Genomic DNA, 55,947 nt, shown 5'->3' on the forward strand with positions numbered 1-55,947 from the left:
GAGCTGACCGACGCGGAGGCCGACGCCTGGTTCCAGCGGTACATCACGCACTACGAGACCGCCTGGGTCCTCTTCCCGGACGTCCTGCCCGTTCTGGACGCCCTCGCCGCCAGTCACCGGCACGCGGTGCTGTCCAACTCCAGCATCCACGTCCAGGACCGCAAACTGCGCGCCCTCGGCGTCCACGACCGCTTCGAGGTCATCCTGTGCGCCGCCGAGCTGGGTGTCTCCAAGCCCGAGGCCGGCGCCTTCCTCGCGGCCTGCGACGCCTTGGAGCTGGCCCCGCACCAGGTGGCGTACGTCGGTGACCACCCGGAGATCGACGGCCGGGGCGCCGCCGAGGCCGGACTGCTGTCCGTCTGGATCGACCGCGAGGGCGGTGTGCACGCCCAGGTCCCCACGCCCGCCGGACCGCGCCGCATCGCCTCGCTCGCCGAACTCCCCGCGATCCTCGGCTCGGATACCCGTTTTGGAGCCCCGTCCACCTTCGGGTAATGTTCTTCCTGCGCCGCCGGGGAGCGGGCCGAAAGGCCGGAGAACCGGGGACGCAACTAGAACAAGATCTCCACCGGAGGTTGCGTTCCAGTGGCCTATGGTGTAATTGGCAGCACGACGGTTTCTGGTTCCGTTAGTCTAGGTTCGAGTCCTGGTAGGCCAGCTCGCAGAGCTCATCTGCATCGCGGAGATCCAGCTCCGCAAAGCCCCCGTTGTGTAGCGGCCTAGCACGCTGCCCTCTCAAGGCAGTAGCGCCGGTTCGAATCCGGTCGGGGGTACAGATCCTTCCCGGAGGGTCAGTCAGGGTCGCACCCGCTGACGCTCATGCAGGATCGCTAGGGCCCCCGTTGTGTAGCGGCCTAGCACGCCGCCCTCTCAAGGCGGTAGCGCCGGTTCGAATCCGGTCGGGGGTACGCAGTAGTTTAAATTGCAATGGTCTATGGTGTAATTGGCAACACTACGGTTTCTGGTACCGTCATTCTTGGTTCGAGTCCAGGTAGACCAGCTCGGACCTGCGGCGTTGTAAATTAAACGCGTGCAGGATCGCTAGGGCCCCCGTTGTGTAGCGGCCTAGCACGCCGCCCTCTCAAGGCGGTAGCGCCGGTTCGAATCCGGTCGGGGGTACAAGACGAAGGCTCTTCGCTCAGGCGGAGGGCCTTCGCTGCGTCCCGGGTTCATTCGAGACCGTATCTCCGCGTCGACTCCTCCTCCTGGGCCAGCCGATGCAGTGCCCGGAGCATCGGCTCGACGAGCACCACGCCCAGCACCGCGACCTCGGCCTTCTCGGCCTCCGACACCTGTGACTCCATGAACGCCATGTCCAGCTCGGCCACCTGACGCATCAACCGCGCGTAGGGCACGAGCATTTCGGGACTCCAGTCGTAGCCGAGACGACGGAGCGCGGCCGCCGCCACCACCAGGGAGCGGAACGAGGGGGAGACGCTCGTCATGGCCTGGGCGTGGGACCACCCCAGCGCCCTGAGCAACTCCTCCATCGCGACCCGGGCACCCCGCACGAACTCATCGTCCGCGTCCGGCTCCGGGACCTGCGGCAGCGCCCAGACCGCCGCGCCCAGGCGCATCGTGCGGGGCAGGGAGTCGTCGTCGACGTGCCCCAGCACCTCCCTGACCGTGGCCACCGGCACCTTGCCGACCTGGATCATCGCCCGCACCAGCCGCAGTCGGCGCAGATGGTCCTCGCCGTACTCGGCCGTCGTGGCGTTGATCTGGCGGCCCGGCGGCAACAGCCCTTCGCGCAGGTAGTACTTGATCGTCGCGGTGGACACCCCGCTGTGCTCGCTGAGTTCGGCCAGTCGCACCTCTTGTGCCCCCTCTCGGATACCGGCACTATCCAAGCATTCGCAGTCGGATAGTGCAGCTCGCCAACGAGGGGGTCCCATGCTCGGGAAGAAGGTCACCGCAGGCCGCACCACCGCGTCCACGGAGGGAGACGTGGTCGTCCTGCTGATCGGCATGCGCATCAACCACTTCTGGGCCGTGCACCACTGGGGCCCGGTCCTCCTGGCCATGCCGCGGATGCTGCGGGAGTTGCAGCGGGCGCCGGAGCGGGGACTGCTCTCGCACGTCCTGCTGACGGCCTCACCGCGGACGTACTACGTCGTCCAGTACTGGGAGTCCAAGGAGAAGCTGTACGCGTACGCGCACTCGCCGGAGATGTTCCACCCCCGGGCGTGGGCGATGATCAACCGCAAGGAGAAGCCGGGGAAGGCGCGTCAGCACGTGGGCCTGTGGCACGAGGCGTACGTGGTGCCGGAGGGGTCGTACGAGTCGATCTACGCGGACATGCCGGCGTTCGGACTGGCGGCCGCGCATGGACAGGTGCCGGTGGAGCGGCGGGGGCGGTCCGCGAAGGAGCGGTTCGCCCACAAGTCCGGGAGTGTGACGCCCTGAGGGGCGCGGGGAACTGCGCGGCGAGCCACGACGGCGGGCGGACGGCTGACGGCCGGTGGGGCTTGGGCGCGCAGTTCCCCGCGCCTCTGGGTGGGTCGTCTGCCCGTCGGTCCAGAACCTGCCGCGGCGTTGAGGCCGGTCCTGCTCCGACGGGGATACGACGATCCCGGCGTCCTCAGCCCGTGCGGCGCAGTGCCTCGGAGAGGCGGGCGGCGGCGTCGATGACCGCCTGGGCGTGCATGCGGCCCGGGTGGCGGGTCAGGCGCTCGATGGGGCCCGAGACCGAGACGGCGGCCACTACGCGGTTGGAGGGGCCGCGTACCGGTGCGGAGACGGAGGCGACACCCGGCTCGCGCTCGCCGATGGACTGGGCCCAGCCGCGGCGTCGTACGCCCGAGAGGGCGGTGGCCGTGAAGCGGGCGCCCTGGAGGCCGCGGTGCAGGCGCTCCGGCTCCTCCCAGGCCATCAGGATCTGCGCCGAGGAGCCCGCCTTCATGGTGAGCGTCGAGCCGACCGGGACCGTGTCCCTGAGGCCCGACAGGCGCTCCGCCGCGGCGACGCAGATGCGCATGTCGCCCTGGCGGCGGTAGAGCTGCGCGCTCTCGCCGGTGATGTCCCGCAGATGCGTGAGCACCGGGCCGGCCGTCGCGAGGAGGCGGTCCTCGCCGGCGGCCGCGGCCAGCTCGGCGAGGCGCGGGCCCAGAATGAAACGGCCCTGCATGTCGCGTGCCACCATGCGGTGGTGTTCCAGAGCCACGGCCAGCCGGTGGGCCGTGGGTCGTGCCAGTCCGGTGGCCGCGACCAGTCCTGCGAGGGTGGCGGGTCCGGACTCCAGAGCGCTCAGAACAAGGGCTGCCTTGTCCAGAACGCCGACGCCGCTACTGTTGTCCATGAAACGATACTCACGTCTCACTCTGTGAAACGCAAGTTCCTTTTTTCGTGAGACGCGCAACCCTTGTAGGCACAGCGGCCCGCAGACCAACGGGCCTGGCGGCGGGTGCCCGGGAACAGGGGCCATGGGCGTCGCCTCCACAAGAGCTTCTAGTTGGGTCGGCGCAGCTCTGGCCGACCGGAGGGAAAGCGATGGGTAGGACACTCGCGGAGAAGGTCTGGGACGACCACGTCGTCCGGCGCGCCGAGGGCGAGCCCGACCTCCTCTTCATCGATCTGCACCTGCTGCACGAGGTGACCAGCCCGCAGGCCTTCGACGGACTGCGCAAGAGCGGTCGCCAGGTGCGGCGTCTCGACCTGACCATCGCCACCGAGGACCACAACACCCCGACCCTCGACATCGACAAGCCCATCGCGGACCCGGTCTCCCGGGTCCAGCTGGAGACGCTGCGCAAGAACTGCGCCGACTTCGGGGTGCGGCTGCACCCGCTCGGCGACGTCGAGCAGGGTGTCGTGCACGTCGTCGGCCCGCAGCTGGGTCTGACCCAGCCGGGCATGACGGTGGTCTGCGGTGACTCCCACACCTCCACGCACGGCGCCTTCGGCGGTCTGGCGTTCGGCATCGGCACCTCCCAGGTGGAGCACGTGCTGGCCACCCAGACGCTGCCGCTGGTCCGCCCGAAGACCATGGCCATCACGGTCGACGGCGAACTGCCCGAGGGCGTCACCGCCAAGGACCTGATCCTGGCGATCATCGCCAGGATCGGCACCGGCGGCGGCCAGGGCTACGTCCTGGAGTACCGCGGCTCCGCCATCGAGAAGCTCTCGATGGAAGCCCGGATGACCATCTGCAACATGTCGATCGAGGCCGGTGCCCGAGCGGGCATGATCGCCCCCGACCAGACCACCTTCGACTACCTCGAGGGCCGCCCGCACGCGCCCAAGGGCGAGGACTGGGACGCGGCCGTCGCGTACTGGAAGACCCTGAAGACGGACGAGGACGCCGAGTTCGACGCCGAGGTCGTCATCAAGGCCGACGAGCTGGCGCCGTTCGTCACCTGGGGCACCAACCCCGGCCAGGGAGCGCCGCTTTCGGCGAACGTCCCCGACCCTGCTTCGTACGAAGACGCTTCGGAGCGCCACGCCGCCGAAAAGGCCCTGGAGTACATGGGGTTGGAGGCCGGTCAGCCGCTCACCTCCATCAAGGTGGACACCGTCTTCGTAGGTTCGTGCACCAACGGCCGCATCGAGGACCTGCGCGCCGCCGCCGAGCTCGTCAAGGGCCGCAAAGTCGCCGACGGCGTACGCATGCTGGTCGTCCCCGGCTCCGCGCGGGTCGGTCTGCAGGCCGTCTCCGAGGGCCTGGACGTCGTCTTCAAGGAGGCCGGCGCCGAATGGCGGCACGCGGGCTGCTCGATGTGTCTGGGCATGAACCCGGATCAGCTGGCCCCCGGTGAGCGCTCCGCGTCCACCTCCAACCGCAACTTCGAGGGCCGGCAGGGCAAGGGCGGTCGTACGCACCTGGTGTCGCCGCAGGTCGCGGCCGCGACCGCCGTGCTGGGCCATCTGGCCTCGCCCGCCGACCTGTCCGACGCCCCTGTCGCCGCTGGAGTCCGATAGTCATGGAAGCATTCACCACGCACACCGGCCGGGCCGTCCCGCTGCGCCGTTCCAACGTCGACACCGACCAGATCATCCCTGCTCACTGGCTCAAGAAGGTGACCCGGGACGGTTTCGAGGACGGACTGTTCGAGGCCTGGCGCAAGGACGAGAAATTCATCCTCAACCAGCCCGAGCGCAAGGGCGCCACGGTCCTGGTCGCCGGCCCCGACTTCGGCACCGGCTCCTCCCGTGAGCACGCGGTGTGGGCGCTGCAGAACTACGGCTTCAAGGCCGTGATCTCCTCCCGCTTCGCCGACATCTTCCGCGGCAACTCGCTCAAGAACGGCCTGCTCACGGTGGTTCTGGAGCAGAAGATCGTGGACGCGCTCCAGGAGCTCACGGAGAAGGACCCCACGGCCGAGATCACCGTCGACCTCGAGGCCCGCGAGGTGCGCGCCGAGGGCATCACCGCCGCCTTCGAGCTCGACGAGAACGCCCGTTGGCGGCTGCTGAACGGCCTGGACGACATCTCGATCACCCTCCAGAACGAGGCCGACATCGCCGCGTACGAGACCAAGCGGCCCTCGTACAAGCCGCGGACGCTGCAGGCGTGACGGCGACCCTCCTTCGGAGCAACTGAACAGGTCGAGTTTCGGCCACCTCAACACCCCTGCCGTACCCCCGATCAGCCCGATCGGGGGTACGGCCGTGTCTGCCTCCGGACGGCCTCGCGTCGCGCGACACGCCCGCTCAACTTCCCACGTTACGGCGGGTGTTGTCGGGGTACGCGTCCCTTGTAGCCGTGACTTCCGGATGTGCCGGGAAGGCCGTTTGAGGCGGCAGTTGCACCCCTAGCAGGCGACAACTCGCCCCAGATGGCACAATCTGTGCATGGAACACGACGGCCAACTCGAGCTCTATGCGGCAGTCGCGGACCAACTGAAGGAAGCGCACGCAAGAGTGCGCGCACTGCAAGTCCCGGAGGGCGTACGGATGGCGCTGACCCGGAAGCTGCTGGTCATTACGGCCGCGGCCAAGCACGACGTCGTCGAAGCGACAAGGCGTCTGGAGGGGTTCATGGCCGACCTCGACGCGGGTCGAATCCCGGAAGAGGAACGCTGAACAAGTCCAGAGCAGTCGAGTTCGTTGCGGCACAAGGGTGATAAGCCCGTTTCGTGTTTGATTTGCGGTATATATCTGCCTAACGTGCGAAAAAGCCTGAGCAGTTTCGTTCGGGCGATGTCTCCGAAGGGGAAGACGTGAACAAGGCGCAGCTCGTAGAAGCGATTGCCGACAAGGTGGGCGGCCGCCAGCAGGCCGCCGACGCGGTCGACGCGGTCCTGGACGCCATCGTCCGCGCGACGGTCGCGGGCGACCGGGTCTCGGTCACCGGCTTCGGTTCGTTCGAGAAGGTCGACCGGCCGGCCCGTTACGCCCGCAACCCCCAGACCGGTGAGCGGGTTCGGGTCAAGAAGACCTCCGTTCCGCGCTTCCGCGCGGGCCAGGGCTTCAAGGACCTGGTCAGCGGCACGAAGAAGCTCCCCAAGAACGACGTCGCGGTCAAGAAGGCGCCCAAGGGCAGCCTGACCGGCGGGGCTTCGGCCACGGTCAAGAAGGCGGCCGCGAAGAAGGCCACCTCCGCCAGGAGCGCCGCGGCCAAGAAGACCACGGCCACCGCCAAGAAGACGACGGCCAAGAAGACCACGGCCACCGCCAAGAAGACGACGGCGAAGAAGGCCCCCGCCAAGAAGGCGACCGGGACCGCCGCGAAGACCACCGCCGCGAACAAGAGCACCGCCAAGAAGACGACGGCCAAGAGCGCCCCGGCGAAGAAGGCCACCGCCAAGAAGGCGCCCGCCAAGAAGTCCGCGGCTCGCACCACCACCGCCAAGAAGGCCACGGCCCGCAAGAGGTAAGGGCACAGGGGCACTCACGCGCCGGGCCGGACTCCGCATCGGAGTCCGGCCCGCGGCGTGTGCAAGGGGGTTCAGAACGTCTGCAGGGTCACCAGGGTGACCTTGTCTTCGGTCATCTCGATGCGCACGCGCTGTCCGGGGCGCAGCAGCCTCAGACCGCCCGCGTCGAACGCCGGCGCGTCGAAGGGCACGGGGGTGCCGTCGTCGAGAAGCACCTGCCCACTGCGGCTTTCGGGGTCGTACGTGTACGCGGTCGCCTGCATGGCCGCAGCCTACTGCCCGGGAATCAGCAACCGCGCCGCGGCGGCGGCCGTCCGGGGGCCCACCCCGAGCGCGAGCGCGGCCCGCAGGTCCTCGCCGGTGTCCACGTCCTGTCGTACGGAATCGACCTCGGTGAGGGGGAGTTCCGCCGCTCCCGAGGCGCGATGCCGTGCCCGTGAATCGGGGCCGAAGGCGGGACGCAATTCCGCGTCCCCCCGCGCCGCCAGCAGAGTGGTGCCGATTGCCGCGGCGTCCGCGAGAAAAGCGCGCGGGAATTGTGCGGCGGCGTCCAGGACCCGGGCCAATTCCAGGGGCCGCAGCGCCGGAAGGTCGGCGTTCAGGGCTGCGAGGGGGCTGTCGGGACGCCTCGACCGGACGGCGGCCGCCCCGTGCGCGAGGGCCGCGTTCAGGCCCCCTCGGGGCTCGTCGGGGACGATGCGGGCACCCAGGGCCGCGAGCTCCCGGCCGGCGAGGGCGTCGTCCGTGACGACCGCCACATCCCCGACCGCCGGGCAGGCCAGCGCGGCCGCCACGGTGTCCTGGGCGAAGGCGAGGGCCAGACCCGGGCGCACCCCGTCGCCGGCGGTGTCCGAGAGCCTGCTCTTGGCCCGCGCCAGGGGTTTGAGGGGGATGACCAACGTCCACTGCACCGGCGTTCCGTCCTTCTCTTCTCGCCGCCATTGTCACTCAGTCGTCACGCGCCCCATCTGGCGGTGTCGGTGGCGGGGCGTACGGTGTTCTCGACAGACAGACGGCCCGGGGTGACACTTGTGCGGCCCCCCAGGCCCTAGAGGAAGGTGTCCGCGTGCCCCGCCGCAGAATCGGCTTCTGGTACCGCCTGGCAGCGGTGATCGCCAAACCGCCGCTCATGGTTCTGCTCAAGCGGGACTGGCGTGGAATGGAGCACATTCCGGCTGACGGCGGATTTATCACCGCGGTCAACCACAATTCGCACATCGATCCTTTCGCGTACGCGCACTTCCAGTACAACACCGGCCGCGTTCCGCGATTCCTCGCGAAGAGCGGTCTTTTCAACAAGGGATTCGTCGGCGTCATGATGCGCGGCACGGGGCAGATTCCCGTCTACCGCGAGACCACGGACGCGCTCAGCGCCTTCCGGGCCGCCATCGAGGCCGTGGAGCGCGGCGAATGCGTCGCGTTCTACCCCGAGGGCACCATCACCCGGGACCCGGCCCAGTGGCCCATGGTCGGCAAGACCGGCGCCGCGCGCGTGGCCCTGCAGACCAAGTGCCCGGTGGTCCCGGTCGCCCAGTGGGGCGCCAACGAACTGCTGCCGCCGTACGCCAAGAAGCTCCACGTCCTGCCGCGCAAGACCTCGCACGTCCTCGCGGGGCCGCCGGTGGACCTGTCGCCGTTCTACGACAAGGAGATGACCCCGGACCTCCTCAAGGAGGCCACCGAGGTCATCATGGCCGCCGTCACCGCCCAGCTGGAGTTGATCCGCGGCGAGAAGGCGCCCAAGGCGGCGTACGACCCGCGCCGCGAGCGGATCGAGCAGCGGCGCCGGACCCGCGCCCAGAACGGCCACGAGGGGGAGAAGACCAAGTGAGCAAGCCCGTCAAGGCGGCGGTTCTCAGCGCCGGTTCATGGGGTACGGCCTTCGGTGTCGTGCTCGCCGACGCGGGCTGCGAGGTCACCCTCTGGGCACGCCGTCCCGAGGTCGCCGAGGCCATCAACTCCGGCCGGACGAACCCCGACTACCTTCCCGGGGTGGAGCTCCCGCAAGGTGTCAGGGCGACCACGGACCCGGCCGAGGCCGCCGCCGGCGCCGACTTCACGATCCTGTCGATCCCCTCGCAGACCCTGCGCGCCAACCTCGCCGAGTGGACCCCGCTGCTCGCGCCCGACACCGTCCTCGTCTCCCTCATGAAGGGCGTCGAGCTCGGCTCCGCCATGCGGATGAGCGAGGTGATCGAGGACGTCGCGAAGGTCGGCGCCGACCGGATCGCCGTGGTCACCGGACCCAACCTCGCGCGGGAGATCGCCGCCCGGATGCCGGCCGCCGCCGTGGTCGCCTGCACCGACGAGGCGGTGGCCCGGCGCCTGCAGGCCGTCTGCCACACGCCGTACTTCCGCCCCTACACCAACACGGACGTGGTGGGCTGTGAACTGGGCGGTGCCGTGAAGAACGTCATCGGTCTCGCCGTGGGCATCGCGGACGGCATGGGACTCGGCGACAACGCCAAGGGCTCGCTCATCACGCGCGGTCTCGCGGAGACGACCCGGCTCGGACTCGCCATGGGTGCCGACCCGCTGACGTTCTCCGGACTCGCCGGCCTCGGCGACCTGGTGGCGACCTGCTCCTCGCCGCTGTCGCGCAACCACACCTTCGGCACCAACCTCGGCAAGGGCATGACCCTGCAGGAGACCATTGCGGTCACCCGGCAGACCGCGGAGGGCGTCAAGTCCTGCGAGTCCGTGCTGGATCTCGCCCGCAGGCACGGCGTCGACATGCCGATCACCGAGACGGTCGTCGGCATCGTGCACGAGGGCAAGTCCCCGGTGGTCGCCGTCAAGGAGCTGATGTCGCGCAGCGCGAAGCCCGAGCGACACTGAGCCACGGGGTCGTTTTTTGCCTCGTTCGCCGCAGGGGTGGGCGCTGTCTCAGGGCACTACCACCGGGTACTCTCAACGCGATATGAGCACCGAGAACCTCCCCCAGAGCCCTGAGCAGCCGCCTCGCAAGCCGCGCGTGGCCGTCGTGTTCGGCGGGCGCAGCTCCGAACACGGGATCTCCGTGGTCACCGCCGGCGCCGTCCTGCGGGCCATCGACCGGACCAGGTACGACGTCCTGCCGATCGGCATCACCCGGGACGGCCGCTGGGCGCTCACCGCGGACGAACCGGAACGCATGGCGATCACCGAGCGCCGTACGCCGAACGTCGAGGAGCTCGCCGAGTCGAGCGAGGGCGGTGTGGTGCTCCCGGTGGATCCCGCGAACCGCGAAGTCGTCTACAGCGAGCCCGGATCCGTGCCCAAGGCGCTCGGTGAGGTCGACGTCGTCTTCCCCGTCCTGCACGGCCCCTACGGCGAGGACGGCACCCTGCAGGGCCTCCTGGAGCTCTCCGGTGTCCCGTACGTCGGCTCGGGTGTGCTCGCCTCGGCCGTCGGCCAGGACAAGGAGTACATGAAGCGGGTGTTCACCTCCTTCGGGCTCAAGGTCGGCCCGTACGTGGTGATCCGGCCCCGCGAGTGGGAGCGGGACGAGTCCGCGGCCCGCAAGAAGATCGTCGACTTCGCGGGCGAGCACGGCTGGCCGCTGTTCGTGAAGCCCGCCCGCGCGGGATCGTCGATCGGCATCACCAAGGTCGACGACCTGTCCGGCCTCGACGAGGCGATCGCCGAGGCGCAGAGCCACGACCCGAAGATCCTGGTCGAGGCGGCGCTGCGGGGCCGCGAGATCGAGTGCGGCGTCCTGGAGTTCGAGGACGGCCCGCGCGCGTCGGTCCCCGCCGAGATCCCCCCGCCGCAGGAGCACGCGTACTACGACTTCGAGGCGAAGTACATCGACTCGACCCCGGGGATCGTGCCGGCGCCGCTCACGCCCGAGGAGAAGGCCGAGGTGCAGAAGCTCGCGGTCGACGCCTTCGACGCGGCCTCCTGCGAGGGCCTGGTCCGCGCGGACTTCTTCCTCACCGAGGACGGCGAGTTCGTGATCAACGAGATCAACACGCTCCCCGGCTTCACGCCGATCTCGATGTACCCGCAGATGTGGGAGAAGAGCGGGATCGGCTACCCCGAGCTGGTGGACCGGCTGATCCAGGCGGCACTTCGCAGGCGGACGGGGCTCCGGTAGCGGGCGCGGGCGGCTAGTCGGCGATCCCTTCGGGGATCGCCTTCTTTATGCCGGGCGCCAGGTCCACCAGCGGCGCCATGCCGTCCGCGGTGCGGTCCTCGGGGATCGTCACCTCGACGTACGCCTTGCGCAGGGTCGTGGTGAACCGGAACGACCCGTCGTCCTGCTTCTCCAGCAGCCAGCCCACGTTGTCGACCTCGACCCCGTCGGCCTCCGGATCGTCCATCTTCGAGGGCCGCCGGACACCGCACCGCAGTATGATCGCCGGGTCACCCCAGCCCGCGGTCAGCGTGGACGCGGGCTCGGGATCTTGACGGTCCTGGTCGTCGACCTTGGACGGCAGTACCCGGTCCAGTTCTCGGCACAGCTTCGCAACGCCCGCCCCCGGCGAGGGAACCGCCGCCGACGCGCTGTCGTCTGCGGAGGAGCAGCCCGCGACGGTGATCAGCAGGGCGAGCGCGGACAGGCCGAGTGGCCGGTGACGGAAAAAGTTCACCGGCCAAGGGTAGACGGGGGCTACAGATGGACGACCGGGCAGGTCAGGGTACGCGTGATGCCGTCCACCTGCTGGACCTTGGCGACCACCATCCGGCCCAGGTCGTCCACGGTGTCGGCCTGTGCGCGGACGATCACGTCATACGGTCCTGTCACGTCCTCGGCCTGGATGACTCCAGGAATCTTGCTGATCGTCTCGGCGACGGTCGACGCCTTGCCGACCTCTGTCTGGATCAGGATGTACGCCTGTACCACGGAACCTCCAGGGCGGCCACGAGGATCATGTGGGGAAAAGGAACGCCACGGTATCGCGTCGCCGCTCGTCGCGGGGAGACCCGCGGGGACGCGGACACCCGTGCCGGGGTGCGGACAGGACAGAAGTTCACGGTCCCCTCGACCGTATCGAGGACACTGATGACGCGCGACCGGGCACGGCACGGCACAGAAGGGGCGTAAGGGCAATGAAGGGCACTGTTGGTGAGCTCGGCGAGTTCGGGCTCATCAGGGAGCTCACCTCCCGTCTCACCACCACCCCGGCGGTCCGGGTGGGTCCCGGCGACGACGCCGCGGTGGTCGCCGCGCCCGACCGCAGGGTCGTGGCGAGCACCGACATCCTTCTGGAGGGCCGGCACTTCCGCCGCGACTGGTCCACGGCCTACGACGTGGGGCGCAAGGCGGCCGCGCAGAACCTCGCGGACATCGCCGCCATGGGCGCCGTGCCGACCGCCCTGCTGCTGGGCCTGGTCGTGCCCGCCGAACTCCCCGTCACCTGGCCCTCGGAGCTCATGGACGGCCTGCGCGACGAGTGCCAGGTCGCGGGCGCGTCGGTGGTCGGCGGGGACGTCGTACGAGGGGACACGATCATGGTCTCCATCACCGCCCTCGGTGATCTGCGGGGTCAGGAGCCGGTGACCCGGGGCGGCGCCCAGCCCGGCGACCTCGTGGCGGTCACCGGCTGGCTGGGCTGGTCGGCCGCCGGGTACGCGGTGCTCGCCCGCGGCTTCCGCTCACCGCGGGCCTTCGTCGAGGCGCACCGGCGCCCCGAGCCGCCGTACCACGCGGGGCCGGCCGCCGCCGCGCTCGGCGCTACCGCGATGTGCGACGTGAGCGACGGGCTGATCGCCGACCTCGGGCACATCGCGGAGGCCAGCAAGGTCCGTATCGACGTCCGCTCCGGTGCGATCGACATCCCGACCCAGATGCACGACATCGGGCAGGCCGTCGGTGTCGACCCCCTTCAGTGGGTGCTGACCGGGGGAGAGGACCACGCGATCGTGGCGACCTTCCCGCAGGACGTGAAACTGCCCGCCCGCTGGAAGGTCATCGGCGAGGTCCTCAACCCCTCGGCGCTGCCCCAGGTGACGGTCGACGGGGCGCCCTGGACCAGCAAGGGCGGCTGGGACCACTTCGGCGGGGACATCGAGTCGTGAAGCCCCTGGTGCTCACGGTGGCGGGCTCCGACTCCGGCGGGGGCGCCGGGATCCAGGCCGACCTGAAGACCATGCTCGCGCTCGGCGTGCACGGCATGAGTGTCGTCACGGCCGTCACCGCGCAGAACTCCCTCGGCGTACAGGGCGCCTGGGAGCTGCCCGTCGAGGCGGTGCGGGCCCAGTACCGCAGTGTCGTGGACGACATCGGCGTCCAGGCCGTCAAGACCGGGATGCTCGCCTCGGCCGAACTCGTCGAGGCGGTGGCCGAGTTGATCGGCGCCACCGACGCCCCGGCGGTGATCGACCCGGTCGGTGTCTCCAAGCACGGCGACTCGCTGCTGGCCTCGTCCGCCCTGGAATCCGTCCGGCGACGGCTGCTCCCGGTGGCCACGGTCGCCACCCCGAACCTCGACGAGGTGACCCAGCTCACCGGCGTACGGGTCGAGTCGGAGTCCCACCTGCGGGACGCCGCCGACGCCGTCCTGTCGTACGGGCCGAAGTGGGTGCTCATCAAGGGCGGCCATCTGACCGGCGACGCCGTCGACCTGCTCACCGACGGCTCCGCGGAGCACTGGCTGCGCGCGCCCCGCCACGACAACCGGCACACCCACGGCACCGGCTGCACCCTCGCCTCCGCGATCGCCTCGCAGCTCGCGAAGGGACAGTCCGTGCCGGAGGCGGTGACGGCCGCCAAGGAGTACGTCACCGGCGCGATCGCCGCCGGGTTCGCGCTCGGCGGCGGGATCGGTCCCGTGGATCATGGATGGCGGTTCCGTCAGCAGGCGGGCGCGTAGTACACGGACACCTGGTACACGGGCACGGCAAAAAGCCGGTCCACCTCTCGGTGGACCGGCTCAGTGCAGCGAACCAGCAGTGGCCGCGCGCTTAGCTGTGCGTCAGCGCGAGACCTTGCCGGCCTTGATGCACGAGGTGCAAGCGTTCACGCGCTTCGGCGTCCCGCCGACCACGGTACGGACGCGCTGGATGTTCGGGTTCCAGCGACGGGACGTACGGCGGTGCGAGTGCGAGATGTTGTTGCCGAAGCCCGGCCCCTTGCCGCAGACGTCGCAGTTGGCAGCCACGGGTCACTCCAAAGACTTCAGATGCACTTACGGTCGGATCCCGGCAAGCCGGGATCGAAGATCGTAGGATCAGGGATCTGAGTGGCACTGCCAGGGGGAATGGCCCGATCAGATCGGGCAACCGGAGCAGCATACAACGACTGCGCCAGTAGAACGAAACTACCATGGCTGACCAGGCACTCACTCCCGGCCCTCTTCCGGTGGACACCCATCCGGGGTCTACGCTGCGTCCAGTCCAGCAGCCCGAGGAGGCGCAGGTGGCATACGTGCCGCAGACATTCTTCGATGCTCTCGCGGTGCGCACCTGGTGCGGTCTGGCGCTGCGGGCGCTGGGCCGGGCGCGCGAGGAGATCGACGCGATCAACGTCTACCCGGTCGCCGACGGGGACACCGGCACCAACCTGTATCTGACGGCCGAGTCGGCGGTCGCGGCCGTGGAGGCCGTCTTCGAGGCCCACGACGCCCATGGCCAGGGAAAACCGGCACTCGCCGATGCCGCGCGCGCGATGGCGCACGGAGCCCTCATAGGCGCCCGCGGCAACTCGGGCACGATCCTCGCCCAGCTGCTGCGCGGCATGGCCCAGGTGCTCGCCGGCGACGGTGGGACGACTCACACGGACGGCGCGGGACTCGGGCTCGCCCTGCGGTACGCCGCCGACTCCGCCCGCCAGGCCGTGGCCCATCCGGTCGAGGGCACGGTCCTCACCGTCGCCTCGGCCGCCGCCGAAGCGGCCGGGGCGGCGGAGGGCGACTGCGGGACGGTCGCCCGGGCCGCCTACGAAGGGGCGCGCGCCGCGCTCGCTGCGACACCCGGCCAGCTGGCCGTCCTGGAGCGGGCCGGAGTGGTGGACGCCGGCGGGCGCGGGCTGGTGGCGGTGCTCGGGGCGCTGGTGGAGACGTTCACGGGGGAGGCGCCCAGGGCGGTGCCGGCGGCGAGCGGGGCGCCCCGGGAAGTCCCTGCGGGTTCCCCGGCCTCCCCCGCTTCCCCCGAGGAGTGCGCCGACGCCCCGGCCGCCGCAGGCCCCGCCTTCGAGGTGATCTACCTCCTGGAGGCCGACGACACCGCCGTCGCGCGGCTGCGGTCGCGGCTCGACGCGCTCGGGGACTCCCTCGTGGTGGTCGGCGGCGACGGACTGTGGAACGTCCATGTGCACGTCGACGACGCCGGCGCCGCCGTGGAGGCGGGTGTCGAGGCCGGGCGGCCGTACCGGATCCGCATCACGCACTTCGGCCTCGGTGACGTGCACACCACCGGCGCCGAACGGCAGCCCCGCGAGCGCGCCCAGCGTGCCGTCGTCGCCGTGGTGCCCGGTGCGGGCCTGGCCGGGCTCTACGCCGAGGCCGGCGCGACCACCGTGCTCGCCCGCCCCGGGGAGCCGCCCGCGAGCGGAGAGCTCGTGGAGGCCGTACGGCGGGCCCACGCGCGCGAGGTGGTGCTGCTGCCCAACGACGCCGACCTGCGCCACACCGCGGCCGCCGCGGCCGAGCAGGCCCGCACGGAGGGCATCCGGGTCGCGCTGATCCCGACCCGGTCCGCGGTCCAGGGCATCGCGGCGCTCGCCGTGCACGAACCGGAGCGCCGGTTCGACGAGGACGTCGTCCAGATGACCTCGGCGGCCGGCGCGACCCGCTACGCCGAGGTCACCGTCGCCGAACGCCAGTCCTGGACCATGGCCGGCATCTGCCAGGCCGGTGACGTCCTCGGGCTCATCGACGGAGACGTGGCGGTGATCGGCTCGGACGTCAGCGTCACCGCCGAGGCCGTCCTGGACCGCATGCTCTCGGCCGGCGGCGAGCTGGTCACCCTCGTCCTCGGCGACGAGGCCCCCGAGAGCGTCGCCGACCACTTGGAGACGCGCGTACGGGAGTCGTACCTCGCCGTGGACACCGTGGTGTACCGGGGCGGACGGCAGGGGGCCCTGCTGCTCATCGGGGTCGAGTAGAACCCCAGGGCGATCAGCTGTCCTGCCTCTCCTGTCCCTCCTGCCTTTCCTGTCCCTCCATGAGCTCCAGCATCTGTTCCGCCTCGGCCCGCCGCGCCTGTGCCGTCCCGTCGGCCCCGTCCGCGTCGCCATAGGAGTCGCCGTCGGAGTCGCCGTAGGAGTCGAGCACCGCACGCGCGCGTGCCGCCGCCTCCGCGGGTCGGCTCAGGTCGATCGCCAGCCAGCCGGCCGCGAGTTCGGCACCGGTCCGGGCGTCCAGGGCGTCGTCCCCGAGCGAGGCGAACACGACCACCGCCTCCACCACCTGCTCCAGCGCCTCCTCCAGCACCGCCCGGATCGAGTCGTCCCCGGCGTCCTCCGGCACGGAACGGGCGATGAGGTCCCCGAACTGTCGGCGTGTGTGCCCGAGTTCGCCGACCAGCCGCTGCCGCGCCTCCTCGTCGGCCCCCGTGTCACCCAGCGCGGCCTCGCACTCCCGGACCGCGTCCGCCATCAACTCCCGGGCCGCCTCCGCCCCGTCCTCCGCGCGCAGCGCGAGCCAGGCGCGGGCCCACAGGGAGCGGACGAGGCCGTGCACGTTGCCCAGCTCACGCCACAGAGCGCCCGCGCGCGCGTACGCCCGGTCGGCCTCGGCGGGCAGCCCCGCGGCCCCGAGCGACTCGGCGGCGAGGTGGGCGAGGGTGGCATGGTCGTGCTGCTCGGGCCATTGCCGGGCGATCTCGGCGGCCTGCAGGCGCCGTTCGGCCGCCTCCCGGTGTTCGCCCAGCTCGCTCAGACAGTCGCCGAGCCACCACTGCGTCTGGACGACAGCTCCCTCGCCGTGCTGGTCCGCGCTCAGGTCGGGCAGCGCCGACTCCAGCACCTCGGCTGCCTCGGCCCACCGGCCGAGACGCAGCAGGAAGCCACCCAGCTGGTGCCGGGCCAGCGCACCCAGCGTCGGTCCTTCCCCGGCCTCGTCGGCCCAGTGAGCGGCCTCCAAGGCATGCTCGGCGGCCTCCTCGGCCAGGCCCCGGCCGCCGACGACCTCGGCGAGCTGGAGATGCAGCTGGGCCCGTCCGACCGCCTCCAGGTGCGGCCCGCCGTGCTCCAGGGCCGCCCGCAGCGCCTGTTCCGTCCCGGCCGGATCGCCCAGGTGGTGCAGGAGCCCGGCCAGCCTGGCCTCGTACTCCACCGCGAACCACGGCAGTCCCGCCTCCACGAACGCGGCCGCGGCCCACGCGAACAGCTCCGCCGCCCCCTGCACGTCCCCGGTCCGCGCGGCCAGCTCCGCCAGCATCGCCTGCGCCTCGGCGACCCGTGCGGCGAGCCGCACATCGTCCCCGGTCCGCCCCTCGACGAGGGCGAGCACCTCCCGTACGGCCGACTCGGCGTCGCTCAGGAACGCCTCGTCGTCGCCCTCGTGCACCCGTCGCATCAGGATCCGCGCCCGGGACATCAGCACCGACGCCGTCTGCCGTACACCGGTGCCGTCCACGGAGTAGAGCGCGAGGACCTCGTCGTACGGCCCGGCGATCGCGGCGAGCGCCTCGTCCACGTCGCCCGCCAGCGCGCGCACGTACGCGGCACGCGCGTGTGCGGCCAGCGACTCGCCCGGGTCGCCCGCCTCCGCGTACAACTCGGCGGCCCGCTCGAACAGTTGGAGACCCTCCGGGCCCAAATCCATCGCCTCGTGGTCGGCGATCTCCGCCCGGTCCCGCGGGTCCAGCTCGATGCCCTCGGCGGCCCGCGCGACCGCCGCCCACGCCTCCACGGCGTTCGGCTGGAGGGTGTCCGACAGTCGCCGGGCCTCGGCGACCAGCGCGGCCGGATCGGGCTCTCGGGCGGTCGCGGGGGCGGGCGGCGCCACCGCGGGAGCGGCGACCGTCCGGACCGCCCGCACGCCCAGCGGCAGCCGTTCCACCAGCGGCCGCTGCGCCATACGCGCGCGTGCCCGCTCGCTGACGCGGGCCGTGCCGTTGCGCTCGTCGAAGCGGGCGGCCAGCACGAGGGCCTCCGCGCGCGCGTGGGCGGCGAGCTCGGCCGCGGTCCAGGACCGGCCCGCGGGCCCCGGCACCGGCCGGTCGGCCGGACCGAGCTCGACGAGACGGTCCATGAGCAGCGCCACCACGGCCATGAAGTCCAGCCTGCTGCGGGGATGGCCGTCGTCCGTGAAGTACGCGGGACGCTCCGCGAGCAGTTCCAGGGCCCGTGCCTCGTTGCCGCTGAGTGCGCAGAACTCGACGTGGTCGGCGTAGGCGCTGCGCATGCTCTCCATGGACCGCACGAGCCGGAAGCCCCGCAGGTGGTTGGCGCGCGCCTCGTCGAGGCGGCCCAGGCGCAGCAACGGCGTGAGGGAGGACGCGAGGGCCGCGTGCGGCTCGTGCGCGCATGTGAACTCGCCCTCCAGGACCGGCGCCCACAGGTCGAGCGCCTCCTCGTCCCGCCCGCGCTGTACCTGCCACCAGCCCTGCTCGTGCAGCTCGCAGGCGTGGCAGTCGGCCATGCTGTCCCGGTCGGCGGCCAGCCACGCGGCGTACGCGCGCCCGGCCCGCTCCAGATCCCCGACGTGCGCGGCCACGCTGTACTCGGCGCTGCGCACGGCCCGTTCGGAGTGCCCGGCCAGCCGGTAGCGGTGCTCCATCTCGCCGAGCCACTTCTCGACGGCGGCGAGCGGGATGTGCGGCTGGTCGAGCATGCCGGCCGTCATCCACTTGAAGACCCAGTGCAGCGAGTGCGTCTCGTACTCGTCGAAGTTCTCGGGGTGCTCGTCCCACATGCGCAGCAGCCGCGCGAAGGGGACGAACATCTTGGCCTTCTCGGAGCTGTAGTTGTAGACCTTCAGCTGGTGCCCGAGCGCCTCGACGACCGCGAGCGGGATGTTCAGCTTCTCCGCCTCGGCGAGCAGCTGTTCCGCGCGCGCGTTGCGGGCGGGCCCCTCCGGTTCCTCGGCGTTCTCCGCCATCGCCTGGCGCAGTGCGTCGAAGGCTGTGACCCCGTCGATCCCGTCGACCCCGCTCATCAGCGGCCCTCCTCGCCGTTCGTGACCCACTCCAGCAGGCCCATGAAGGCCCGGTTCAGCAGTGCCGAGTCCGCGGGCCGCAGCGGCCGCTGGGCCATCAGCAGCGCCTGCCCGTACAGGGACTCGGTGGCGGTGCCGATCAGCTCCGGATCGCCCAGCGAACCGATCCGCCGTACCAGCGGGTTGAGATGGTTCAGCACGAGACGCGCGCGTGGGGCGCTGCCGCGCAGCGAGCCGAGGATGCCCGCCCACAGGTCGTCGGCCCCCTCCTCGGCCTCCGCCCGTGCCTGTTCGTGCCGGGCGTCCCGGTCGTCCAGGTGCAGCGCGGGCACGGACAGCGGCCGGAAGGCACGCAGGACCACGTCACAGCCCAGCGGGTCCAGCCTGGCCCGCGCGGCCGCCAGGAAGCCGGACAGCGCCAGCTCCTCGGCCGGATCGACGAGGTCCATGTGGGCGGTGACGGTGTCCGCGTCCAGCTCCGCGACGACCGTGCCCGGCCGCACCGAGGGCAGCGCCTCGACCAGGTCGCTGTCGTACGTGTAACCGCCGTTGACCACGCCGACGCCCTGGGCGGAGGCGATCGGCGCGACCTGCCGGTACTCCTCGACGGTCCGCGTGAAGTGCACCACCGCGTGCCGCTGCGCGAACTCCTCCAGCGACAGCCGCCCGTCGGTCGTCTCGAACGGCAGCCACGGCAGCATCGTGCGCAGCATGTCCGGGTCGTGCCGCGCGAGCGACTTCACACCCAGGTGGTGCACGGACAGGAAGGCCGCGAGCCGCTCCGGATCCCCGGCGGCGAGGCCGGTCAGCCAGGACCGGATCCGCTCCCCGAGCGCCTCCCGTACGGCGGCCAGCGTCTCGTCCTCGTACAGCGACTCGCGCGAGGCCGTGGGCCGCAGGCTGTCGGTGTCCAGGACGCAGCGCACGAAGAACGCCCAGTCCGGCAGCAGCTGTTCGGCCCGTTCGGTCAGCAGCATGCCCTTGAGATGGACACGGTGAGTCGCCCGCTGGGCGGGACTGACGGCCGAGGGAAGGACGTAGGCCACGCCCCGGATCCCGGCCAGCGGCACGTTCAGCTCGATCGAGTCCAGTGGGGTGAAGCCGAACAGCTCGTGACAGTGCCGGGCCAGGGCCACCCTGCGGGTGGCGGGGGAGGGGTAGGGCCGGTCCCAGGGCGCGGGCAGATCGGTGACCGCCTCGTCGCCGACCCGGACGTCGTACGGCAGCAGCGAGCCGAAGTCCCGGGCGAGCCGCAGGACCCGCTCGGGCGTGAGCCACTCGCCGGCACCCGCCCGCGCGACCAGGTGCACGGTGGTGCCCGGCTCGGGACGGGCGTCGTGGGGCAGCGTCCGCACCCGGTACGAACCGTCGTCGCTCGCCGTCCACTCCACGGGCGGCGCGTCCGGCGTACGGGCGCTGCGGCTGACCACCCGGATCCGCTCGGCCACCACGAAACAGGCGAGCAGACCGATGCCGAACTGCCCGAGGAACTCGGAGCGCACCTCCTGGAGGCCCTCGGCCCGCTTGGAGCTGCGTCCGATGGTGGCCAGCAGGTCGTGCACGTCCGCCTCGGTGAGCCCGATCCCGGAGTCCTCGACCCGCAGGGTGCCGTTCTCGGCGTACAACCGCACCCGGGCCGGGGCGTCCGGCTGTTCGGACCGCCGGGCCGTGATCGCGTCCACCGCGTTCTGGAGCAGCTCGCGCAGATAGACCTTGGGGCTGGAGTAGAGGTGATGGGACAGGAGGTCCACCAGACCGCGCAGGTCGACCTGGAACGTATGAGGTTGCTGAGGTACCTGGGGTGTCTGTGATGACTGTGAGGTCTGGGAATCCATCGTCGCAGCGCCGGCGGGGGGAACGTGCACGCGGCGCGGGGTCGGGCGGTCCCGGGTGGGGCGGGGGTCCGCGGATGGCCGGAGCGCGCCATCCTAAGTCCCCAACCAGCCGTCTGACCAGGGGTTTCCCAGTATGTATACGGCAATGTCAGTGGTGTGGTGTGCAATGGATCTCGTGCCCGCGCTGGAAGAACCACTGAAGAAGGTGCTCGGCCCCGCCACCGCGAAGGTGATGGCCGAGCATCTCGGCCTGCACTCCGTCGGCGACCTCCTGCACCACTACCCGCGCCGCTACGAGGAGCGCGGGCAGCTGACCCACCTCGCCGACCTGCCCATGGACGAGCACGTCACCGTGGTCGCCCAGGTCGCCGACGCCCGGCTGCACACCTTCGCCTCGGCCAAGGCGCCGCGCGGCAAGGGGCAGCGACTGGAGGTCACCATCACGGACGGCAGCGGCCGCCTCCAACTGGTCTTCTTCGGCAACGGCGTCCACAAGCCCCACAAGGAACTTCTGCCGGGCACCCGCGCACTGTTCGCCGGCAAGGTCTCCCTGTTCAACCGCCGCCTCCAACTGGCCCATCCGGCCTACGAGTTGCTGCGCGGAGCCGATGACGAGGCGGCGGAGACGGTGGAGAGCTGGGCGGGCGCCCTGATCCCCCTCTACCCCGCCACCGCCAAACTGGAGTCCTGGAAGATCGGCAAGGCGGTCCAGACGGTCCTGCCGAGCGCCCAGGAGGCGGTGGACCCCCTCCCGGAGTCCCTCCGCGAGGGCCGCGGCCTGATCCCCCTGCCCGAGGCCCTCCTCAAGATCCACCGTCCGCACACCAAGGCCGACATCGCCGACGCGCACGCCCGTCTCAAGTGGGACGAGGCCTTCGTCCTCCAGGTCGCCCTCGCCCGCCGCCGGCACGCGGACGCCCAACTCCCCGCGGTGCCGAGGAAACCGGCTCCGGAGGGCCTCCTCACGGCCTTCGACGACCGCCTCCCCTTCACCCTCACGGAAGGCCAGCAGAAGGTCTCGAAGGAGATCTTCGACGACCTGGCCACGGACCATCCGATGCACCGGCTGCTGCAGGGCGAGGTCGGATCGGGAAAGACTCTGGTGGCCCTGCGCGCCATGCTCGCCGTCGTCGACGCGGGCGGACAGGCCGCCATGCTGGCCCCCACCGAGGTGCTCGCCCAGCAGCACCACCGCTCGGTCGTGGAGATGATGGGCGAGCTCGCCGAGGGCGGCATGCTGGGCGGCTCCGAGCAGGGCACCAAGATCGTGCTGCTCACCGGTTCGATGGGCACGGCCGCGCGCCGACAGGCGATGCTGGATTTGGTCACCGGTGAGGCCGGGATCGTGATCGGCACCCACGCGCTGATCGAGGACAAGGTGCAGTTCCACGACCTGGGCCTGGTCGTGGTGGACGAACAGCACCGGTTCGGTGTCGAACAGCGCGACGCCCTGCGGGGCAAGGGAAAGCAGCCGCCCCACCTCCTCGTCATGACGGCCACCCCCATCCCGCGCACGGTCGCCATGACGGTCTTCGGCGACCTGGAGACCTCCGTCCTGGACCAGCTCCCGGCCGGCCGCTCCCCGATCGCCAGCCATGTGGTGCCGGCCGCGGACAAGCCCCACTTCCTCACCCGCGCCTGGGAACGCGTCCGCGAGGAGGTGGAGAACGGCCACCAGGCCTACGTCGTCTGCCCCCGCATCGGCGACGAGGAGGACGACCCCAAGAAGTCCGCCAAGCAGAAGTCCCCCGAGGACGAGGCAGACAAGCGCCCGCCGCTCGCCGTCCTGGACATCGCCGACCAGCTCGCCAAGGGCCCCCTGAGCGGCCTGCGCGTCGAGGTGCTGCACGGCCGGATGCACCCCGACGACAAGGACGCGGTCATGCGCCGCTTCGCCGCCGGCGAGACCCACGTCCTGGTCGCCACCACGGTCATCGAGGTCGGCGTCAACGTCCCCAACGCCACGGCGATGGTCATCATGGACGCCGACCGCTTCGGCGTCTCCCAGCTCCACCAGCTGCGCGGCCGGGTGGGCCGGGGTTCGGCGCCCGGGCTGTGCCTGCTGGTCTCGGAGATGCCCGAGGCGAGCCCGGCCCGTCAGCGGCTGAACGCGGTCGCATCGACGCTGGACGGCTTCGAGCTGTCCCGCATCGACCTGGAACAGCGCCGCGAGGGCGATGTCCTGGGCCAGGCCCAGTCCGGCGCCCGGACCTCGCTGCGGGTCCTCGCCGTGATCGAGGACGAGGAGATCATCGCGGAGGCGAGGCAGGAGGCGACGGCGGTGGTGGAGGCGGACCCGGACCTGGCGAGCCTTCCCGGCCTGCGCACGGCCCTGGAGGCGCTTGTGGACGAGGAGAGGGAGCAGTACCTGGAAAAGGGCTGAGAAACTGGATCCGTAACCACCCACGAACAAGGACCGAAGATGACGCGCGTGATCGCGGGCAGAGCCGGCGGACGCCGCCTGGCCGTCCCGCCGGGCAACGGAACCCGGCCCACCTCCGACCGGGCGCGCGAAGGTCTCTTCTCCACCTGGCAGTCCCTCCTCGGCGGCCCCCTGGCAGGTGAACGGGTCCTGGACCTCTACGCCGGATCGGGCGCGGTCGGTTTGGAAGCCCTCTCCCGCGGTGCGAGCCACACCCTCCTGGTCGAGGCCGACGCGAGAGCCGCCCGCACCATCCGCGAGAACGTCAAAAACCTCGGCCTGCCCGGCGCCGAGGTCCGCGCGGGCAAGGCCGAACAAATCATCCAGCAAGGGGCGCCGGCACAGCCGTACGACCTCGTCTTCCTGGACCCGCCGTACCGAGTCACGGATCACGATCTTCGCGAGATTCTGCTCACACTCCGCACGGAACACTGGCTCGCACCGGAGGCCCTCGTCACCGTGGAGCGCAGCACCAGAGGCGGAGAGTTCCACTGGCCGCCCGGATTCGACGCGGTCAAGGCCCGTCGCTACGGCGAGGGAACGTTTTGGTACGGTCGCGCCGCCTCTACGTGCGAAGACGCACGATGACCGGACCGGAGAGCGAGGGATCTCAAGTGCGCCGCGCCGTTTGTCCCGGGTCGTTCGACCCGATCACCAACGGACACCTCGACATCATCTCCCGCGCCTCCAGACTGTACGACGAGGTCTACGTCGCGGTGATGATCAACAAGTCCAAGAAGGGCCTGTTCGAGATCGACGAACGGATCGACCTGATCCGCGAGGTCACCGCCGAGTACGGCAACGTGATCGTCGAGGCCTTCCACGGCCTGCTCGTCGACTACTGCAAGGAGCGCGACATCCCGGCCATCGTCAAGGGCCTGCGCGCGGTCAGCGACTTCGACTACGAGCTCCAGATGGCCCAGATGAACAACGGCCTGAGCGGTGTCGAGACCCTTTTCGTGCCGACCAACCCCACCTACAGCTTCCTGTCCTCCTCGCTCGTCAAGGAGGTCGCGACCTGGGGCGGAGACGTCTCCCACCTGGTCCCCCCGAGGGTCCTGGAAGCCCTGAACGAACGCCTCCGCAAGGGCTGATGGGACTACAGTCGTCCCGTCCGTCTCCAATACGGCTGTAGAGAGTGGCGAGCACAGGTGGACGTGCAGAAGAAGCTCGACGAGATCGTGTCCACGGTCTCCGGCGCCCGGTCGATGCCCATGTCGGCCTCGGTGATCGTCAACCGCGCCGAACTGCTCGCGATGCTCGAAGAGCTGCGCCAGGCCCTGCCGGGCTCCCTCGCGCAGGCCCAGGAGCTGATCGGCGACCGTGACCAGATGGTCGAGCAGGCCCGCCAGGAGGCCGAGCGCATCATCTCCACGGCCCACGCCGAGCGCGGCTCCCTGATCTCCGACACCGAGATCGCCCGCCGCTCCCAGGCGGAGGCCGACCGGATCCTCGACGAGGCCCGGCAGGAGGCCGAGGAGGTCCGCGCGGAGGCCGACGACTACGTCGACTCCAAGCTCGCCAACTTCGAGGTCGTCCTCACCAAGACCCTCGGCTCGGTCGGCCGCGGCCGCGAGAAGCTCCTCGGTACCGGCCCGGGTCTCGACGAGCACGGCTACGAGGACGAGGACGCCCCCGAGCGCAGCCACGACCCCGAGACGCTGCGCAAGGACGCCGACTCCTACGTCGACGCCAAGCTCGGCGCCTTCGAGGCGGTCCTCGCCAAGACCCTGGAGGCCGTCGGCCGCGGCCGCCAGAAGCTGCACGGCCGTATCGCCACCGACGACCTCGGCGCCCTCGCCGACAACACCGCCACCGTCCAGCACTCCAGCGACGCCGACTACCTGGCCGACCTCACCGCCCTCGCCGAGCAGGACAACCGGGCCGCGGCCCAGGCGGCCCAGGCCGAGCAGCCGGAGTACGCCCAGCAGCCGGCGTACGGCTACCAGCAGCAGAGCGACGCCTACGCCGGCTACCAGCAGCAGCCCGATCCCTACGCCCAGCAGGACCAGTACGGCTACCAGCAGGCCGACCCCTACGCCTACCAGGGGTACGACCAGCAGCAGTACGACCAGAACCAGGCCCAGCAGGCCCAGCAGGCCCACCAGCCGCAGCAGGCCCAGCAGAACTACGCCCTCGACGAGATCAGCCTCTTCGACACCGGCATGATCACGCCGGAGCAGTTGAGGGCGTACGAACAGGGTCGCGGTCAGTAGGAGACCACCGGATTGGGCCGTGAGCGAAAGGTCCAGTATCCTGGCTCTTCGGTCGCGTGTACGTCCGCGATCACCGCTGCCCGGGAACACCGAAGGGCGGCATCCCCCCAAGTTCCAAGATCGAAAGCAGGAATGGCCCTGAACGCCCGCCTCGACCACCGCAACCCTCTCGTGTTCGACACACACGAGCTGGGCCGGCGTCCTGGCGCGCTGCAGCGCCTGACCCGTGAGATCGACGCTCCCAAGGACCTCGGTATCCAGGGAGTGATCGGAGTGCCGGAAGGCGCCCCGGTCGAGCTCGAACTCCGCCTGGAGTCGGTCATGGAAGGGGTGCTTGTCACAGGCACCGCCCGTGCACAGGCCAAGGGGGAGTGCGTAAGGTGTCTGGAGCCGCTCGAGCTGGCGCTCGAAGCGGACTTCCAGGAGATGTTCTCGTACCCTGACGCCGACGACCGGGGCCGCGTGAAAGCGGCGGAACCGGCCGACGACGCCGAGAAAGACGAGGACAGGCTCTTCATCGAGGACGGCCTGTTCGACCTCGAACCCGTGCTGCGTGATGCGGTGGTGCTCGCACTGCCGATGCAGCCGGTGTGCCAGGACGACTGCCTGGGCCTGTGCTCCGAATGCGGAGAGCGGCTCACGGACGACCCGGACCACCACCATGACGCCGTCGACATCCGTTGGGCGGCACTGCAGGGACTCGCCGGTTCACTCGAAGACGGCGAGAAGGACGAGATGAGTGGCGAAGCGCCTCGATCGGCGCCCGCCAACGAGAAGCAGGAGAAGTAGCCGTGGCTGTTCCGAAGCGGAAGATGTCGCGCAGCAACACGCGCCACCGCCGGTCGCAGTGGAAGGCTGCGGTCCCCACCCTGGTTGCGTGCGAGCGCTGCCACGAGCCCAAGCTGCAGCACATCGCGTGCCCCGCTTGCGGCACCTACAACAAGCGCCAGGTCCTCGAGGTCTGAGCGGCTGGTGAGAGGCACTGTGTCCACGCCGAAGAAGAACGCGGGCGACAACCAGGCCTCGTCCCACACGCTGTTGGAAGGGCGGCTCGGGTACAAGCTCGAGTCCGCCCTTCTGGTGCGTGCGCTGACCCACCGTTCGTACGCGTACGAGAACGGCGGTCTGCCGACCAATGAGCGTCTGGAGTTCCTCGGGGACTCCGTACTCGGCCTCGTGGTCACGGACACGCTGTACACGACCCACCCCGACCTGCCCGAAGGCCAACTGGCCAAGTTGCGGGCCGCGGTGGTCAACTCACGTGCACTGGCGGAGGTCGGCCGCGGGCTCGACCTGGGTTCCTTCATCCGGCTCGGCCGTGGTGAAGAGGGCACAGGCGGCCGGGACAAGGCGTCCATCCTCGCCGACACCCTGGAAGCGGTGATCGGCGCGGTCTATCTCGACCAGGGTCTCGATGCGGCGAGCGAGCTCGTCCATCGGCTTTTCGACCCACTGATCGAGAAGTCCTCCAACCTCGGTGCCGGCCTGGACTGGAAGACCAGTCTCCAGGAGCTCACCGCGACCGAAGGGCTCGGCGTGCCCGAGTACCTGGTCACGGAGACCGGCCCCGACCACGAGAAGACCTTCACTGCTGCCGCCCGCGTCGGAGGCGTCTCGTACGGCACCGGCACCGGCCGCAGCAAGAAGGAGGCGGAGCAGCAGGCCGCGGAGTCCGCCTGGAGGTCCATCCGGGCCGCAGCGGACGAGCGCGCCAAGGCGGCGGCCGAGAAGGCCGTTGAGATCATCGAGGCCGTCGAGGCCGTTGAGATCATCGAAGCCGCCGAGGACGACGACGAGGGTCCGTCGTCCGTCTCCGCCTGACGCCTGGAAGCACCAGCGCGTCCGGAAGAACAGCGCAGCCGAGCGCCTGCCCCCGAACACCGGGGCGGGCGCTCGGCTCATACACCGGTCTGTGACGGGGGAGCCCCATGCCCGAGTTGCCCGAGGTCGAGGTCGTACGGCGAGGCCTCGAGCGGTGGGTCGCCCACCGTACGGTCGCCGAGGCCGAGGTGCTGCACCCGCGCGCGGTCCGCCGTCACCTCGCCGGTGCCGACGACTTCGCGCACCGCCTCAAGGGCCACCGCGTCGGCACCCCGAGCCGCCGCGGGAAGTACCTCTGGCTGCCCCTGGAGGACACCGGCCAGTCGGTCCTGGCCCACCTCGGGATGAGCGGCCAGCTGCTGGTCCAGCCGCATGCCGCGCCCGACGAGAAGCACCTGAGGATCCGGGTGAGGTTCGCCGACGAGGTGGACACCGAACTCCGCTTCGTCGACCAACGCACCTTCGGCGGACTGTCGTTGCACGACAACACCCCCGACGGCCTGCCCGACGTCATCGCGCACATCGCGCGCGACCCCCTCGACCCGCTCTTCGACGACGACGCCTTCCACCAGGCCCTGCGCCGCAAGCGCAGCACCATCAAACGGGCCCTGCTGGACCAGTCGTTGATCAGCGGAGTCGGCAACATCTATGCGGACGAGGCGCTGTGGCGCTCCCGCATCCACTACGAGCGCCCCACCGGCACCTTCACGCGCCCCCGCACCGCGGAACTCCTGGGCCACGTCCGGGACGTGATGAACGCGGCCCTCTCGGTCGGCGGCACCAGCTTCGACAGCCTGTACGTCAACGTCAACGGCGAGTCCGGGTACTTCGACCGCTCCCTCGACGCGTACGGCCGTGAGGGGCTGCCGTGCAAGCGGTGCGGTACGCCGATGCGCCGGCGGCCCTGGATGAACCGGTCCAGCTACTTCTGCCCGAGGTGTCAGCGGGCGCCGCGCGTCACGTCGTAGCGCTCACGGGCGGCCAGGACATCGTCCATGCGGCCCTCGACGAAGTGGATGAGGCCCAGCAGGCGCTCGGCCAGCTCGTGGCCCAGCGGGGTCAGCTCGTAGTCGACGCGGGGCGGGTTGGTGGGCTGGGCCTCGCGGTGGACCAGGCCGTCGCGCTCCAGTGCCTGGAGCGTCTGGGAGAGCATCTTCTCGCTCACGCCGTCGACCCGGCGGCGCAGCTCGTTGAAGCGCAGCGAGCCCTCGTACAGGGCGCCGAGGGTGAGGGCGCCCCAGCGGCCCGTCACATGCTCCAGGGTGCCGCGTGAGGGGCATGCCTTGGCGAACACGTCGTACGCGAGGTCCCGCGCCTCCGTGAGCTGCTGCGTGGTGTCCATATCACGAGCGTACTGGAAGAGAGCACTAACCGACAGGTCGCACTAACGAAAAGTTAGTGCGACCGGCTGGTCTCTAGTACCCGAAGTCCTGGGTCCACCAGGGGCCACCCGCACCGAACTGCACGCCCACGCCCAGCGTCTTGAAGTCGCAGTTCAGGATGTTGGCCTTGTGGCCGGGGCTGTTCATCCAGGCTTCCATGACCGAGGCCGCGTCGGCCTGGCCGCGGGCGATGTTCTCGCCGCCGAGGCTGGTGATCCCGGCCTTCGCCGCGCGGTCCCACGGGGTGGCGCCGCTCGGGTCGGTGTGGTCGAAGAAGCCCTGGTCGGCCATGGCCTTGCTGAAGGTCTCGGCGAGCTGGGTCAGCGCGCTGTTCGCGGCGACCGGGCTGCACCCGACCTTCGCCCGCTCGACGTTGACGAGCCTGAGCACCTCGGCCTCGGCGGCGGCCTCCGTGGAGACCTCCACCGGAGCCGCGGTCTCCTTCTTCGCCGGCTCCCGCTCCTTCTGCGAAGGGGGCGTCTTCGGCTTCTTGCTCGGCGTGGCCGCCGGCTTCTTCGTCGGCTTCTCGGTGGGCTTCTCGGTCGGCGCGGCCGTCGAGGTCGAGGGGGCCGGCGAGGGCGAGGAGGCGCGCTCGGCGTCCCGGCTCGTCGACGAGCCGTCCTCGCGGCTGTCGGCGCTGCCGGAGGTGCCGCCCTGCTCGGCGGGGGAGTTGGTCGGCGAGCCCGCCGCCTGCACATCCCCGCCGGTGGTGCTGCCGCCGCCGATCTTGTAGTTGTCCAGGCCCGGCACCACGCCCGCGGCGACCGCGACCGTGCCGATCGCGACGGCGGCCGAGACCCCGAGCAGACCGGTCTTGACCGGCGTCACGAGGTTCTTCTTGCGGCGGCGGTGCGAGCCGCTGCGACGCGGACCGTCGGCGGGCGTGTAGCCCTCGCCCCGGTACAGCGCGTACTCCTCCTCCGACGCGAACAGGTAGGCGTCACTGCGCGCGTAGGGGTCGGCCTCCTCGCGGCCCGGGTAGGTGGCGGTGCCCACCGAGGCGAAGTTGTACGAGTCCTGCGGGTCGTAGCCGCTCCCGAAGGAGGTGTGTGCCGGTGTGACCCCCGTGGCGCGGCCCGTGGCGGCGCGGCCGGCGGCGGAGCGTCGGTGGCGTCCCATGTCCTTGCCTTCCTCGTCTGTTCTTGCGGTCGACGCGTCCCCCCGGTCAACCAAAGTCACAAAACCCACACGATCGAGTGAGTTTCGTATGAGATTCATTGGCAGCGGACAGTACCGCATGGCGCCAGTTGAAGGAGTGTCGAGAGGGACATTGGCCGGTTAGGTTGCACTCATGAGCGAGGATGTACGACTGGTCGCCTGGGTGCGCGGACGCGTCCAAGGTGTGGGTTTCCGCTGGTTCACGCGGGCCAAGGCCCTGGAGATCGGCGGCCTGAGTGGTTTTGCTCTCAATCTGGACGACGGACGCGTCCAGGTGGTCGCGGAGGGCCCGCGGAAGGGCTGCCAAAAACTCCTTGAATGGCTCCTGGGTGACGACACGCCCGGCCGCGTCGACGGCGTCACCGAGATGTGGGACACACCCCGCGGGGGTTACGACGGCTTCGCCATCCGTTGAGCGGTTTCTGTAAAACGGCCCAGGCGGCGGCGGAGGGGCATGCCGCCGGCACCTGCCGGAAGCAGAAAGGCGCTGGTGGTTGCCAAGAAGGCCGGGCCGTGGCAGGCTCCGCAGCTACGAATGATCGTCACGCCCCCGGGGTCCCGAGGGAGCCGTAGCGCCGCCGTTTCCAGGCAGCGCCGGAGCGGGTTGCCACCAATACGGGGCGTGATCGTGTTGACCGTCAAACTTTTTGGTGAGACGCTGAAAGCACCCCGCGCACCTTAGCTGTTTGGCATGGAACAACCGCAGCACGAACTCAAAAGTGTCAAGCACCGCGGGTGCGAATCCCTCACGACCCACACCGCATCGGTCGGTCACTCAGTGTGGAGGACCATCCATCATGGCAAAGGCGCTTCTCGGTTACGTCGGCGGCTCGGACCCTCGACTCCTCGCCGAGATGCGACGGCTCCAGCAGCGCGTCCAGGACCTGGAATCCGAGCTCGTACGGATCCAGGCGGAGAATGACGCGCTCGCGGCTGCCGCTTCTCACGACAGGATCATGGAGAGCATCGACGCACACCAGGCGGAGCCTGCGCTCACCTGATCGCTGCATCGCTCCACGACAGCTCACGCAGTGGTCCGGTCAGCCCGTATCAACCGCTAAGTTGTCAGAGTTTGCAAGGGACGCTTCGGCGTCCCTTCTTTCTTGCCCCCGTGCACCCTTTCACTCTCTTAACGTTTGGTGTGCCCTTCACGTTCAACGGTGAAACCGCGGGCAACAGCGCGTTCATGGAGTGAGACACCCCCGGAAGGTAGAGTCCAGCGCCGTGCACCTCAAGGCCCTGACCCTCCGAGGGTTCAAGTCGTTCGCGTCGGCGACCACGCTCCGGTTCGAGCCGGGGATCACGTGCGTGGTCGGTCCGAACGGCTCGGGCAAGTCCAATGTGGTGGACGCCCTCAGCTGGGTCATGGGCGAGCAGGGCGCCAAGTCGCTGCGCGGCGGCAAGATGGAGGACGTCATCTTCGCCGGCACCACCGGGCGCCCGCCGCTGGGCCGTGCCGAGGTGTCCCTGACCATCGACAACTCTGACGGTGCCCTGCCCATCGAGTACGCCGAGGTCACCATCACGCGGATCATGTTCCGCAACGGCGGCAGCGAGTACCAGATCAACGGCGACACCTGCCGTCTGCTGGACATCCAGGAACTCCTGTCCGACTCCGGCATCGGCCGCGAGATGCACGTGATCGTCGGCCAGGGCCAGCTCGACTCCGTCCTGCACGCGGATCCCACGGGCCGCCGCGCCTTCATCGAGGAGGCCGCGGGCGTCCTCAAGCACCGCAAGCGCAAGGAGAAGGCGCTGCGCAAGCTGGACGCGATGCAGGCAAACCTCGCGCGCGTGCAGGACCTCACCGACGAACTCCGGCGCCAGCTCAAGCCGCTCGGCAGGCAGGCCGCGGTCGCCCGCCGGGCCGCCGTCATCCAGGCCGACCTGCGGGACGCCCGCCTCCGGCTGCTCGCCGACGATCTCGTACGACTGCGGCAGGCGCTCCAGGCCGAGGTCGCGGACGAGGCCGCGCTGAAGGAGCGCAAGGATGCCGCCGAGCTGGAACTGAAGAAGGCCCTCCAGCGCGAGGCCCTTCTGGAGGACGAGGTACGGCAGCTCACGCCCCGGCTCCAGCGCGCCCAGCAGACCTGGTACGAGCTCTCCCAGCTCGCCGAACGGGTGCGCGGCACGATCTCACTGGCCGACGCGCGCGTGAAGAGCGCGACCTCGGCGCCGCCCGAGGAACGGCGTGGCCGTGACCCCGAGGACATGGAACGCGAGGCCGCCCGTATCCGCGAGCAGGAGGCCGAGCTGGAGGCTGCCCTGGAAGCGGCCGAGCACGCCCTGGAGGACACGGTCGCGCACCGCGCCGACCTGGAGCGCGAGCTCGCCCACGAGGAACGGCGTCTGAAGGACGTGGCCCGGGCCATCGCCGACCGCCGCGAAGGCCTCGCCCGGCTCGGCGGGCAGGTCAACGCGGCCCGTTCCCGCGCCGCCTCCGCCCAGGCCGAGATCGACCGACTCGCCGCCGCCCGGGACGAGGCCCGGGAGCGGGCCGTGGCCGCGCAGGAGGAGTACGAGGCGCTGAAGGCCGAGGTCGAGGGCCTGGACGCGGGCGACGCGGAACTGGCGGAACAGCACGAGGCGGCGAAGCAGCGGCTGGCGGAGGCGGAGGCCGCACTGACGGCTGCCCGCGAGGCGGTCACGGCGGCGGAACGCAGACGGGCGGCTACACAGGCCAGGCATGAGGCCTTGGCGATGGGGTTGAGGAGGAAGGACGGGACAGGGGCGCTGCTGGGCGCGAAAGACCGTCTGACCGGCTTGCTGGGCCCGGCGGCCGAGCTCCTGACGGTGGCCCCGGGCCACGAGGTCGCCCTGGCGGCGGCGTTCGGCGTGGCGGCGGACGCGCTGGCGGTCACGTCGCCGGCGGCCGCGGCGGAGGCGATCCGCCTGCTGCGCAAGCAGGACGGCGGCCGAGCATCGCTCCTCTTGGCGGGCGGCCCCGAGGACGTGCCCTCAAGGGACGCGGACGCCACAGGACAACTCGCTGCAGATCTCGTCCGCGGACCGTCCGACCTCATGCCGGCGGTCCGTCGCCTCCTCCACGGCATCGTCGTCGTGGGCACCCTCGAAGACGCCGAGGACCTCGTCTACGCCAGCCCCCACCTCACCGCCGTCACCGCCGAAGGCGACCTCCTCGGCGCCCACTTCGCGCACGGCGGCTCCGCAGGTGCCCCCAGCCTCCTCGAAGTGCAGGCATCCGTCGACCAGGCCGCCGCCGAGCTCGAAGAGCTGGCCGTGCAGTGCGAGGAACTCGCCGAGGCCCAGCACGCGGCGGTGGAGCAGCGCAAGGAGTGCACGGCCCGAGTGGAGGAGCTCGGGGAGCGCCGCCGCGCCGCCGACCGGGAGAAGTCGGCCGTGGCCCAGCAACTGGGCCGGCTGTCCGGCCAGGCCAGGGGCGCCGCCGGTGAGGCGGAACGCTCCACTGCGGCGGCCGCCCGGGCGCAGGACGCGCTGGAGAAGGCACTCGAAGAGGTCGAGGAGCTCGCCGAACGCCTAGCCGTGGCCGAGGAGATGCCGGTCGAGGAGGAACCCGACACCTCCGTACGGGACCGTCTCGCCGCCGACGGCGCCAACGCCCGCCAGACCGAGATGGAGGCACGCCTCCAGGTCCGTACCCACGAGGAGCGGGTCAAGGGGCTCGCCGGACGGGCCGACTCCCTGGACCGGGCCGCCCGCGCGGAACGGGACGCACGCGCGCGTGCCGAACAGCGGCGGGCCCGGCTGCGGCACGAGGCCGCCGTGGCCGAGGCCGTCGCCTCCGGCGCGCGGCAACTGCTCGCGCACGTCGAGGTGTCCCTGGCACGCGCGGACGCGGAGCGGACCGCCGCCGAGGCCGCCAAGGCGCTCAGGGAACGGGAGTTGACCGCCGCGCGCAACACCGGCCGCGATCTCAAGGCCGAGCTCGACAAACTGACCGACTCCGTCCACCGGGGCGAGGTACTCGGCGCCGAGAAGCGGATGCGGATCGAGCAGCTGGAGACCAAGGCGCTGGAGGAACTGGGTGTCGAGCCGGCGGGGCTCATCGACGAGTACGGCCCCCATCAGCTCGTACCGCCCTCCCCGCCGGCCGAGGGCGAGGAACTGCCCGAGGATCCGGAGCATCCGCGCAACCAGCCGAAGCAGTTCCACCGGGCCGAGCAGGAGAAGCGGCTCAGGGCGGCCGAGCGGGCGTACCAGCAGCTCGGCAAGGTCAATCCGCTGGCGCTGGAGGAGTTCGCGGCGCTGGAGGAGCGGCACAAATTCCTCAGCGAGCAGCTGGAGGACCTGAAGAAGACCCGCGCCGACCTGCTGCAGGTGGTGAAGGAGGTCGACGAGCGCGTCGAGCAGGTCTTCACCGAGGCCTACCGGGACACCGCCCGTCAGTTCGAGGGCGTCTTCAGCCGGCTCTTCCCGGGCGGCGAGGGGCGGCTGATCCTGACCGACCCCGACAACATGCTCACCACCGGCGTGGACGTCGAGGCGCGGCCGCCGGGCAAGAAGGTCAAGCGGCTCAGCCTGCTCTCCGGTGGCGAGCGTTCCCTCACGGCCGTGGCGTTGCTGGTGTCGATCTTCAAGGCGCGGCCCAGCCCGTTCTACGTCATGGACGAGGTCGAGGCAGCCCTCGACGACACCAACCTCCAGCGGCTGATCCGCATCATGCAGGAGCTGCAGGAGGCCTCGCAGCTCATCGTGATCACACACCAGAAGCGGACGATGGAGGTCGCCGACGCGCTGTACGGCGTCTCCATGCAGGGCGACGGCGTGTCGAAGGTCATCAGCCAGCGGCTGCGCTAGCCCCTTCGGGTACCCCGTTTCCATTCCTTCATGCTTTGAACACGAACACTTCCTCCGTGCCTGTTTTCTCACACAGCCCTAGGCATTGGTTTCGGAACTTGAAGGCATAGGGTTTCCATCGTTGTTCTTGCCTTCAGGCAGCGTTGCCGATGGCCTTAGGAGTTGAGCGTGACCAGCACAGCGCAGGCGCAGAAGTCAGGAGCCGGAACGGCTCATCCCGATCATCTCGGGCACGTCATCTTCATCGCGGCGGCGGCCGCGATGGGCGGATTCCTCTTCGGTTACGACAGCTCCGTGATCAACGGCGCGGTCGAGGCCATCCGAGGCCGCTACGACGTCGGCTCCGCGGCCCTGGCGCAGGTCATCGCCATCGCCCTGATCGGCTGTGCGATCGGCGCGGCGACCGCGGGACGCATCGCGGACCGCATCGGCCGTATCCGGTGCATGCAGATCTCGGCCGTGCTCTTCACGGTCAGCGCCGTCGGTTCGGCGCTGCCCTTCGCGCTGTACGACCTGGCGTTCTGGCGGGTCGTCGGCGGTTTCGCCATCGGCATGGCCTCGGTCATCGGCCCCGCCTACATCGCCGAGGTGGCCCCGCCCGCCTACCGCGGCCGGCTCGGCTCCTTCCAGCAGGCCGCGATCGTCATCGGCATCGCCATCTCGCAGCTGGTCAACTGGGGTCTGCTGAACGCCGCCGGCGGTGACCAGCGCGGCAAGCTGATGGGCCTCGAGGCCTGGCAGGTCATGCTCGGCGTCATGGTGATCCCGGCCGTTCTCTACGGGCTGCTCTCCTTCGCCATCCCCGAGTCCCCGCGGTTCCTGATCTCCGTCGGCAAGCGCGAGCGGGCCCGGGAGATTCTCGCGGAGGTCGAGGGCGACAAGATCGACCTTGACGCGCGCGTCGCCGAGATCGAGCACGCCATGAAGAGCGAGCACAAGTCGACCTTCAAGGACCTGCTCGGCGGCTCCTTCTTCTTCAAGCCGATCGTCTGGGTCGGCATCGGCCTGTCGGTCTTCCAGCAGTTCGTCGGCATCAACGTCGCGTTCTACTACTCCTCGACGCTGTGGCAGTCGGTCGGCGTCGACCCGACGGACTCGTTCTTCTACTCCTTCACGACGTCGATCATCAACATCGTCGGCACCGTGATCGCGATGATCTTCGTGGACCGCGTCGGCCGCCGCCCGCTCGCCCTGATCGGCTCGGTCGGCATGGTGATCGGTCTCGCGCTGGAGGCCTGGGCGTTCTCCTTCGACCTGGTCGACGGCAAGCTGCCGGCCGCGCAGGGCTGGACCGCCCTCATCGCCGCCCACGTGTTCGTCCTCTTCTTCGCCCTGTCCTGGGGTGTCGTCGTGTGGGTCTTCCTCGGTGAGATGTTCCCGAACAAGCTCCGTGCCGCCGCCCTGGGCGTGGCCGCGGCCGCGCAGTGGATCGCCAACTGGGCCATCACCGCGAGCTTCCCGTCGCTGGCCGACTGGAACCTCTCCGCGACCTACGTGATCTACACGGTCTTCGCCGCGCTCTCCATCCCGTTCGTCCTCAAGTACGTCAAGGAGACGAAGGGCAAGGCCCTGGAGGAGATGGGCTGACTCCCCCCGCGAACCCGGGGGGAGGGGCCAACACCCCGCTGCCCTTCTCCCCGAACCGTCCGCCGCCCCCGGCCCGGCAACCGCCTGGACCGGGGGCGGCGGTGTCGTGCGGGGGTCACCAGATGAGGACGCCTCCGCCACTCGACCGTGCGTAGCCGCTGCGTGCCGTGGGCGACCTCGTCCGTACGGGAGCGCGGCAGGGCGACCACGCGCCGCAACTCCGGCACGTACTCGGCTCGGCCTCTACCCTCCGGATACCCGTGGGTCAGATCAGGGAAGAAGCAGGTGCCGAGCGAGCGGACCGGGCCCCCACCCCCACACCCTCGGATGCTCCCCGTGCCCGAGGGCGCGCCTCGGGGGCCCAGTGGATCACTGGCTCCCGAACCCCGGACCCCGAGCCATCGGTCGTCGCCGCAGTTCAAGCGCCCAGCGCCGGAAGCACCTGTTCCGCGAACAGCCGCAGGCTGCGCCACCCCTCCTCCACCGGCATCCCGCCCGCCAGCGGATGCAGGACCAGGTTGTCGAGGCCCTGCTCCACGCACTCCTCGGGCGTGAGGATCCGGTACACGCCCTCCGCGCGGAGCTCGTCCACCGACGTGGCCGCCGAGCGGACCGCCGAGCGGATGTCGCCGGACTGCCAGGAGGCGTAGGTCCGGGCCTCGTGGAGGAAGTGCTCTCCGTGACGCGCCCACGCCTCGTCCGGGTTCTCGGCGATGTGCAGCAACGGCGTCTCGGCCGTCGGCATCATGGTCCAGCCCTCGGTGCCGTACTCGACGAGGCGTTCCTTGTAGTACGCCTCCAGCTCCGGGAGGTGGGCGCTGGGGAAGAAGGGCAGGCCCAGGCGGGCGGCCCGGCGGGCTGCGGCCTTGGAGGAGCCGCCGACCAGGAGCAGGGGGTGCGGGTCGGTGAAGGGGCGCGGGGTGACCCGTACCGTACGGCCCCGGTACTCGAACTCCTCGCCGGTCCAGGCTTTCAGCAGGGTCTCCAGCAGCTCGTCCTGCAAGCGGCCCCGCCGCCGCCACTCCACGTCGAACAGGGCGTACTCCTCGGGGCGGTATCCGATCCCGGCGACCGTCACCAGCCGGCCGCCGCTCAGCAGATCCAGTACGGCGATCTCCTCGGCCAGGCGGAGCGGGTCGTGCAGCGGGCCGATCACGGCGGAGACGGTGACCGCGATGGTGCGCGTCGCGCCGAACACCGCGCCCGCGAAGGTGAACGGCGACGGCAGCCAGTTGTTGTCGACGCCGTGGTGCTCCTCGGTCTGCACGGTGGTGATCCCGTGCTCGTCGGCGTACGCGGCCATGTCCAGGGCGGCCCGGTAGCGGGCGCTGAGGGAGGCGGGCGTCGCGCCGGGCTCGACGAGGTTGAAACGGACGACCGTGACGGGCATGGGAGGTCCCCCTTCACCGGACGGGTGGTGCGGGGACGGTAGCTGACGGGACGTCAGATTGCCATGGGCCGGCAGGCGCGGGCGGCGGGGGAGGCCTGCGCGGGCGACCCGGTGCGTGGCGAAGGGTGTCGGCCCGGGCCCGGGAGGGCACCGGGAGCGGCGAGAGAACGGCGGCGAAAGCGCGGAGGAAGTTCGCCGCTGCCGCGCAGGCACGCGTTGGAGCTGGGTCCGGCCGTGGCCCATGGCCGATACTGGGTGGGTTATGGAAACCGTCATCCTTGCTGTAGTCATCGCCGTGGTCGTGCTCGGTGTCCTCGGCGGGCTCGTCGTCGGCAGCCGACGCAAGAAGCCGCTGCCCCCGCCGCCTCCCGCCGCGCCCGACATCACCGCCCCTCCGGCCGAGCCGCACGTCGGCGACGAGGCCGAGACGCCGCGCGACGAACCGCGCCGGACCATTGAGGAGGTCGATCTCCCGGGCGGCTCGGCGCCGCCCGTCATCGAAGAGCTCCCCCCGACCGAGCTCGAAGTCCCGGAGCCCACCGCCGGACGCCTGGTCCGGCTGCGCTCCCGGCTCTCCCGCTCGCAGAACGCGCTCGGCAAGGGGCTGCTCACGCTCCTGTCGCGCGAGCACCTCGACGACGACACCTGGGAGGAGATCGAGGACATCCTCCTCACCGCCGACGTCGGTGTGGCCCCCACCCAGGAACTGGTCGACGGGCTGCGCGAGCGGGTGAAGGTGCTGGGCACCCGGACCCCCGACGAACTGCGTGGCCTGCTGCGCGGCGAGCTGCTCAAGCTGGTCGGCACCGAGGTCGACCGCTCGGTGAAGACCGAGCCCGAGGAGCGCAAGCCGGGCATCGTGATGGTCGTCGGGGTCAACGGCACCGGCAAGACCACCACCACCGGCAAGCTCGCGCGGGTGCTCGTGGCCGACGGGCGCAGTGTCGTCCTGGGTGCCGCCGACACCTTCCGGGCCGCCGCCGCCGACCAGCTCCAGACCTGGGGCGAGCGGGTGGGCGCCCACACCGTGCGCGGGCCCGAGGGCGGCGACCCCGCCTCCGTCGCCTTCGACGCGGTGAAGGAGGGCAAGGAGATGGGGGTCGACGTGGTCCTCATCGACACCGCGGGCCGCCTCCACACCAAGACCGGTCTCATGGACGAGCTCGGCAAGGTCAAGCGGGTCGTGGAGAAGCACGCCCCGGTCGACGAGGTGCTGCTGGTCCTCGACGCCACCACCGGGCAGAACGGCCTGGTACAGGCCCGCGTCTTCGCCGAGGTCGTCGACATCACCGGCATCGTCCTGACCAAGCTCGACGGCACGGCCAAGGGCGGCATCGTGGTCGCGGTCCAGCGCGAACTGGGCGTGCCGGTCAAGCTGATCGGCCTCGGAGAGGGCGCCGACGACCTGGCGCCGTTCGAGCCGGAAGCGTTCGTGGACGCGCTGATCGGCGAGTGAGGAACCGTACGCGCGAAGAAGCGCCCGCCCCCGAGGTGCAGTCGGGAGCGGGCGCTTCGCTGTGTACGCCGTACGTCCTGCTCAGTAAGCCCTACGCCCGTGACCGGTGTGCCACGTAAGCCAGCGTGCCCAGCAGCAGACGGGCCGCCGGTGGTTGCGTCGCCGTGTCCAAGGACGGCGGCCGCAGCCACTGCACCGGCCCCAGGCCGCCCCGGTCCGACGGCGGAGCCGTGATGTACGTGCCGGAACCCAGGCCGCGCAGGTCGAGGGAGGCGGTGTCGTCCCAGCCCATGCGATAGAGGAGTGCGGCCAGGTCGGACGCGGCGCCCGGGGCGACGAAGAACTGGGCGCGGCCCTCGGGGGTCGCGGTGACCGGGCCGAGGGGCAGGCCCATGCGCTCCAGGCGGACCAGGGCGCGGCGCCCGGCCGGCTCGGCGACCTCGATGACGTCGAAGGCGCGGCCGACGGGCAGCATCACCGAGGCGCCGGGGAACTCGGACCACGCCTTGGTCACCTCGTCGAGCGTGGCCCCGGCCGGAACCGGCGGCGCGAAGTCCAGGGGGTGGGCGCCGGGGTGACGGCAGTCCGCGCGGCCGCAGGAGCAGGCGCCGGCCGAAGCACGCGCGCCGGGGACGACGTCCCAGCCCCAGAGTCCGGTGAACTCGGCGACGGCGGTGCACTCCGAGGAGCGGCCGCGCCTGCGCGTACCGGAACGGATCTCCCGAATGCCGCCGATCGTGAAGCCCATGCCCCCTCCAACGGGTTCAGCGCGCCGGTGGTTACGCGACGGACGCGGTCGGTCACTCTCCGTTTCCTCTTCCGGGTGACGGTGGCGCCCGGAAGCGCCCAGGGTGGTGTGTCGGGGCATGTGCGCCCCCGAGTGCACCGCTCCGCCCATCCCGCTCGGCCTATGTCAAGTGAATCGTGTGGAGGCGACCGTGAGTTCATTCGAAGGGGTGGCGAATGGTGGCGTTTCCGGGATCGCCATGGCTGGACGCGTGATCGTAGGATTACTGTGAGTGCACGAGTCCTGGGGGTACATGCACTTGTGGGTATGCCGGAGGCAAGTCGGTTCCCCGTTCGAAGGCTGACAACCGCCGGACGAACGGCCGCATTTACCGGCATTCTGTTAGGGCTTGGCGCACTCGGCGACAAGTGGTCTCAGAAAATGGGGGCGTTCCAGTGGGCGGCAACAGCGGAAGCGGGACGGACGCCGGGAGTGCTGCGCACAGCTCCTCCCCGGCCGACAAGCGCCCCAACGAGCTGCTCACCTCCTGGTTCGTGCGCAGCGGCTGGTCGAAGGGCGAGCTCGCCCGCCAGGTCAACCGCAGGGCCCGCCAGTTGGGCGCCAACCACATCTCCACCGACACCTCGCGGGTGCGCCGCTGGCTGGACGGCGAGAACCCCCGCGAACCCATCCCCAAGATCCTTTCCGAGCTGTTCTCCGAGCGGTTCGGATGCGTCGTCTCCGTCGAGGACCTCGGGCTGCGCGCCGCCCGCCAGTCACCGTCCACGACCGGGGTCGACCTGCCCTGGACGGGCCCGCAGACCGTGGCCCTGCTCAGCGAGTTCTCGCGCAGCGACCTCATGCTGGCGCGGCGCGGCTTCCTCGGGAGCTCGCTGGCCCTCTCCGCGGGCCCGTCCCTCATCGAGCCCATGCAGCGCTGGCTGGTCCCCGGCCCCGCCGCCACCCCGCACCGGGAGCCCGACCCCGCCGCGTCCCGCCGCGCCGGCCGGCTCTCCAAGCCGGAGCTCGACCTCCTCGAGTCGACGACCGTGATGTTCCGCCAGTGGGACGCCCAGTGCGGCGGCGGCCTGCGCCGCAAGGCGGTCGTCGGCCAGCTGCACGAGGTGACGGACCTCCTCCAGGAGCCCCAGCCCGGGACCACCACCCGCAAGCTGTTCAAGGTCGCCGCCGAGCTGGCCGAACTCGCGGGCTGGATGTCGTACGACGTGGGGCTCCAGCCCACCGCCCAGAAGTACTTCGTCCTCGCCCTGCACGCGGCCAAGGAGGCCGGTGACAAGCCGCTCGGCTCCTATGTCCTGTCCAGCATGAGCCGCCAGATGATCCACCTCGGGCGGCCCGAGGACGCCCTGGAGCTGATCCACCTCGCGCAGTACGGCAGCCGGGACTGCGCGAGCCCGCGCACCCAGTCCATGCTGTATGCGATGGAGGCCCGCGCCTACGCCAACATGGGGCAGCCCGGCAAGTGCAAGCGGGCGGTCCGGATGGCCGAGGACACCTTCGCCGACGCCGACGAGTGGGACGAGCCCGACCCCGACTGGATCCGCTTCTTCTCCGAGGCGGAGCTGTACGGCGAGAACTCCCACTCCTACCGAGACCTGGCATACGTCGCCGGTCGCAGCCCGACCTACGCCTCGCTGGCCGAGCCTCTCATGCAGCGGGCGGTGGAGCTCTTCTCCGACGACGGCGAGCACCAGCGGTCGTACGCACTCAATCTCGTCGGCATGGCCACGGTGCACCTGCTGCGACGCGAGCCGGAACAGAGCACCGTACTGGTGGAACAGGCCATGCACATCGCCAAGAAGGTCCGGTCCGAGCGCGTCAACACTCGTATTCGAAAGACGGTCGACACGGCCGTACGCGATTTCGGTGATCTCGCCGAGGTCGTGGACCTCACCGACAAGCTCGCCGTCGAACTCCCGGAGACCGCGGAAGCCGTCTGAATCCCTTGAACCCCGGCCGCGGCCGGCCCTCCCGAACTGCCCGACTCGGCTCCCCCATGCCAGGTCATCGGAAGGCCGACCGCGGCCGGTTTTACGCCTTCTCCGAAGGTTGCGCCACGATAACGATCGACGCGGCCCATATCTGCCAGTTCATCGACGCGTAACACACGAGGCGTCTTCGTCACGGCGGCGAAACAACGAGGGGCTTCCGCCGAAACCGCGCTGCGTCAATCTCATGGCGCATAACCGGCCCACCCCTCAATCCGCTCTGGCTTCGCCCGCACGGGGCCGTACCTACGACGAGGAGACGCCGATGGCACCAGCCATCACGCTCGCCGCAGACAAACTGTCTGTGGCCAACACAGGCTTCATGTTGATCTGTTCCGCCCTGGTGCTGGTCATGACCCCGGGCCTCGCCTTCTTCTACGGAGGCATGGTCCGCGTCAAGAGCACCCTCAACATGCTGATGATGAGCTTCATCAGCATGGGTATCGTCACGATCCTGTGGGTGCTGTACGGCTTCTCCATGGCGTTCGGTACGGACCACGGTTCGCTCATCGGCTGGGAATCCGACTTCTTCGGATGGACCGGCATCGACAAGGGCGACATCTGGTCCGGATATACGATCCCGGTTCTCGCCTTCGCCGTCTTCCAGATGATGTTCGCGATCATCACGCCGGCCCTGATAAGCGGTGCGCTCGCCGACCGCGTGAAGTTCTCCGCCTGGGCGCTCTTCGTCGCGCTGTGGGCGACGGTCGTGTACTTCCCGGTCGCCCACTGGGTCTGGGGCACCGGCGGCTGGGCCTTCGAGCTCGGTGTGATCGACTTCGCCGGTGGTACCGCGGTCCACATCAACGCGGGTGCCGCGGCGCTCGGTGTGATCCTGGTCATCGGCAAGCGCGTCGGCTTCAAGCGTGACCCGATGCGCCCGCACAGCCTTCCGCTGGTCATGCTCGGCGCGGGCCTGCTGTGGTTCGGCTGGTTCGGCTTCAACGCCGGCTCGTGGCTCGGCAACGACGACGGCGTCGGCTCGCTGATGTTCGTCAACACGCAGATCGCCACCGCGGCCGCGATGCTCGCCTGGCTCATCTACGAGAAGATCCGCCACGGCGCGTTCACCACGCTGGGCGCCGCCTCCGGCGCGGTCGCCGGTCTGGTCGCCATCACCCCCTCCGGTGGTGCGATCACCCCGATCGGCGCGATCTGCATCGGCGCCATCGCCGGTGTCGCCTGCGCCGCGGCCGTCGGCCTGAAGTACCGCTTCAACTACGACGACTCCCTGGACGTCGTCGGTGTCCACATGGTCGGCGGTGTCATCGGCTCCCTGCTGATCGGCTTCTTCGCCAGCGGCACGGGCCAGTCCGACGTCAAGGGCCTGTTCTACGGCGGCAACGCGGACCAGCTCTGGAAGCAGTGCGCCGGTGTCTTCGCGGTCCTCGCCTACTCCCTGATCGCCTCCGCGATCCTCGCCTTCCTGCTCGACAAGACGATCGGCATGCGGGTCGACGAGGACGAGGAGGTCTCGGGCATCGACCAGGCCGAGCACGCCGAGACCGCATACGACTTCAGCGGCGCCGGCGGTGGTTACGACCGCAGCGCCGTGCCGACCCCGCCCGCCTCTGAGTCCAAGAAGGTGGACGCATGAAGCTCATCACCGCCGTCGTCAAGCCGCACCGGCTCGACGAGATCAAGGAAGCCCTCCAGGCCTTCGGGGTCCACGGCCTGACGGTCACCGAGGCGAGCGGTTACGGTCGTCAGCGGGGCCACACCGAGGTCTACCGCGGTGCCGAGTACACCGTGGACCTCGTCCCGAAGATCCGCATCGAGGTCCTCGCGGAGGACGACGACGCCGAGCAGCTGATCGACGTCATCGTCAAGGCGGCCCGTACCGGCAAGATCGGTGACGGCAAGGTCTGGTCCCTGCCCGTCGAGACCGCCGTACGGGTCCGGACGGGCGAGCGCGGCCCGGACGCGCTCTGACCGAAGAACAGAACAGGAGCTACTGGGTGACGGGCACGAACGTGCACAAGGACGTAGAGGACTCGGGACCCAGTGGCTATGCGGCGGCCCGGCTGCGCCTCCTCCAGGAGGAGGCGCGGTCAGGGCCGCCGCGCCGTTCCGCCCTCTCGAAACTGACGGACGACTGGCTCTCGGGGCTGTTCACCGCGGGCGCCGAGCAGCTGCGCGGGGTCTCCCTGATCGCCGTCGGCGGCTACGGCCGCGGCGAACTGTCGCCCCGCAGTGACCTGGACCTGGTCCTGCTGCACGACGGCAGCGACTCGGGCGCGGTCGCCGCACTCGCCGACCGCATCTGGTACCCCGTGTGGGACCTCGGCCTCGCTCTCGACCACTCCGTGCGCACGCCCGCGGAGGCCCGCAAGACGGCCGGGGAGGATCTGAAGGTCCAGCTCGGCCTCCTGGACGCCCGCCACATCGCCGGTGATCTGGGGCTGACGGCGGGACTGCGTACGGCCGTCCTCGCCGACTGGCGCAACCAGGCGCCCAAGCGTCTGCCCGAGCTCCAGGAACTGTGCGCCGAGCGCGCCGAGCGCCAGGGGGAGCTGCAGTACCTGCTCGAACCCGACCTGAAGGAAGCCCGCGGCGGACTCCGGGACGCCACCGCCCTGCGTGCCGTCGCCGCCTCCTGGCTGGCCGACGCCCCGCGCGAGGGCCTCGACGACGCCCGGCGCCGGCTGCTCGACGTCCGGGACGCCCTGCACCTGGCGACGGGCCGCGCGACCGACCGGCTCGCGCTCCAGGAACAGGACCAGGTCGCCGCCGAGCTCGGTCTGCTCGACGCCGACACCCTGCTGCGGCAGGTCTACGAGGCCGCCCGGGTCATCTCGTACGCCAGTGACGTCACCTGGCGCGAGGTGGGGCGCGTGCTCAGGTCGCGTGCCGTGCGGCCGCGGCTGCGCGCCATGCTCGGCGGCGGCAAGCCGGTGGCCGAAAGGTCGCCGCTGGCGGAGGGGGTCGTCGAGCAGGACGGCGAGGTGGTGCTCGCCCGCGCCGCGCGCCCCGACCGCGACCCCGTGCTCCCGCTGCGTGCCGCGGCCGCCGCCGCTCAGGCAGGACTCCCGCTCTCCCTGCACGCCGTACGGCGCATGGCGACCGGAGCGCGCCCGTTGCCCACGCCGTGGCCCGCCGAGGCGCGCGAACAGCTCGTGACCCTGCTCGGCTCGGGCCAGCCCACCATCGACGTCTGGGAGGCCCTGGAGGCCGAGGGCCTGATCACCCAGATGCTGCCCGACTGGGAGCGGGTGCGCTGCCGCCCGCAGCGCAACGCCGTGCACATCTGGACCGTCGACCGGCACCTGATCGAGACGGCGGTCCGTGCCTCGGAGTTCACCCGGCGCGTCCACCGCCCCGACCTGCTGCTCGTCGCCGCCCTGCTGCACGACATCGGCAAGGGCTGGCCCGGTGACCACTCGGTGGCCGGCGAGATCATCGCCAAGGACGTCGCCGCGCGGATCGGCTTCGACCGCGACGACGTCGCCGTACTCGCCGCTCTCGTACGGCACCACCTGCTGCTCGTGGACACCGCGACCCGGCGTGACCTGGAGGACCCGGCCACGCTGCGCTCGGTGGCCGAGGCGGTCGGATCGCAGGGCACGCTGGAGCTGCTGCACGCGCTGACCGAGGCCGATGCCCTGGCCACCGGACCGGCCGCCTGGTCGTCCTGGCGGGGCTCGCTCGTCGCCGACCTGGTCAAGCGGGTGGCCGCGGTGCTCGCCGGGGACGAGCCCGACGAGCCCGAGGCGGCCGCGCCCACCGCCGAACAGGAGCGGCTCGCCATCGAGGCGATCGCGACGGGCGGCCCGGTGCTGTCCCTGCGCGCGCAGACCGAGCCGCCCGTTGTCCCGGAGGACCAGCCGGCCGGGGATCCCGAGCCGCTCGGCGTGGAGCTCGTGATCGCCGTACCGGACCAGCCGGGTGTGCTGCCCGCGGTCGCCGGAGTGCTGGCCGTGCACCGGCTGACCGTCCGCACCGCGGAGCTGAGCACCCAGGACCTGCCCGACGGCGTCGAGGGTGCCGTGCTCCTGCTGAACTGGCGGGTCGCCGCCCAGTACGGTTCGCTGCCCCAGGCGGCCCGGCTGCGTGCCGATCTCGTACGGGCCCTGGACGGCTCACTGGACGTCGCCGGGCGCCTGGCCGAGCGGGACGCCGCCTATCCGAGGCGCCGCGGTGTCGTCGCGCCCGCCGCCCGCGTGACGGTCGCTCCGGCGGCCTCCCGGCACGCCACGGTGATCGAGGTGCGTGCCCAGGACGCCCCGGGACTGCTGTTCCGCATCGGACGCGCCCTGGAGGACGCCGGGGTGCGGATGCGCAGCGCGCACGTGTCGACGCTGGGCGCCAACGCGGTGGACGCCTTCTACGTCACCGACGGCAAGGGCGCCCCGCTCGGGGCCGGAGAAGCGGCTTCCGTGGCCCGGAAGCTGGAGGAGACCTTGCGGGGCTGACCCGGGGGATCCCGGCAACGTGTGTCGCCGGGATACCCTGGAGGGCGATTCCCAGCTGCCACCGACCCCGAGGACCGCGAGCGCCGTGTTCGATACTCTTTCCGATCGCCTCTCAGCGACTTTCAAGAACCTGCGCGGCAAGGGACGGCTCTCCGAGGCGGACATCGACGCCACCGCGCGCGAGATCCGGATCGCGCTCCTCGAGGCGGACGTGGCCCTGCCGGTCGTCCGGACGTTCATCAAGAACGTCAAGGAGCGTGCCCTCGGCGCCGACGTCTCCCGGGCGCTGAACCCCGCCCAGCAGGTCCTGAAGATCGTGAACGAGGAGCTCGTCACGATCCTCGGCGGCGAGACCCGGCGGCTGCGGTTCGCCAAGAACCCGCCCACCGTGATCATGCTGGCCGGTCTCCAGGGTGCCGGTAAGACCACCCTCGCGGGCAAGCTCGGCCACTGGCTGAAGGAGCAGGGCCACTCGCCCCTCCTGGTCGCCGCCGACCTCCAGCGCCCCAACGCCGTCAACCAGCTCAGCGTCGTCGCCGAGCGCGCCGGTGTCGCGGTCTACGCCCCCGAGCCGGGCAACGGCGTCGGTGACCCGGTCAAGGTCGCCAAGGACTCCATCGACTTCGCGAAGTCCAAGGTCCACGACATCGTGATCGTGGACACCGCCGGCCGTCTCGGTATCGACCAGGAACTGATGCAGCAGGCCGCGGACATCCGCGACGCGGTCTCGCCGGACGAGATCCTCTTCGTCGTCGACGCGATGATCGGCCAGGACGCGGTCAACACCGCCGAGTCCTTCCGCGACGGCGTCGGCTTCGACGGCGTGGTGCTCTCCAAGCTCGACGGTGACGCCCGCGGTGGTGCGGCCCTGTCGATCCGGCAGATCACCGGCAAGCCGATCATGTTCGCGTCGAACGGCGAGAAGCTCGAGGACTTCGACGCCTTCCACCCTGACCGGATGGCCTCCCGCATTCTCGACATGGGTGACCTGCTCACCCTGATCGAGCAGGCGGAGAAGACGTTCAGCCAGGAAGAGGCCGAGAAGATGGCCTCCAAGCTGGCGTCCAAGAAGGGCCAGGACTTCACCCTGGACGACTTCCTGGCCCAGATGGAGCAGGTCCGGAAGATGGGCAGCATCTCCAAGCTGCTCGGCATGCTCCCGGGAATGGGCCAGATCAAGGACCAGATCAACAACCTCGACGAGCGGGACGTCGACCGCACGGCCGCCATCATCAAGTCGATGACCCCGGCCGAGCGCGCCGACGCCACGATCATCAACGGCTCGCGGCGTGCCCGTATCGCCAAGGGTTCCGGCGTCGAGGTCAGCGCGGTCAAGAACCTCGTCGAGCGGTTCTTCGAGGCCCGCAAGATGATGTCGCGCATGGCTCAGGGCGGCGGGATGCCGGGTATGCCCGGGATGCCGGGCATGGGCGGCGGCCCCGGCCGCGCCAAGAAGCAGCAGAAGAAGGCCAAGGGCAAGCAGCGCTCGGGCAACCCCATGAAGCGCAAGCAGCAGGAGGCCGAGGAGGCCGCGCGCAAGGCCGCGGGCGCCCAGGGCGGAGGCGCCTTCGGCGTACCCGGTCAGCAGGTCCCGCAGGACTTCGAACTTCCGGACGAGTTCAAGAAGTTCATGGGCTGAGCGCGCCTGTGCCGGGGTGACCGACGGCGACGTACCGCCGGAGGTCACCCGGCTCAGCGAGGAGGCCGACGGCTAGGGCACCCGGGCGACCAGGTAGCGGAAGACGTTCGGCATCCATACCGTGCCGTCCCGGCGCTGGTACGGGTGCAGGGCTTCTGTGACCTCCTTGTCCACCTGGGCCCGGTCGGTCGCCTCGATGGCCGCGTCGAAGAGGCCGGTCGACAGCAGGCCCTTGAGCGCGCTGCCGAGGTCGGCGTAGCCGAAGGGGCAGGACACCCGCCCCGAGCCGTCGGGCCGCAGGCCGGCCCGCTGGGCGACCTCCTCCAGGTCGTCACGCCGGGGCGGACGCCAACTGCCCGAGCCGCGCAGCGGATCCGTCAGCTTGGTGGCGACCCGCAGCACGGACGACGTGGCGCACCGTTCCGGCGGACCCCAGCCGACGAGCGCCACGGGCGCCCCCCGCTCGGCGAGCGGAGTCGCCGAGGCGAGAAGCTCACCAAGGCCCTCCGAGTCACCCGCGAGACCCCCGATCGGCTCGAAGGCGGTCACGAGGGTGTACGGGGCGGTCCCGTCGTCGGTGGCGTCCCCGGGCGCTCCCTCGACGAGCCTGGTGCCGGCCCCCGCGCGCGTGCCCCGGGCCTCCGGCAGCAGCCGCTCCCGCGCGAGCGCCAGCCGTTCGGGGGAGGAGGGCTCGACCCCGGCGACCGCGGCGCCCCGGGAGGTGGCCATTAACAGGGCGAGCCCGCTGCCGCAGCCAAGGCCCAACAGCCGCGTCCCGGGACCCACTTCCAGTCGCTCGTAGACGGCCTCGTACAGCGGAACCAGCATCCGCTCCTGGATCTCGGACCAGTCACGCGCGCGTGCACCGAGGTCCGCACGGAAGGTGTGTCCCGCTGAGGGCAGGTGCTGCCGCACGAGCGTAGGTGTCATGGATAAGCGCCCCAATCCGCCGAGAGTTGACTCTGTGCCCGATTCCGTGGCCCCCGTGACGTGCGCTCGCACTTCCCCCGTATGCCAGGTAACTCCGCACTCGACCGCTCGTCCAGAGGCAGAAGGGCCCTGTTGCCGGTTGGCATGTGCCGGGGAAAAGAATTCACATCCCGGCAACGTGCGCCCGTACCATCGCGCCATGGCAAAGGCACCTGTTCTCACACCCCGGGCGGACGACTTCCCGCGCTGGTACCAGGATCTGGTCGGCAAGGCCGAACTGGCCGACAACGGTCCGGTGCGCGGCACCATGGTCATCCGACCGTACGGGTACGGGCTGTGGGAGCGGATGCAGGCCGAGATGGACGCCCGGATCAAGGCGACGGGCACGCACAACGCGTACTTCCCGCTGCTGATCCCGCAGTCGTACCTCACCCGTGAGGCCGACCACGTCGAGGGCTTCGCGCCCGAGCTCGCGGTCGTCACCCACGGCGGCGGCAAGGAGCTGGAGGAGCCCGCGGTCGTCCGCCCCACCTCCGAGATGATCGTCAACGACTACTTCTCGAAGTGGGTGCAGAGTTACCGCGACCTGCCCCTGCTGATCAACCAGTGGGCCAACGTGGTGCGTTGGGAACTCAGGCCCCGGCTCTTCCTGCGCACGACGGAGTTCCTGTGGCAGGAGGGCCACACGGCGCACGCCACCGAACAGGACGCGCGCGAGTTCGCCTCGCACATCCACCGGCAGGTCTACGAGGACTTCATGACCGACGTTCTCGCCATGGACGTCGTCCCCGGTCGCAAGACCGTCAAGGAGCGCTTCGCCGGCGCCGTCAACACCCTCACGCTCGAAGGCATGATGGGCGACGGCAAGGCCCTCCAGATGGCCACCAGCCACGAGCTGGGCCAGAACTTCGCCAAGGCCTTCAACACCTCGTACCTGTCGAAGGACGGCACCCAGGAACTCGTCTGGCAGACCTCCTGGGGCTCCACCACACGCATGATCGGCGCCCTGGTGATGATGCACGGCGACGACAACGGCCTGCGCGTCCCGCCGCGGCTCGCGCAGACCCAGGTCGTCGTGCTCGCCATCAAGGGGGACGAACCGGTTCTGGCCAAGGTCCGCGACATCGGCGACCGGCTGAAGGCGGCGGGGCTGCGCGTCCACGTCGACGACCGCACCGACACCCCCTTCGGGCGCCGCGCGGTCGACTGGGAGCTCAAGGGCGTGCCGGTCCGCGTCGAGGTCGGGCCCCGTGACCTGGAGAGCGGTACCGCGATGGTGGCCCGCCGCATTCCGGGAGGCAAGGTGGCGGTCGCCGTCGACGATCTCGTACGACTGCTCCCGGCCGTCCTCGAGGAGGACCAGGCGCTGCTGCTGGCCCAGTCCCGCGAGCGCCGCGAGTCCCGGACGGCCGACGTGTCGACGTTCGACGAAGCCGTCGAGGCCGCCGTCGCCGGCGGCTGGGCCCGGATCCCGTGGGCCACTCTCGGCGAAGAGGGCGAGGCCAGGCTGGCCGAGCACGCGGTGACCGTACGCTGTCTGGTCGCCGAGGACGGGTCGGTGCCGGGAACCGACGACGCCCCCGGTAACGTCGCAGTTGTCGCGCGCGCTTACTGAGGCAGCGCCCTTCCGGTGCGAGAGCGACCGAAACGTCTCTTGCGCACCCGCGGATCACACCCGCACCGGCGCGTGGACACGATCTACGCGCCGGGGCGTACCTCACACTACGCACCACCTTGTGGCGAGCTGTGAGGCTTCTCCGCAGATCAGCGCACCCGCCCTCGTCTCCACGCATCAGTCGCAACTGACGGGTACGTGCAAATTATTTGGGATGCCCCGGAATAGGAACACAGCGGCACCCTGGCTCGTTGTCATTACGTGAGCACGACACAGACACCACCTGTACTCGCCGCAGAGCTGGCAGAGGCGTGGGCCGACATTCAGCGGTACCACCCCGAACTGCCGGACCTTGCCGCGCCAGAGTCCCTGATCGGGGAGTCGTCGTCCGCGTGCGGTCACGAGCTCTCCTTCGAGCGACTGCTTCACGAGGCAGTCCACGGCATCGCCGCCGCGCGAGGCATCCGCGACACCTCCCGCGCCGGCCGCTACCACAACCGCAGATTTCTCGCGATCGCCGAGGAGATGGGCCTGGACCACCCCGAGGAACCGCATCCGAGCAGCGGCTTCTCCCTGGTCACGCTCACCCCCGAGGCAAAGCGCCGGTACCGCCCGACCATCGAGCGGCTCCAGCGCGCCCTCAAGGCCCACACGGCGGCGACCTCCGCCGACACCGCCCGTTCCTTCCGGGGGCCGGCGGCTCGTCACGGCTCCTCCGGAGGCGGGGTCCGGGTCAAGGCGGTCTGCGACTGCGGCCGCAATGTGCGGGTCGTCCCCTCCGTCCTGGCCCAGGCGCCGATCGTCTGCGGGGGCTGCGGGAAGCCGTTCCGCATTCCCGACATCGTGGGCGCGGCGGCGAGCTGAGACCGCGGCTGCTCGTGGCAGCCGCGATCCTGCCTGGGGGCACCTGAAGTGCCGGGTGCCCCTCAGGCATGCTCGTGCGCGGCCTCGGTCCGAAGGGGGTCCCAGGGTGTGGCACAATGGCTAGCTGTACTCGACAGCCGCACAGGAACCCTCTCGCCTCCGGCTGACGCGTCCATCGGGCACTCGGGTACCGCAACCCCACGCGGCCGTCTCGCCGTGCCCAACCACGTCAATTCCAGGAGAACCCACTCCCGTGGCAGTCAAGATCAAGCTGAAGCGTCTGGGCAAGATCCGTTCGCCTCACTACCGCATCGTCGTCGCCGACTCCCGCACCCGTCGTGACGGCCGTGCGATCGAGGAGATCGGCCTGTACCACCCGGTGCAGAACCCCTCGCGCATCGAGGTCGACTCGGACCGCGCGCAGTACTGGCTGGGTGTCGGCGCGCAGCCGACCGAGCCCGTGCTCGCCATTCTGAAGAAGACCGGCGACTGGCAGAAGTTCAAGGGCGAGCCCGCCCCGGCTCCGCTGCTCCAGCCGGCCGAGAAGGCCGCGCGTCCCTCGTTCGAGGCCCTCGGTGGCGACGACGAGGGCAAGGGTGAGGCCATCACCCAGAAGAAGAAGGCTGAGAAGAAGGACGAGGCTCCGGCCGAGTCCGGGTCGACCGAGGCCTGAGCATGCTCGAGGAGGCTCTCGAGCACCTCGTGAAGGGCATCGTCGACAACCCTGACGATGTGCAGGTCGCCTCGCGCGACCTGCGCCGCGGGCGAGTGCTGGAGGTCCGGGTCCACCCCGACGACCTCGGCAAGGTGATCGGCCGCAACGGCCGCACCGCACGCGCCCTGCGGACCGTCGTGGGCGCCATCGGCGGCCGCGGTGTCCGCGTCGACCTCGTCGACGTCGACCACGTCCGCTGACGTCAAACGCAGCACCGGCTCGGGCCGGGGAGGGCCATCGGGCCGTCCCCGGCCCGTAGTCGTATGACAGGAGAGCAAGCACAGTGCAGCTGGTAGTCGCACGGATCGGCCGCGCCCACGGCATCAAGGGCGACGTCACCGTCGAGGTACGAACCGACGAGCCCGAACTCAGGCTCGCCCCCGGCGCCGTCCTGGCCACCGACCCGGCCTCCACGGGCCCCCTCACCATCGAGGCCGGCCGCGTCCACAGCGGCCGTCTCCTCCTGCGCTTCGAGGGCGTGAAGGACCGCAGCGCCGCCGAGGCCCTCCGCAACACCCTCCTGATCGCCGAGGTCGATCCGGAGGAGCTGCCGGAGGAGGAGGACGAGTACTACGACCACCAGCTGATGGACCTGGACGTGGTCACCGCGGACGGCGTCGAGGTCGGCCGGATCACCGAGATCTCGCACCTGCCCTCCCAGGACCTCTTCATCGTCGAGCGGCCCGACGGCAGCGAGGTGATGATCCCGTTCGTCGAGGAGATCGTCGCCGAGATCGACCTGGTCGAGCAGAAGGCGGTCATCACACCACCGCCCGGACTGATCGACGACCGCGCCGAGATCGCGTCCTCCCGGGACTCCGAGGACTCTCAGGACTCCGAGGACGCGTCCTGATGCGGCTCGACGTCGTCACGATCTTCCCCGAGTACCTCGACCCCCTCAACGTCTCCCTGGTCGGCAAGGCCCGCGCGCGTGGGCAGCTGAACGTGCACGTCCACGATCTGCGCGCGTGGACGTACGACCGTCACAACACCGTCGACGACACCCCGTACGGCGGCGGCCCGGGCATGGTCATGAAGACCGACCCCTGGGGGGACGCGCTGGACTCCGTGCTGGCGGACGGCTACGAGACGGGCTCGCACGCGCCCGCCCTCATCGTCCCCACCCCCAGCGGCCGTCCCTTCACCCAGGAACTCGCCGTGGAACTCTCCGAGTGCCCCTGGCTGATCTTCACGCCCGCGCGCTACGAGGGCATCGACCGCCGGGTGATCGACGAGTACGCCACGAGGATGCCCGTCCACGAGGTGTCCATCGGCGACTACGTCCTCGCCGGCGGCGAAGCGGCCGTACTCGTGATCACCGAGGCGGTGGCCCGGCTGCTGCCCGGCGTCCTCGGCAACGCCGAGTCGCACCGGGACGACTCCTTCGCGCCCGGAGCCATGGCCAACCTGCTCGAAGGCCCCGTCTACACCAAGCCGCCCGAGTGGCGCGGCCGTGGCATCCCGGACGTCCTGCTCAGCGGGCACCACGGCAAGATCGCCCGCTGGCGCCGCGACGAGGCGCTCACGCGTACGGCGGCCAACCGGCCCGACCTGATCGAGCGCTGCGACCCGGCGGCCTTCAACAAGAAGGACCGCGAGATGCTCTCCATCCTGGGCTGGGCGCCCGACCCGGCGGGGGAGCCGTACGGACGATTTTGGCGCAGGCCACAAGCCGTGGAAGAATAGGCCCCTGTTGTGCGTCGTCCGGCGTGCGCCCCTGCCACAGGGGGACACGACGCCCGCCCCGACACGGACAGCCTCCTCACGAAACACTATCTACCGCCGATGACCTGTGGCATGGGCGAAGAAAGCAGACGAAATGTCTCACCTGCTCGACATCGTCGACTCCGCGTCGCTGCGTACCGACATCCCGGCCTTCCGTCCGGGTGACACCGTCAACGTCCACGTCCGCGTCATCGAGGGCAACCGCTCCCGTGTGCAGCAGTTCAAGGGCGTAGTCATCCGTCGTCAGGGTGCCGGTGTCCGCGAGACCTTCACGGTCCGCAAGGTCTCGTTCTCCGTCGGCGTCGAGCGCACCTTCCCGGTGCACACCCCGATCGTCGAGAAGATCGAGCTCGTGACCCGCGGTGACGTGCGTCGCGCGAAGCTGTACTACCTGCGCGAGCTCCGCGGCAAGGCCGCGAAGATCAAGGAGAAGCGCGACAACTGAGCGCCTCTCGGAGGTCACAGCGGGGCCGGATAGCATCTGGCTGCGATGGACACCGAAGCACAGCCGACGGAGCGCGACCGCTCCTCCCGCCCCGGACCAGGGGCCGCGGAGGGACGGTCGCGTTTCGCGTTGGTGTCGAGAATCACCCCGTGGCTGCCCGGCGGCTGGATCTCCCTGACTCTGCTGCTCTGCCTGGTCCTTCTCCTGCTGATCAGTACGTTCGTGGTCAGACCTTTCCAGATTCCCAGCGGATCCATGGAAAACGGATTGAGGATCGGGGACCGCGTTCTCGTAAATAGGTTCGCGTACCGTTTCGGTGCCGAGCCGCGCCGGGGAGATGTGGTCGTGTTCGACGGAACCGGGTATTTCGGGGACGGGGACTACATCAAGCGCGTTGTGGGCGTGGGGGGAGACCACGTGGTCTGCTGCGACACGAAGGGGAGGGTCGAGGTGAACGGCCGGTCGGTCGACGAGTCGGGCTTCCTGTACCCCGGCGACAGCCCCTCCTCGGTGCCCTTCGAGGTCGAGGTGCCCGACGGCACCCTGTTCGTACTCGGTGACCACCGCAGCATCTCCAGCGACTCCCGGGACCATCTGGGCTCACCGGGCGGCGGCATGGTCCCCGTCGGTGATGTCCTCGGACGGGCCGACTGGATCATCTGGCCCGCCGGCCACACCGTCCGCCTGCACCGTTCTGACGCCTACGCGCGCGTGCCCGCAGCGGAGGGTGCGCATGGGTAACCGCGGCAAACCGCGCGGTGTGTCGAGCACCGCGGCCGAGAATCTGCTGCCCACCGGCGTCCGGCGCTCCGCCAGTCCCACCGGCGGCCGCTCCCGCGCGGAGCGGCGCAAGCTCCAGCGCAAGGTGAAGCGGCGCAGAAGGCGCGGCGCGGTCAAGGAGATACCCCTCCTGGTCGGCGTGGCCGTCCTGATAGCCCTGGTCCTGAAGACGTTTCTCGTCCAGGCGTTCGTGATCCCGTCCGGCTCGATGGAGCAGACGATCCGCATCGGCGACCGTGTCCTGGTCGACAAGCTCACCCCGTGGTTCGGCTCCGAACCGAAGCGCGGGGACGTCGTCGTCTTCAAGGACCCGGGCGGCTGGCTCCAGGACGAGCAGACCACGACGAAGAAGGACGACCCCGTCGTCGTCAAGCAGGTCAAGGAGGGACTCACCTTCATCGGCCTGCTGCCGTCCGACAACGAGAAGGACCTGATCAAACGGGTCGTCGGAGTCGGCGGCGACCGGGTCAAGTGCTGTGACACCGAGGGGCGGGTGACCGTCAACGGCGTTCCTCTGAGCGAGACGGACTACCTGTATCCCGGGAACGCCCCGTCCACCCAGCAGTTCGACATCACCGTCCCCCAGGGGCGGCTGTGGGTGATGGGTGACCACCGCGCCAACTCCGCGGACTCCCGCTCGCACCAGGACACCGACTACGGCGGCACCGTGTCCCTGGACTCGGTGGTGGGACGGGCCAGGATCATCGCGTGGCCGTTCGGCCACTGGACCACGCTGGACGAACCGAAAACTTACTCTTCCATTGCCGACTCGGTGTCCGGGGCGACCGCAGCCTCCCAGCCGTCGCTTAGGGTTGCTCCCGACGATCCGAACGAAGCGATCCAACTCCCGAGCCCTGCGGAACTCCCGCTCGTTATGGGAGTGGTGGGCCTGCGCCGTACCTGGCGCCGGCGGCGGCACAGAGTAAGGAGTTGGCGTGGGGGATGTTGCGGTTGGCGCACGATCCGGGCACGACGGCGAGGAGCACCGCGGACGCCCCGTGGAAGCAGCCGACCCGGCCGTGGAGGGCGCCGTACCCTTCGGGAATGACCCGGCCGCGGGCGGCGAGGGGCCGCCGGTGGACGAACCCCCCGGGACCGGCGGCGGTGGGACGGGCGGTTCCACGCCCGGGGCGAAGAAGCAGCGCTCCTTCTGGAAGGAGCTGCCCATCCTGATCGGCATCGCGCTCGTGCTGGCGCTG

The 55,947-nt window shown here is 70.5% G+C and carries 54 protein-coding genes and 5 tRNA genes (2 of these 59 only partly in view); 45 read left to right on the forward strand and 14 right to left on the reverse strand.

The window, feature by feature from the left end; genetic code table 11:
• From ACZ39I_RS15750 to ACZ39I_RS15775, 6 genes are all read left to right on the forward strand, one after another.
• Positions 1 to 495: the 3' portion of an HAD family hydrolase gene (locus ACZ39I_RS15750; RefSeq protein WP_467244954.1), read on the forward strand. The gene continues 240 nt to the left of window position 1, outside the view; the window shows 495 of its 735 coding nt (coding positions 241-735); the start codon falls outside the window, past its left edge; its stop codon occupies positions 493 to 495.
• A gap of 91 nt (positions 496 to 586) precedes the next feature.
• Positions 587 to 658 (forward strand) — tRNA-Gln (locus tag ACZ39I_RS15755).
• Positions 659 to 700: 42 nt separating this feature from the next.
• Positions 701 to 773 (forward strand) — tRNA-Glu (locus ACZ39I_RS15760).
• 62 nt (positions 774 to 835) lie between these two features.
• Positions 836 to 908: transfer RNA gene (locus ACZ39I_RS15765), tRNA-Glu, on the forward strand.
• Positions 909 to 928: 20 nt separating this feature from the next.
• A tRNA-Gln gene (locus ACZ39I_RS15770) sits at positions 929 to 1,000 on the forward strand.
• Between the two features lie 46 nt (positions 1,001 to 1,046).
• Positions 1,047 to 1,119 (forward strand) — tRNA-Glu (locus ACZ39I_RS15775).
• Positions 1,120 to 1,169: 50 nt separating this feature from the next.
• Here the strand turns inward: ACZ39I_RS15775 and ACZ39I_RS15780 are convergent.
• On the reverse strand, positions 1,170 to 1,814 hold the full coding sequence (locus ACZ39I_RS15780) for a MerR family transcriptional regulator (RefSeq protein ID WP_467244955.1): 645 nt from the start codon (positions 1,812 to 1,814) through the stop codon (positions 1,170 to 1,172).
• A gap of 79 nt (positions 1,815 to 1,893) precedes the next feature.
• Here ACZ39I_RS15780 and ACZ39I_RS15785 point away from each other — a divergent pair, with 79 nt between their 5' ends.
• Positions 1,894 to 2,406 (forward strand): DUF4188 domain-containing protein, encoded by a 513-nt coding sequence (locus ACZ39I_RS15785; RefSeq protein WP_467244956.1) that lies wholly within the window; start codon positions 1,894 to 1,896, stop codon positions 2,404 to 2,406.
• Between the two features lie 175 nt (positions 2,407 to 2,581).
• Here ACZ39I_RS15785 and ndgR read toward each other — a convergent pair whose 3' ends face one another.
• The gene (gene ndgR, locus ACZ39I_RS15790) at positions 2,582 to 3,298 is read right to left on the reverse strand and encodes an IclR family transcriptional regulator NdgR (RefSeq protein ID WP_007384919.1); all 717 of its coding nucleotides are present in this window, start codon (positions 3,296 to 3,298) and stop codon (positions 2,582 to 2,584) included.
• Positions 3,299 to 3,489: 191 nt separating this feature from the next.
• Here ndgR and leuC point away from each other — a divergent pair, with 191 nt between their 5' ends.
• The 4 genes from leuC to ACZ39I_RS15810 all read left to right on the forward strand — a co-directional run bounded on the left by leuC (position 3,490) and on the right by ACZ39I_RS15810 (position 6,815).
• Entirely contained in the window at positions 3,490 to 4,917 is a 1,428-nt protein-coding gene (gene leuC / locus ACZ39I_RS15795) for a 3-isopropylmalate dehydratase large subunit (RefSeq protein WP_467244957.1), read from the forward strand.
• Between the two features lie 2 nt (positions 4,918 to 4,919).
• Positions 4,920 to 5,513 (forward strand): 3-isopropylmalate dehydratase small subunit, encoded by a 594-nt coding sequence (gene leuD / locus ACZ39I_RS15800; protein ID WP_467244958.1) that lies wholly within the window; start codon positions 4,920 to 4,922, stop codon positions 5,511 to 5,513.
• 277 nt (positions 5,514 to 5,790) lie between these two features.
• Positions 5,791 to 6,021 (forward strand): SCO5555 family protein, encoded by a 231-nt coding sequence (locus ACZ39I_RS15805; RefSeq protein ID WP_007384922.1) that lies wholly within the window; start codon positions 5,791 to 5,793, stop codon positions 6,019 to 6,021.
• Positions 6,022 to 6,158: 137 nt separating this feature from the next.
• A complete protein-coding gene (locus ACZ39I_RS15810; protein WP_467244959.1) occupies positions 6,159 to 6,815 on the forward strand; it encodes an HU family DNA-binding protein in 657 nt (218 codons plus the stop codon).
• A 71-nt stretch (positions 6,816 to 6,886) separates the two neighbouring features.
• Here ACZ39I_RS15810 and ACZ39I_RS15815 read toward each other — a convergent pair whose 3' ends face one another.
• Both ACZ39I_RS15815 and cofC read right to left on the reverse strand, forming a co-directional pair.
• Positions 6,887 to 7,078, reverse strand: coding sequence for a hypothetical protein (locus ACZ39I_RS15815; RefSeq protein WP_467244961.1), 192 nt, complete (start codon positions 7,076 to 7,078; stop codon positions 6,887 to 6,889).
• Positions 7,079 to 7,087: 9 nt separating this feature from the next.
• Positions 7,088 to 7,726, reverse strand: coding sequence for a 2-phospho-L-lactate guanylyltransferase (cofC, locus tag ACZ39I_RS15820; protein WP_467244962.1), 639 nt, complete (start codon positions 7,724 to 7,726; stop codon positions 7,088 to 7,090).
• Between the two features lie 155 nt (positions 7,727 to 7,881).
• On the opposite strand from cofC, the gene ACZ39I_RS15825 reads away from it, so the two are divergent.
• From ACZ39I_RS15825 to ACZ39I_RS15835, 3 genes are all read left to right on the forward strand, one after another.
• A complete protein-coding gene (locus ACZ39I_RS15825; protein WP_467244964.1) occupies positions 7,882 to 8,646 on the forward strand; it encodes a lysophospholipid acyltransferase family protein in 765 nt (254 codons plus the stop codon).
• Positions 8,643 to 9,653 carry an NAD(P)H-dependent glycerol-3-phosphate dehydrogenase gene (locus ACZ39I_RS15830; RefSeq protein WP_467244966.1) on the forward strand — a complete coding sequence of 337 codons (1,011 nt, stop codon included), beginning with the start codon at positions 8,643 to 8,645 and terminating at the stop codon, positions 9,651 to 9,653. The genes ACZ39I_RS15825 and ACZ39I_RS15830 overlap by 4 nt, the downstream gene beginning before the upstream one ends.
• Before the next feature lie 82 nt (positions 9,654 to 9,735).
• Positions 9,736 to 10,893 (forward strand): D-alanine--D-alanine ligase family protein, encoded by a 1,158-nt coding sequence (locus ACZ39I_RS15835; protein WP_467244967.1) that lies wholly within the window; start codon positions 9,736 to 9,738, stop codon positions 10,891 to 10,893.
• A 13-nt stretch (positions 10,894 to 10,906) separates the two neighbouring features.
• Here ACZ39I_RS15835 and ACZ39I_RS15840 read toward each other — a convergent pair whose 3' ends face one another.
• Positions 10,907 to 11,389 (reverse strand): DUF3515 domain-containing protein, encoded by a 483-nt coding sequence (locus ACZ39I_RS15840; RefSeq protein WP_467244968.1) that lies wholly within the window; start codon positions 11,387 to 11,389, stop codon positions 10,907 to 10,909.
• A 20-nt stretch (positions 11,390 to 11,409) separates the two neighbouring features.
• Complete coding sequence (locus tag ACZ39I_RS15845; protein WP_003997603.1) at positions 11,410 to 11,643, reverse strand: Lrp/AsnC family transcriptional regulator; 234 nt, start codon at positions 11,641 to 11,643, stop codon at positions 11,410 to 11,412.
• A 206-nt stretch (positions 11,644 to 11,849) separates the two neighbouring features.
• On the opposite strand from ACZ39I_RS15845, the gene ACZ39I_RS15850 reads away from it, so the two are divergent.
• Positions 11,850 to 12,818 carry a thiamine-phosphate kinase gene (locus ACZ39I_RS15850; RefSeq protein WP_467244969.1) on the forward strand — a complete coding sequence of 323 codons (969 nt, stop codon included), beginning with the start codon at positions 11,850 to 11,852 and terminating at the stop codon, positions 12,816 to 12,818.
• Positions 12,815 to 13,612 carry a bifunctional hydroxymethylpyrimidine kinase/phosphomethylpyrimidine kinase gene (gene thiD / locus ACZ39I_RS15855; RefSeq protein ID WP_467244970.1) on the forward strand — a complete coding sequence of 266 codons (798 nt, stop codon included), beginning with the start codon at positions 12,815 to 12,817 and terminating at the stop codon, positions 13,610 to 13,612. Before ACZ39I_RS15850 ends, thiD begins: the two co-directional genes overlap by 4 nt.
• Before the next feature lie 102 nt (positions 13,613 to 13,714).
• Here thiD and rpmB read toward each other — a convergent pair whose 3' ends face one another.
• Positions 13,715 to 13,900: a 50S ribosomal protein L28 gene (rpmB, locus tag ACZ39I_RS15860; RefSeq protein WP_003993230.1), complete on the reverse strand. Its 186-nt coding sequence runs from the start codon at positions 13,898 to 13,900 to the stop codon at positions 13,715 to 13,717.
• 257 nt (positions 13,901 to 14,157) lie between these two features.
• Between rpmB and ACZ39I_RS15865 the strand changes: the two genes are divergently transcribed.
• Positions 14,158 to 15,843: a DAK2 domain-containing protein gene (locus tag ACZ39I_RS15865; protein WP_467244971.1), complete on the forward strand. Its 1,686-nt coding sequence runs from the start codon at positions 14,158 to 14,160 to the stop codon at positions 15,841 to 15,843.
• Between the two features lie 13 nt (positions 15,844 to 15,856).
• Here the strand turns inward: ACZ39I_RS15865 and ACZ39I_RS15870 are convergent, their stop codons facing one another.
• Both ACZ39I_RS15870 and ACZ39I_RS15875 read right to left on the reverse strand, forming a co-directional pair.
• The gene (locus ACZ39I_RS15870; RefSeq protein ID WP_467244972.1) at positions 15,857 to 18,841 is read right to left on the reverse strand and encodes a tetratricopeptide repeat protein; all 2,985 of its coding nucleotides are present in this window, start codon (positions 18,839 to 18,841) and stop codon (positions 15,857 to 15,859) included.
• Complete coding sequence (locus ACZ39I_RS15875; protein WP_467244973.1) at positions 18,841 to 20,676, reverse strand: HSP90 family protein; 1,836 nt, start codon at positions 20,674 to 20,676, stop codon at positions 18,841 to 18,843. The genes ACZ39I_RS15870 and ACZ39I_RS15875 overlap by 1 nt, the downstream gene beginning before the upstream one ends.
• A 166-nt stretch (positions 20,677 to 20,842) precedes the next feature.
• On the opposite strand from ACZ39I_RS15875, the gene recG reads away from it, so the two are divergent.
• From recG to mutM, 8 genes are all read left to right on the forward strand, one after another.
• Positions 20,843 to 23,059: an ATP-dependent DNA helicase RecG gene (gene recG / locus ACZ39I_RS15880; protein WP_467244974.1), complete on the forward strand. Its 2,217-nt coding sequence runs from the start codon at positions 20,843 to 20,845 to the stop codon at positions 23,057 to 23,059.
• A gap of 39 nt (positions 23,060 to 23,098) precedes the next feature.
• Positions 23,099 to 23,686 carry a 16S rRNA (guanine(966)-N(2))-methyltransferase RsmD gene (rsmD, locus tag ACZ39I_RS15885; protein WP_467244975.1) on the forward strand — a complete coding sequence of 196 codons (588 nt, stop codon included), beginning with the start codon at positions 23,099 to 23,101 and terminating at the stop codon, positions 23,684 to 23,686.
• A 26-nt stretch (positions 23,687 to 23,712) separates the two neighbouring features.
• Positions 23,713 to 24,192 carry a pantetheine-phosphate adenylyltransferase gene (gene coaD / locus ACZ39I_RS15890; RefSeq protein ID WP_020138732.1) on the forward strand — a complete coding sequence of 160 codons (480 nt, stop codon included), beginning with the start codon at positions 23,713 to 23,715 and terminating at the stop codon, positions 24,190 to 24,192.
• Positions 24,193 to 24,249: 57 nt separating this feature from the next.
• Complete coding sequence (locus ACZ39I_RS15895; RefSeq protein ID WP_467244976.1) at positions 24,250 to 25,314, forward strand: ATP synthase F0 subunit B; 1,065 nt, start codon at positions 24,250 to 24,252, stop codon at positions 25,312 to 25,314.
• Positions 25,315 to 25,446: 132 nt separating this feature from the next.
• Positions 25,447 to 26,103, forward strand: a complete 657-nt coding sequence (locus ACZ39I_RS15900) for a YceD family protein (protein ID WP_467244977.1) — start codon at positions 25,447 to 25,449, stop codon at positions 26,101 to 26,103.
• A gap of 2 nt (positions 26,104 to 26,105) precedes the next feature.
• Positions 26,106 to 26,279: a 50S ribosomal protein L32 gene (gene rpmF, locus ACZ39I_RS15905; protein WP_006139588.1), complete on the forward strand. Its 174-nt coding sequence runs from the start codon at positions 26,106 to 26,108 to the stop codon at positions 26,277 to 26,279.
• 19 nt (positions 26,280 to 26,298) lie between these two features.
• Positions 26,299 to 27,135, forward strand: a complete 837-nt coding sequence (rnc, locus tag ACZ39I_RS15910) for a ribonuclease III (RefSeq protein WP_467245123.1) — start codon at positions 26,299 to 26,301, stop codon at positions 27,133 to 27,135.
• Positions 27,136 to 27,242: 107 nt separating this feature from the next.
• Positions 27,243 to 28,103, forward strand: coding sequence for a bifunctional DNA-formamidopyrimidine glycosylase/DNA-(apurinic or apyrimidinic site) lyase (gene mutM / locus ACZ39I_RS15915; RefSeq protein ID WP_467244978.1), 861 nt, complete (start codon positions 27,243 to 27,245; stop codon positions 28,101 to 28,103).
• Here mutM and ACZ39I_RS15920 read toward each other — a convergent pair.
• Together ACZ39I_RS15920 and ACZ39I_RS15925 are read right to left on the reverse strand one after the other, a co-directional pair.
• On the reverse strand, positions 28,076 to 28,477 hold the full coding sequence (locus ACZ39I_RS15920) for a winged helix-turn-helix transcriptional regulator (RefSeq protein WP_467244979.1): 402 nt from the start codon (positions 28,475 to 28,477) through the stop codon (positions 28,076 to 28,078). The two genes, mutM and ACZ39I_RS15920, sit on opposite strands and share 28 nt — an antisense overlap.
• A 73-nt stretch (positions 28,478 to 28,550) precedes the next feature.
• Positions 28,551 to 29,636 carry a CAP domain-containing protein gene (locus ACZ39I_RS15925; RefSeq protein WP_467244981.1) on the reverse strand — a complete coding sequence of 362 codons (1,086 nt, stop codon included), beginning with the start codon at positions 29,634 to 29,636 and terminating at the stop codon, positions 28,551 to 28,553.
• Between the two features lie 172 nt (positions 29,637 to 29,808).
• Between ACZ39I_RS15925 and ACZ39I_RS15930 the strand changes: the two genes are divergently transcribed.
• From ACZ39I_RS15930 to ACZ39I_RS15945, 4 genes are all read left to right on the forward strand, one after another.
• Positions 29,809 to 30,090, forward strand: a complete 282-nt coding sequence (locus ACZ39I_RS15930) for an acylphosphatase (RefSeq protein ID WP_467244983.1) — start codon at positions 29,809 to 29,811, stop codon at positions 30,088 to 30,090.
• Between the two features lie 382 nt (positions 30,091 to 30,472).
• Entirely contained in the window at positions 30,473 to 30,676 is a 204-nt protein-coding gene (locus ACZ39I_RS15935) for a hypothetical protein (protein WP_016432419.1), read from the forward strand.
• Between the two features lie 223 nt (positions 30,677 to 30,899).
• Positions 30,900 to 34,454, forward strand: a complete 3,555-nt coding sequence (gene smc, locus ACZ39I_RS15940) for a chromosome segregation protein SMC (protein WP_467244984.1) — start codon at positions 30,900 to 30,902, stop codon at positions 34,452 to 34,454.
• Positions 34,455 to 34,622: 168 nt separating this feature from the next.
• Complete coding sequence (locus tag ACZ39I_RS15945; RefSeq protein WP_451472077.1) at positions 34,623 to 36,041, forward strand: sugar porter family MFS transporter; 1,419 nt, start codon at positions 34,623 to 34,625, stop codon at positions 36,039 to 36,041.
• A gap of 418 nt (positions 36,042 to 36,459) precedes the next feature.
• Here the strand turns inward: ACZ39I_RS15945 and ACZ39I_RS15950 are convergent, their stop codons facing one another.
• On the reverse strand, positions 36,460 to 37,431 hold the full coding sequence (locus ACZ39I_RS15950) for an LLM class flavin-dependent oxidoreductase (RefSeq protein ID WP_467244985.1): 972 nt from the start codon (positions 37,429 to 37,431) through the stop codon (positions 36,460 to 36,462).
• 262 nt (positions 37,432 to 37,693) lie between these two features.
• On the opposite strand from ACZ39I_RS15950, the gene ftsY reads away from it, so the two are divergent.
• Complete coding sequence (gene ftsY / locus ACZ39I_RS15955) at positions 37,694 to 38,887, forward strand: signal recognition particle-docking protein FtsY (RefSeq protein ID WP_352389417.1); 1,194 nt, start codon at positions 37,694 to 37,696, stop codon at positions 38,885 to 38,887.
• A gap of 91 nt (positions 38,888 to 38,978) precedes the next feature.
• Here ftsY and ACZ39I_RS15960 read toward each other — a convergent pair whose 3' ends face one another.
• Positions 38,979 to 39,635 carry a bifunctional DNA primase/polymerase gene (locus ACZ39I_RS15960; RefSeq protein ID WP_467244986.1) on the reverse strand — a complete coding sequence of 219 codons (657 nt, stop codon included), beginning with the start codon at positions 39,633 to 39,635 and terminating at the stop codon, positions 38,979 to 38,981.
• Positions 39,636 to 40,069: 434 nt separating this feature from the next.
• Between ACZ39I_RS15960 and nsdA the strand changes: the two genes are divergently transcribed.
• The 5 genes from nsdA (at position 40,070) to ffh (ending at position 47,674) form a co-directional block, all read left to right on the forward strand.
• Complete coding sequence (gene nsdA, locus ACZ39I_RS15965; protein ID WP_467244987.1) at positions 40,070 to 41,575, forward strand: transcriptional repressor NsdA; 1,506 nt, start codon at positions 40,070 to 40,072, stop codon at positions 41,573 to 41,575.
• A 313-nt stretch (positions 41,576 to 41,888) separates the two neighbouring features.
• Complete coding sequence (locus tag ACZ39I_RS15970; RefSeq protein ID WP_467244988.1) at positions 41,889 to 43,220, forward strand: ammonium transporter; 1,332 nt, start codon at positions 41,889 to 41,891, stop codon at positions 43,218 to 43,220.
• Positions 43,217 to 43,555: a P-II family nitrogen regulator gene (locus tag ACZ39I_RS15975; RefSeq protein WP_003997576.1), complete on the forward strand. Its 339-nt coding sequence runs from the start codon at positions 43,217 to 43,219 to the stop codon at positions 43,553 to 43,555. The genes ACZ39I_RS15970 and ACZ39I_RS15975 overlap by 4 nt, the downstream gene beginning before the upstream one ends.
• A gap of 26 nt (positions 43,556 to 43,581) precedes the next feature.
• Positions 43,582 to 46,035, forward strand: coding sequence for a [protein-PII] uridylyltransferase (locus ACZ39I_RS15980; RefSeq protein WP_467244989.1), 2,454 nt, complete (start codon positions 43,582 to 43,584; stop codon positions 46,033 to 46,035).
• Positions 46,036 to 46,120: 85 nt separating this feature from the next.
• A complete protein-coding gene (gene ffh, locus ACZ39I_RS15985; RefSeq protein WP_352389422.1) occupies positions 46,121 to 47,674 on the forward strand; it encodes a signal recognition particle protein in 1,554 nt (517 codons plus the stop codon).
• A gap of 72 nt (positions 47,675 to 47,746) precedes the next feature.
• On the opposite strand, the gene ACZ39I_RS15990 is transcribed toward ffh, so the two are convergent.
• Positions 47,747 to 48,604, reverse strand: coding sequence for an SAM-dependent methyltransferase (locus tag ACZ39I_RS15990; RefSeq protein ID WP_467244990.1), 858 nt, complete (start codon positions 48,602 to 48,604; stop codon positions 47,747 to 47,749).
• A gap of 199 nt (positions 48,605 to 48,803) precedes the next feature.
• Here ACZ39I_RS15990 and proS point away from each other — a divergent pair, with 199 nt between their 5' ends.
• From proS to lepB (ACZ39I_RS16040), 10 genes are all read left to right on the forward strand, one after another.
• Positions 48,804 to 50,219, forward strand: coding sequence for a proline--tRNA ligase (gene proS / locus ACZ39I_RS15995; protein ID WP_467244991.1), 1,416 nt, complete (start codon positions 48,804 to 48,806; stop codon positions 50,217 to 50,219).
• A gap of 261 nt (positions 50,220 to 50,480) precedes the next feature.
• On the forward strand, positions 50,481 to 51,083 hold the full coding sequence (locus ACZ39I_RS16000; protein ID WP_125189668.1) for a hypothetical protein: 603 nt from the start codon (positions 50,481 to 50,483) through the stop codon (positions 51,081 to 51,083).
• 253 nt (positions 51,084 to 51,336) lie between these two features.
• On the forward strand, positions 51,337 to 51,756 hold the full coding sequence (gene rpsP, locus ACZ39I_RS16005; RefSeq protein ID WP_467244992.1) for a 30S ribosomal protein S16: 420 nt from the start codon (positions 51,337 to 51,339) through the stop codon (positions 51,754 to 51,756).
• A 2-nt stretch (positions 51,757 to 51,758) separates the two neighbouring features.
• On the forward strand, positions 51,759 to 51,998 hold the full coding sequence (locus tag ACZ39I_RS16010) for an RNA-binding protein (protein WP_005479813.1): 240 nt from the start codon (positions 51,759 to 51,761) through the stop codon (positions 51,996 to 51,998).
• A gap of 83 nt (positions 51,999 to 52,081) precedes the next feature.
• The gene (rimM, locus tag ACZ39I_RS16015) at positions 52,082 to 52,651 is read left to right on the forward strand and encodes a ribosome maturation factor RimM (protein ID WP_467244993.1); all 570 of its coding nucleotides are present in this window, start codon (positions 52,082 to 52,084) and stop codon (positions 52,649 to 52,651) included.
• Positions 52,651 to 53,484, forward strand: a complete 834-nt coding sequence (gene trmD / locus ACZ39I_RS16020; protein WP_467244994.1) for a tRNA (guanosine(37)-N1)-methyltransferase TrmD — start codon at positions 52,651 to 52,653, stop codon at positions 53,482 to 53,484. The genes rimM and trmD overlap by 1 nt, the downstream gene beginning before the upstream one ends.
• Before the next feature lie 133 nt (positions 53,485 to 53,617).
• A complete protein-coding gene (gene rplS, locus ACZ39I_RS16025) occupies positions 53,618 to 53,968 on the forward strand; it encodes a 50S ribosomal protein L19 (RefSeq protein ID WP_069765421.1) in 351 nt (116 codons plus the stop codon).
• 45 nt (positions 53,969 to 54,013) lie between these two features.
• Positions 54,014 to 54,709 (forward strand): signal peptidase I, encoded by a 696-nt coding sequence (lepB, locus tag ACZ39I_RS16030; protein WP_467244995.1) that lies wholly within the window; start codon positions 54,014 to 54,016, stop codon positions 54,707 to 54,709.
• Positions 54,702 to 55,796: a signal peptidase I gene (gene lepB / locus ACZ39I_RS16035; protein ID WP_451472089.1), complete on the forward strand. Its 1,095-nt coding sequence runs from the start codon at positions 54,702 to 54,704 to the stop codon at positions 55,794 to 55,796. Before lepB (ACZ39I_RS16030) ends, lepB (ACZ39I_RS16035) begins: the two co-directional genes overlap by 8 nt.
• Positions 55,684 to 55,947: the 5' portion of a signal peptidase I gene (gene lepB / locus ACZ39I_RS16040; RefSeq protein WP_467244996.1), read on the forward strand. The gene runs 720 nt beyond the window's last position; the window shows 264 of its 984 coding nt (coding positions 1-264); its start codon is at positions 55,684 to 55,686; the stop codon falls past the right edge of the window. Before lepB (ACZ39I_RS16035) ends, lepB (ACZ39I_RS16040) begins: the two co-directional genes overlap by 113 nt.

This window comes from Streptomyces sp. NPDC024687, assembly GCF_055559055.1.

Excerpts from the sequence above, each read along its gene's own strand:
- ACZ39I_RS15785 (WP_467244956.1), top strand. The coding sequence starts at position 1,894 with ATGCTCGGGAAGAAGGTCACCGCAGGCCGCACCACCGCGTCCACGGAG.
- ndgR (WP_007384919.1), bottom strand. The coding sequence starts at position 3,298 with ATGGACAACAGTAGCGGCGTCGGCGTTCTGGACAAGGCAGCCCTTGTT.
- leuC (WP_467244957.1), top strand. The coding sequence starts at position 3,490 with ATGGGTAGGACACTCGCGGAGAAGGTCTGGGACGACCACGTCGTCCGG.
- leuD (WP_467244958.1), top strand. The coding sequence starts at position 4,920 with ATGGAAGCATTCACCACGCACACCGGCCGGGCCGTCCCGCTGCGCCGT.
- ACZ39I_RS15805 (WP_007384922.1), top strand. The coding sequence starts at position 5,791 with ATGGAACACGACGGCCAACTCGAGCTCTATGCGGCAGTCGCGGACCAA.
- ACZ39I_RS15815 (WP_467244961.1), bottom strand. The coding sequence starts at position 7,078 with ATGCAGGCGACCGCGTACACGTACGACCCCGAAAGCCGCAGTGGGCAG.
- ACZ39I_RS15835 (WP_467244967.1), top strand. The coding sequence starts at position 9,736 with ATGAGCACCGAGAACCTCCCCCAGAGCCCTGAGCAGCCGCCTCGCAAG.
- ACZ39I_RS15850 (WP_467244969.1), top strand. The coding sequence starts at position 11,850 with ATGAAGGGCACTGTTGGTGAGCTCGGCGAGTTCGGGCTCATCAGGGAG.
- ACZ39I_RS15870 (WP_467244972.1), bottom strand. The coding sequence starts at position 18,841 with ATGAGCGGGGTCGACGGGATCGACGGGGTCACAGCCTTCGACGCACTG.
- ACZ39I_RS15875 (WP_467244973.1), bottom strand. The coding sequence starts at position 20,676 with ATGGATTCCCAGACCTCACAGTCATCACAGACACCCCAGGTACCTCAG.
- recG (WP_467244974.1), top strand. The coding sequence starts at position 20,843 with ATGGATCTCGTGCCCGCGCTGGAAGAACCACTGAAGAAGGTGCTCGGC.
- rsmD (WP_467244975.1), top strand. The coding sequence starts at position 23,099 with ATGACGCGCGTGATCGCGGGCAGAGCCGGCGGACGCCGCCTGGCCGTC.
- ACZ39I_RS15900 (WP_467244977.1), top strand. The coding sequence starts at position 25,447 with ATGGCCCTGAACGCCCGCCTCGACCACCGCAACCCTCTCGTGTTCGAC.
- mutM (WP_467244978.1), top strand. The coding sequence starts at position 27,243 with ATGCCCGAGTTGCCCGAGGTCGAGGTCGTACGGCGAGGCCTCGAGCGG.
- ACZ39I_RS15920 (WP_467244979.1), bottom strand. The coding sequence starts at position 28,477 with ATGGACACCACGCAGCAGCTCACGGAGGCGCGGGACCTCGCGTACGAC.
- ACZ39I_RS15925 (WP_467244981.1), bottom strand. The coding sequence starts at position 29,636 with ATGGGACGCCACCGACGCTCCGCCGCCGGCCGCGCCGCCACGGGCCGC.
- ACZ39I_RS15930 (WP_467244983.1), top strand. The coding sequence starts at position 29,809 with ATGAGCGAGGATGTACGACTGGTCGCCTGGGTGCGCGGACGCGTCCAA.
- ACZ39I_RS15935 (WP_016432419.1), top strand. The coding sequence starts at position 30,473 with ATGGCAAAGGCGCTTCTCGGTTACGTCGGCGGCTCGGACCCTCGACTC.
- ACZ39I_RS15950 (WP_467244985.1), bottom strand. The coding sequence starts at position 37,431 with ATGCCCGTCACGGTCGTCCGTTTCAACCTCGTCGAGCCCGGCGCGACG.
- ftsY (WP_352389417.1), top strand. The coding sequence starts at position 37,694 with ATGGAAACCGTCATCCTTGCTGTAGTCATCGCCGTGGTCGTGCTCGGT.
- ACZ39I_RS15960 (WP_467244986.1), bottom strand. The coding sequence starts at position 39,635 with ATGGGCTTCACGATCGGCGGCATTCGGGAGATCCGTTCCGGTACGCGC.
- ACZ39I_RS15970 (WP_467244988.1), top strand. The coding sequence starts at position 41,889 with ATGGCACCAGCCATCACGCTCGCCGCAGACAAACTGTCTGTGGCCAAC.
- ACZ39I_RS15975 (WP_003997576.1), top strand. The coding sequence starts at position 43,217 with ATGAAGCTCATCACCGCCGTCGTCAAGCCGCACCGGCTCGACGAGATC.
- ACZ39I_RS15990 (WP_467244990.1), bottom strand. The coding sequence starts at position 48,604 with ATGACACCTACGCTCGTGCGGCAGCACCTGCCCTCAGCGGGACACACC.
- proS (WP_467244991.1), top strand. The coding sequence starts at position 48,804 with ATGGCAAAGGCACCTGTTCTCACACCCCGGGCGGACGACTTCCCGCGC.
- ACZ39I_RS16010 (WP_005479813.1), top strand. The coding sequence starts at position 51,759 with ATGCTCGAGGAGGCTCTCGAGCACCTCGTGAAGGGCATCGTCGACAAC.
- trmD (WP_467244994.1), top strand. The coding sequence starts at position 52,651 with ATGCGGCTCGACGTCGTCACGATCTTCCCCGAGTACCTCGACCCCCTC.
- rplS (WP_069765421.1), top strand. The coding sequence starts at position 53,618 with ATGTCTCACCTGCTCGACATCGTCGACTCCGCGTCGCTGCGTACCGAC.
- lepB (WP_467244995.1), top strand. The coding sequence starts at position 54,014 with ATGGACACCGAAGCACAGCCGACGGAGCGCGACCGCTCCTCCCGCCCC.
- lepB (WP_451472089.1), top strand. The coding sequence starts at position 54,702 with ATGGGTAACCGCGGCAAACCGCGCGGTGTGTCGAGCACCGCGGCCGAG.